Source organism: Streptomyces sp. NPDC101776, assembly GCF_044766845.1.
Classification (GTDB): Bacteria; Actinomycetota; Actinomycetes; order Streptomycetales; family Streptomycetaceae; genus Streptomyces.
This window is the reverse complement of record NZ_JBIWMV010000020.1, coordinates 114,355-172,025: the sequence shown is the minus strand read 5'-3', so window position 1 is coordinate 172,025 and position 57,671 is coordinate 114,355. Positions and strand designations below refer to the sequence as shown.

Here is a 57,671-nt window from a genome sequence, read left to right as displayed (position 1 = left end):
CCGCCCGCGTGTGGTGGGTCCTGCGCTCGGCGGGCATCACCCGCGTCCGGGTCCTCGACGGCGGACTCACCGCATGGGAGGCGGCCCAACTCCCGGTCACCGAGGGGCGCGAGACACCACCGTCACCGGGCGACGTCGTCGCGGCCCCGGCCCGCGAGCACTTCACGGACCTGGACCGGATGCGTCGCATAGCCGACGCGGACGACCCCACCCCGGCCGTGTGTGCCCTGCGCCGCACCGAGTACCTGGGCGACCCCGCCCGCCCCCGCTCCGGACACATACCCCGCACCACGAACCTGCCCTACGCCGACCTCCTCGGCCCGCACCACACACTCGACCCCGCGCGCACCGCCCGCCTGGCACACGAACACGGCCTGCGGCAGGGAGCCGGGACGGTCCTCTACTGCGGCGGGGCGATCAACGCGGCCGGACTGGCACTCGCCCTGCACGAGATCGGCATCGACGACGTCGTCCTCTACGACGGCTCGCTCAGCGAGTGGCGGGCCCACCCGGAACTGCCCCTAGCGACCGGCAGGCCGTGACGGGCCGCCCCCGCATCGGGCATGATCGGTCCCGGCCCACGGGCCCACGACGAGGAAGCGGATGAAGAGCACACGGGACACGATCTACGACACCCTCAGGCAGCGGCTGACCTCCGGGCACTACCCGGCGGACGCCTCGCTCGTACCGCTCGCGCTGAGCGAGGAGTTCGCGGTCTCCCGGACCCCGGTGCGCGAGGCGCTGGCCCTGCTGGAGCGGGACGGGCTGCTGGTGCCCACCCGGCGCGGGTTCACGCTGCGGCTGCGTTCCGACGAGGAGATGCTCGAACTCTTCGAGATCCAGGCGGTGTTGGACGCCACGGCCGCCGAATCGGCGGCGCTGCGCCGCAGCCCGGTCGACATGGTGCGGTTGGACGCCCACCTCGACCACGCCCGGTCCCTGAACGAACCCGCGCACATCCGACGGAGCCTCAACGACTGGCACGACGCGGTCCGCCAAGCCGCCCACAACGGAACCGTCGTCGCCCTGCTGCGGACCCTCGACGCCCAGGTGAAGACGAGCGCGCCCTGGCGCACCCCCGAAGTCGCCGACACCTTCACCGCCGCCTTCGCCGAACACCGCGCCATCACCGAGGCCATCCGGACCCAGGACGCCGAGGCGGCCCGCGTCGCGATGCTCGCCCACCACGGCCACGACCGAGACCGGCGCATACGGCAACGGGTGCGCGTGGACCAGGAGTTGGCGCCGATCACGGCATCGGACGGCACGGCGGACGCTCAGCCGTGATCGTCGACCGGTAGCGGTCAGGTCGGGATCAGGTGGCCGTCGCGGAGCCGGGTGCCCGCCTGTTTGAGGCGGTGCAGGACCGGGACGACGTCGACCTGCTGGACCCCTTCGAGGGCACCGACCTTGGTGGTGACGTAGGAGAAGAGGTCGTCCATGGTGCGGCAGGTGACCGTCACCACGAGGTTGGCGGATCCGGTGACCGCGGCGGCGAAGGTGGTCTCGGGATGGGCGGAGAGGACCTCGCCGGTGGCGTTCAGCCGGCCCGGGGCGACGGTGAGCCACAGGTAGGCGGGGGCATGGAAGCCGAAGCGCGGGTAGGCCAGGTCCACGGCGACGCGCAGGGCACCCGCCGAGAGCAGTTCCTCCAGGCGCGTGGAGACCCGGGACTTCGACCAGCCGCAGGCACGGGCGAGTTCGACCACTCCGGCCCGTCCGTCGCGGGCGAGTTCGGCCATCAGCGGGCCGTCCTGCTCGCGCGGCACTGCCGCGTTCGGGACTTCCTGCGCCGCCAGGTCTCCGCCGGTGGTGGCGCGTTGCTGGTGGTCGGAGGCGTGCAGGAGAGCCGCCTGGTCGTCGGTGAGCGGGTCGTCGAACGCGAGCCATTTGGCGCCGCTGCCCAGGTACATGTGCATGACCGCACTGGCGTTGAAGCCCAAAACCTTCGCGGTGCGTGGCAGGCGTTGCAGGACCGATCCGCCCTGGTCGCGGAGGCCGGTGTGGGTCTGGCACACGATCTCGGAGCCGCCGGAGGTGACGCTGACGTAGGAGGTGTCCTCGCGGGCGGCGAGTGCGTCCGCGAGGGCGTCGGTGGCGTCGGGACGGCACTGGACCCGCACGAACCAGGTCCGGTCGCCGAGCTGTGCGTGGCTGGGCAGGGCACGTACGCGGACGGCTCCGTCGGCGACCAGGGCGCGGTAGCGACGGGCCACGGTCTGCTCGGAGACCTCGGCCACCTCGGCGATACGCCGGAAGGACGCCCGTCCGTCCCGTAGAAGGCACTGCACGATCCGCCGGTCCGTCGCATCCATGGCGGAATCATAGAGGCGCCTCATCGATCACCATGGATCTTTGGCCGCGGTGCGGCGGTCTGGCTGGGGGCACCGGGCGGGACGGGGTGAGGGTGGTGCCATGGCCCATCGCGTCGGTCCAATCCGGATCACCCCGGCCGTCGCCCCCCCCTGTCTGCGCAAGGAATCTCCTGATGACGAAGTCCCCGCACACCGGTCCGCTCGGCGCCATGCGTGCCGTCACTTCACCGCGTTCGGCGGCCCGGATGACCTCACCGTCGGCGAACGTCCGGTTCCCGAGGTCACCGCCGGTCACGTGCGCGTCAGGGTGCGCGCGGCCGCCCTACACCCGCTGGACGTGGTCGCCAGGGCGGGTTACTTGGGGCCGATGGTGCCTGCGGGACCGACGTACGTCCTCGGTGTCGACGCCGCCGGGACCGTCGAGGCGATTCGGGCCCGGTGTGTCCGGCTTCGACATCGGGCAGGCCGTGCCGGCGATGTCGAACTGGCCGGAGACCAAGATCGGTACACAGGCGGAGTTCGTGGTGCTGCCCGCGGCCTCCCTCGCGCCCGCCCCGGCGGGCGTGGCATCGGCCGCCGCGGCGACGCTGCCGCTCAATGCCCACACCGCGGCGCAGTCGCTGCGGATACTCGGGCTCAAGGTCGGTGACCGGATCGCCGTCACCGGAGCGGCCGGCGGCTTCGCGGTCCAGTCGGCCCGGCACCAGGGTCTGGGGGTGGTCGGCGTCGCCGCTCCGGAGGACGAGTCGTACCTCACCGACCTCGGGGCGACCTTCGTCGCCCGCAGCGACCGTCCCGCCGACGCGGTGCGCGAGGCCGTGCCGGGCGGGGTCGACGGACTCCTCGACGCCGCGTCGCTCGGGTCCTCGGTGATCGGGGCCGTGCGCGACGGTGGCTCCTTCGTCGCGGTGAGGCCGCCGAACACACCGCCCTCGGAGCGTGGCATCAAGGTCGGCCTGGCCCAGGCGCGTGCGGACGGTGCCGAACTCGCCGTAATGGCAGGCCTGGTGGAGAGCGGTCGGCTGCGGCTGAGGGTCACCAGGACGTTCCCGTTCGAGCGGGTCGCCGAAGCACACACCATGTTGGCGAAGGGCGGGCTCCGCGGCGGCATCATGCTTGTCGCCGATCAGGAGGAAGGAAACCGGTGAACGGGTCGACGGCGGCGGGATGACCGGGAAGCAGACGATCGACGCGACGGATCCCCCGGCGCACGGCGGAGACAACCTGAGTGGTGCTGTTTCGGGTCGCTGGGGTCCGGGCGCCCCTCCGGCCGGATCTGGTTCTGGGCGCTGTCGCCAAGCAGGTCAGCGCCAGTCCGTCGAAGCCGGTGAGGCATAGTGGGGCACTTCGGTGCGGGCGTTCCTTTCTGACGATCAGCAACTCGCGCCGCAGGCGCACCGCAATCGGTGGCGAGGGCTCGGAGCCGTCCTCGATCTTCTGCTCGGCACTCGGGGTGGGACAGATCTATTGACGCCCGTCAGCCCGCTAGGTACAACGTTGGAACCAGACGTGGTGGTCGGGTGATCCTCGCCCCCGCGCTGCTTCCGGCACGGCTGGTGCCGGCCGTCGCCCGGCCCCGGCGGAGCGCTCCGCCGGGTCGCAGTCACCCCACCCCACCCGCTGATGAGGACTCGTATGCGCCTGCCCGAACGTCCTTCCTTCCCCCTGGGGCGCGCCGCCCTGCGGTGGCTCCTCCTGCTCGTGTCCTGCGTGGCGCTGGTCGCCGTTCCCGGCACGGCGTGGGCCGTCACCACCGGCAACGGCTCGCTCGTGTACTCGCCCGCCGCGGGGAGTTCCTTCGATCCCGCCGGCACGACCTACGCGAAGACCATCGTGCTGAAGCACGGCGGCTCCAGCAACGGCCGCATCCTGGTGACCTACGACCAGTTGGTCTGGGTCAACGGAAAGCAGGTGTACCCGATCTACTCCAGTGACGACAACGGAGTGACCTGGACGCACCTGAGCGACGTGGTGCCGGGAAACACCTTCTCCTCGCTGATCAAGACCTCGCAGCCGTTCCTCTACGAGGTGCCGCAGGCCACGGACGGTCTCGCGGCCGGAACGATTCTCCTGGCCGGCAACATCATGCCGTCGGACAAGTCCAGCAGCCGGCTCGTGGTCTACAAGAGCACCGACCACGGCGCGACCTGGTCCTACCTGAGCACCGTGGACAGCGGCGGCCCCGCCGTGTACGACCCGAGCCCGACCTCGACCACCACCACCGTGTGGGAGCCGTCGCTGGGTCTGGACGAGGCCGGAGACCTGGTCTGCTACTTCTCCGACGAGCGGCAGAAGGCCAACGGCGTACTCCAGGCCGTCTCCTACCGAGTGTCGGCGGACGGCGGAGCCACCTGGGGCACGGAGGGCAACGTCGCCGCGATCCCCAACAGCAGTGACAGACCCGGCATGATCACGGTGACCGCGCTGCCGAACGGGAAGTACATGGCGGTCTACGAGGTCGTCAACCGCCCCTCGCAGTCGCTGAACACGGCAGTGGTCTACTACAAGTTCTCCGACGACGGCATCACCTGGACCGCGAACGACCTCGGCACACCGATCAAGCTCGCCAACGGCCGGGGCATCGGATCCTCGCCCTTCGTGAAGTGGGTCCCGGCGGGCGGCCCGAACGGCATGGTCATCGTCTCCTCGAAGTGGGGACTGGACGCGTCGGGGAACATCAGCGGCGGCCAGAACTTCATGGTCAACTACAACCTCGGCCAGGGACCTTGGGAGCGGTTGCCGTATGCGGTGACCTACGACTCCAGTGACACCCAGGGCGGCACCTTCGCCGGCTTCGCCCAGGCCTTCGACACCAGCGTGGACGGGAACACCCTGTTCCAGGCCACCGACGTGGAGAACTCGGCCACCACCTACAACGACATCCGGGTCGGATCGATCCCGCTCAACGCCCACCACTACGAGGCCGAGCGCGCCACCCTGACCGACACCACGCTCGTCTCCCACGCCGACGCGGACGGGGGCAGCAAGGTGGGCAACATCAACTACTCGGACAGCAAGGTCTCCTTCACCCACGTGAACGTGCCGACGGCCGGGACGTACACCGTCAACGTCCGCTACGACAACGGAACGGGCGCCACCAGCAGTCACACCGTGAGCGTGAACGGCGGCAGTGCCACCACGCTCAGCTATCCGGCCACCGTCGACTGGGGCCGCTTCGGCTGGGCCCAGTTCACCGCGAGCCTCAACGCGGGGAACAACACGATCACCTTCGGCTACAACGGAACGTACGCGGAACTCGACGCCATCGACGTCTACCGGTCGGGCACGGCCGCGGACGGAGAGTTCAAGCTGGTCAACCGCACCAGCGGGAAGTACCTGGAGACCGCGTCGGCCCTGACCGCGGAAGGCGCCCCGACGGGACAGTGGGGGGACACGAACAACCCCACCCAGGTCTGGCGGATCGCCGCGTCCGCCTCGGGCGGCTACACACTGGCCAACCTCAACAGCGGCAAGCTGCTGACGGTGAGCGGAGCGTCCACCGCCAACGGCGCAGCGGTCGTGCAGAACTCGTCCAACGGGACCGCGTCCCAGCGGTGGACTCCGAACCCGACCGACTCCGGCTATGGCTACTGGATCAACGCCAACAGCGGCAGGTTGCTGGAGATCTACCAGAACTCGACGGCTGACGGCGCGATCGCCGACCAGTGGTCCACCACCGGCTACAACGGCCAGCAGTGGCGGTTGGTGAAGGAGGGCATCCAGTAGGAACTCGCAGCGGGCGGGCCGTAGTTCACCGGCCCGCCCGCCGCTGGATCCGCCCGGGTCACCGGGGCGCGGGCAACCGGTGCTGTGCGTCGCTCAGTTCGGGGACGGCGTGGGCTGGGTGCTCTCGCGGACGACGAGCTCCCAGCCGCAGCGCAGTTCGCGTGGCGGGATCGGGTCCTCGGTGCTCATGCGTTCGGTCAGCGCGGACACGGCCTGCTGCGCCATGTCGGCGTAGTCGGGCCGGATGGTGGTCAGGGTGGGGATGGTGAAACGCCCCTCGTCGATGCCGTCGAACCCGGCCAGGGCGAAGTCGTGGGGTGCGTGCAGCCCCGCGTCGTGGGCGGCGCGCAGGGCACCGATGGCCAGCACGTCGGCGAAGCAGTACAGCGCCTCGGGGCGCTCGCCCCGGGTGAGGATCTCGGCGGCGGCGCGCGCGCCGGCCTCCTTGCTGTAGTGAGTGCCGGGGACGGCCGGGGCCAGCTCCTCGTCGAAGGCCAGGCCGCGCTCGGCCAGCGCTTCCTGATAGCCCTTCAGCCGCTGGAGTGCCGTCGCGGTGGCGTGCGGTGCGTGGTCCTGGCGGCCGATCACCGCGATCCGGCGGATGCCCTGGTCCAGGAGATGGCCGGTCAGCGCGCGCGAGGCGGCCGCGTTGTCGATCGCGACATGGTCGACCGCGACATGATCGCCGGTGGCATCGGGCTGGCTCTCACCCAGCAGCACGATCGGCATGGACCTGGTGCGCTGTGCGAGTGCCTCGCCGCCGAGGTCCAGCGGCGACATGATGACCCCTTCGATGAGCGGATCGCGCAGATGCTCGGCGGCGCCGAGTTCGGCACCGGCCTCGCCTCCGGTCTCCTCGATCAGCAGGGTGTAGCCGGCCTTCCGGGCCGCGCCGATCATCGCGGTGGCGACCTCGGCGAAGTACGGGTTGCCCAGGTCGGGCACGGCCAGCGCGATCACCTGGGAGCGGCCGGTGCGCAACCTGCGGGCCGACAGGTTCGGGCGGTAGTCGATCTCCTCGATCGCCTGGTGCACCCGGGCGGCGGTCCGGGCCGACACCCTGCCCTCCACTCCGCGGAGCACGTTCGACACCGTCTTGATCGACACTCCTGCCCGCGCCGCGACGTCGTGCAGGGTGGGCTGGGCCATCTGATCCTCCGGGCTCGTCGCCGCTCGCGGCCACCGCGGTGGCTCCGCCGCCGGTGACCGGGTGTCCGGTCCCGGCCTCTGCGGCCCGTCTGTGTCTGCCAGCCCTGACGGTACCGCCACCTGGGGCATGTCGGGCCGTGGGTTGCGACAAGACCTCGTCCAAGTGCCGACCAGGCTATTGACGCAGCCGCCACGACAAAGGTACAACGTTGGAACCTGATCGGCCGACCGAAGCTCCCCACCGGGCCCCGGGCGGCGAAACCGACAGACACGGACCGTACGTCGGCGCTGGAGCCGCTTCACCCGAGCACGCTCGCCAGTGGCCGTGACGTCCTCCCTCGTCGCCCTTCATCCCGTGGCACCGCCTGTGCGCGTCGCCACCCCACTCACGCCTTCGTCAGCACGCCCACCCACTCACCCGCATGCCTCGCTGAAGTCAGCGGCAGTCAAAGGAGACCCGCATGTCATCGTCCAGCTCCGACCACAGAGCCGCCGCACCCGCCGTGGGCCCCGCCGCCGGTACCTCACGCCGATCCCTGCTGCGTCTGATGGGCGCGGCCGGGATCGGGGCCGCCGCGACCGGTGCGCTCAGCGCCTGTGCTCCCGGCAGCAGCGCGGCCCCGAAGGCACTCGGCTCGACCGTGCCCACCCAGGCGAAGGGCACCGCGACCCTGTGGTTCCGCGACGACGACCTGCTGAAGGTGTTCCGCGGCGTGGTGCCCTCGTTCACCAAGAAGTACCCGAAGGTGACCGTCAAGCTCGTCGGCGTCGACATCGACACCAAGCTGCCCCCGGCCCTGATCTCCGGCGCGGGCGTGCCCGACGGCTCCTTCTTCGGCGACGGCAGCGTCCTGGGCCAGGCCGAGCACCTGACCGATCTCACCGCGCAGATGTCCAAGTACCGCGCCGACACCGTGCAGTACAAGCTGGACAGCAACACCAGCGACGGCCGCCTGGTCGGCATCCCCTGGGACACCGACCCGGGTCTGCTCTACTACCGCGAGGACATCCTGTCCGCCGCCAAGGTCGACCCTTCTCAACTCACCTCGTACGACGCCCTGTTGGACGCCGCCAGGGAGATCAAGGGCCGCGACGCCAAGGCCCGGCCGATCCCGCTGGAGCAGGACCCGAACCTGGCCACGCAGTGGCTGATGATGCTCGTCAACCAGCAGCAGGGCACCGGCCTGGTCGACGCCAAGGGCAAGCTCACCCTCGACACCGACGCCTTCCGGACCGCCCTCACCTGGATCAAGAAGGTCGCCGACGAGGGCCTCGGAGCCCGCAGCAAGTTCGCCGGCACCGCGCAGATCGCGCAGGCCGACGGCGGAACGGTCTCCCTCGTCCCCTGGGCGATCTGGTACAACTTCCTGGTCCAGGGCACGTTCAAGAAGAGCACCGGCCACTGGCGGGTGGGCCAACTGCCCGCGTGGACACCGGGCGGCGCGCGCTCCGGCGTCATGGGCGGCAGCTCCTTCGTCATCCCCGCCAAGGCGGCCGAGCCGGATCTCGCCTGGCTCTTCTACGAGCACGCGGTCTACAGCCCCGAGGGCTACAAGGCCGTCTTCGGCAGCAACAGCGTCTACCCCAACGGCCTGAACACCGCCCTGCCGTCGGTGAAGTCCGCGCTCGACCCGGCGAGCCCGCTCTTCAAGCCGCTGCCCGGCCTCGGCAACCAGAACCTGTGGGAGGTCGGCACCAAGGCCTCGCTCGCCATCCCCGCGGGCTACCGCATCCCGTCCTGGTTCACCCAGGCCGCCACCACCTACCTCGGCCCGAACCTCCAGAAGCTGATGGACGGGAAGATGAGCGTCGCCGACGTCATCAAGAAGTCCACGTCCGACATCCAGACCAACCTCGTCGACCGGGCCTGACGGGCATGACGAACCTGACCTGGAACACACGGGCGCCGAGGACCGGTGAGCAGAACCCGGCGCCCCGCCCGGCCCGGCGTCCCCCGGGCCGGCGCCCCGGCTCGGTGCGGGCCCGGCGCGAGGGCTGGTGGGGGCTCGGCCTGGTCGCGCCGTTCCTGCTGCTCTTCGCCGCCTTCACGGCCTACCCCCTCGGCTACGCCCTGGAGTTGAGCTTCAGCAACTGGCACGGCGCGGGCGCCCTGCGCTGGGTGGGCTGGTCGAACTACACCTACCTGCTGAGCGACCCCGGCTTCTGGGACTCGCTCGGCAACACCGGGCTGATGTGGCTGCTGATCGTGCCCGCCCAGACCCTCGGCGCGGTCGCGGTCGCCAGCCTCCTGACCCGCTCACGGCTGAGGTTCAAGAAGGCGCTGCGCACCGTCGTGATCCTGCCCTACGTGACACCCCTGGCAGCGATGGCGCAGGCCTTCATCCTGATCTTCGACGACCACTTCGGCCTGCTGAACCGGGTGCTCGGCGCGCTCGGCGGACCGCAGATCGGCTGGCTGACCACGACCGCCTGGGCCAAGCCGGCCATCGCGCTCTTCGTCCTCTGGAAGACCAGCGGCTTCGCCCTGATCATCATGCTGGCCGCGGTCCAGGGCATCCCGCCCGAGGTGTACGAGGCGTCGGCCCTCGACGGAGCCGGGCCGGTGCGCACCTTCTTCTCCGTCACACTCCCGCTGGTCCGCCGCTCCGTCAGCTTCTTCCTGGTCATCTCCACCCTCGGCGTCTCCCAGATGTTCCTGGAGCCGTTCATGATCACCAAGGGCGGACCGTACAACTCCTCGACCACATCGGGTCTTTACCTCTACCACCACATCTCGGCCTCCGACCTCGGCACGGGCGCGGCGAACTCCTTCCTCCTGGTGATCCTCGTCCTCCTGCTGTCCCTGGTCGCGGTCCGCGTCCTGCGCTCCCGGGAGGACTGAGCCGATGACCACCGCCCCACTCACCGCCCCCACCGCACCCGCCGCCGGATCCGCCTGGCGGCCCGTCCGGACCGTGCTCGGCTACACCTGCATGCTGCTCGCCGCGGTCGCCTTCCTGCTCCCGATCGTCTGGATGGTCGGCTCCTCCTTCAAACCAGGAACGAGCATCCTCAACGACCCCCTCGGCTTCGATCCCGGCACGGCGACCTGGCGCAACTGGACCGGCATGTTCGACAACACGCCGATCATGCGGGCCCTGCTCAACACCGGCATCGTGGTCGTGGGCAAGGGCGGCCTGCTGCTTGTCTTCAGCCCGCTGGCCGGCTACGGATTCGCGAAGTTCGACTTCCCGTTCAAGAACGCGCTGTTCGGGCTTGTGCTGCTCACCCTGATGATGCCGACGCTGGTCCTGATCATCCCGCTGCTGCTGGAGATGAGCCAGCTCAACTGGATCAACTCCTACCAGGCCCTGATCCTGCCCGGAGCGGTCGACGCGTTCAGCGTGTTCTGGATGCGGCAGACCATCAGCGAGATCCCCGACGAACTCCTGGACGCCGCACGGATCGACGGCTGCGGACCGCTGCGCGCCTTCTGGTCGGTGGTGGTCCCTGTGCTACGGCCCGCCCTCGCGGCCCTCGCCGTCCTGTCGCTGTTCACCATCTACAACGACCTGGTCTGGCCGATCGTCGCCATCAACGACGAGCGGCACGAGACGCTCGCCGTCCTCCTCGCGGGCCTGTCCTCGAACGTCAGCGGCGCGCAGGCCGGCGTCAGCAGTGCCGACATGTGGGGCCAGTTGATGGCCGCCTGCACCTTCGCGACCATCCCGACCGTGTTGCTCTTCGTGTTCCTCCAGCGCCACTTCATCCGTGGCCTGCTCGCCGGCAGCAGTCGCTGACCGCGCCCGCGCGCTCGTCGTCGCGACCGTCCCCTGCCCGCCCTCCCACCGCCGAAGGAATGGCTCCGAACGTGACCACACCGCAGCAGGCCCACCTCACCATCCACCCCCTGTTCGACATCGGCGAGATCGATCCGCGGGTCTTCGGCAGCTTCGTGGAGCACATGGGACGCTGCGTCTACTCGGGACTCTACGAACCCGGCCACCCCACCGCCGACCAGGCCGGCTTCCGGGGCGATGTCACCGCGCTGATCCGCGAACTGGGCGTCGGCGTCGTGCGCTACCCGGGCGGCAACTTCGTGTCCGGCTACGACTGGCGCGACGGCATCGGCCCGGCCGCCGACCGCCCGACCCGCCTCGACCTCGCCTGGCGCTCCCTGGAACCGAACCACGTCGGCATCGACGAGTTCCTGCCCTGGGCACGCAGAAACGGCATCGAGCCCATGATGGCCGTCAACCTCGGCACGGCCGGACCGAAGGAAGCCGCCGAACTGGTCGAGTACTGCAACCTCCCCGACGGCACCACCCTCGCCCGCGAGCGCGCCGCCAACGGACACCCCGCCCCGCACGCGGTACGCACCTGGTGCCTGGGCAACGAGATGGACGGACCCTGGCAGATCGGCCACACCACGGCCGCCGAGTACGGCCGCCGCGCCGCCGAGGCCGGCAAGGCCATGCGGCTGGTCGACCCCGACATCGAACTGGTCGCCTGCGGCTCCTCGTTCCGGCACATGCCGACCTTCGGCGCCTGGGAGGCGACGGTGGCCGAACTCACCCTGGACGTCGCCGACTACATCTCCATGCACGCCTACTACGACGGCACCGCCGACCGCCGCGACTACCTCGCCTCCGGGCAGCGCCTGGAACGCTTCATCACGGACGTCACCCACACCTGCGACGCCGTCAGCGCCAGACTGGGCTCCCCACGCCGGATGATGATCTCGCTGGACGAGTGGAACGTATGGTCGTCGGCCGCCACCTCCTCACCCGTCGGCGAGGGCCAGAACCACGAGATCAGCCACGCGCCCCGGATCACCGAAGACCCCTACCGGGCCCTGGACGCCGTCGTCCTCGGTGACCTGATCATCGGCATCCTCAACCACGCCGACCGCGTCAAGATCGGCTGCCTCTCCCTCCTCGTCAACGTCAGCGCGCCGATCCTCACCGAGCCCGGTGGGGGAGCGAGCAAGCAGGCGATCTTCCATCCGTTCGCCGCCGCCGCGCACGCCGCCCGCGGCCACGCCCTGCGCACCCGGCTCTCCGCGCCCCGGTTCGAGACCCTCACCCACGGCGCCGTCCCCCAGGTGGCGACCGCCGTCACGCACGCCCCCGAGAGCGGCCAGGCGGCGGTCTTCGCCACCAATCGGGGCAGCGAACCGGTCGAACTCACCATCGACCACACGGCGTTCGGCGCCTTCGACATCAAATCCGTGCACACCCTCACCGCGGCCGACCCCCGCGAGGACCGCGACCTCGCACTGGAACCCCTCCAGCAGATCCACCCCGGCGAACGGGTCTCGACGCTGCTCCTGCCACCCGAGTCCTGGACCCTCGCCGAAGCCGTGGCCCGAACCTGATCCCACCCCACCCCCTCTCTCCCGCCGTCATGCCCGTGCACGAAAGGCCGCCATGTCCCGACCGCCCACCGCCCCCGCCCGTCTCACGCTCGACCCCGCCTTCACCGTCGGCGACGTGGACCCGCGCCTGTTCGGCTCCTTCGTGGAACACCTGGGGCGCTGCGTGTACACCGGCATCTACGAACCGGGCCATCCCACCGCCGACGAGGCGGGACTGCGCACCGATGTCCTCGCCCTGATCCGCGAGTTGGGAGTGACCACGATCCGCTACCCGGGCGGCAACTTCGTCTCGGGCTACAAGTGGGAGGACAGCGTCGGCCCGGTGGACCAGCGACCGCGCCGGCTCGACCTGGCCTGGCGCGCGACCGAGACCAACGCCTTCGGCCTGTCGGAGTTCATGGGCTTCCTGCGCAAGCTGGGCCACGACGGGGAACCGATGATGGCCGTCAACCTCGGCACCCGAGGCGTGGCGGAGGCCATCGAACTGCAGGAGTACACCAACCACCCCTCCGGCACCGCACTGTCCGAACTGCGCGCTGCGCACGGCGACAAGGAGCCGTTCGGGATCAGGCTCTGGTGCCTGGGCAACGAGATGGACGGTCCCTGGCAGATCGGCCACAAGAGCGCCGAGGACTACGGCAAGCTCGCCGCCGCCACCGCCCGCGCGATGCGCATGATCGACAAGGACGTGCAACTGGTCGCCTGCGGCAGCTCCAGCCAGAGCATGCCGACGTTCGGCGCCTGGGAGTCGACCGTGCTGGAGCACACCTACGACCTCGTGGACTACATCTCCATGCACGCCTACTACGAGGAGAGCGACGGCGATCGCGACTCCTTCCTCGCCTCGGCGGTGGACATGGAGGCGTTCATCGAGAATGTGGTGGCCACCTGCGACCACGTGGGCGCACGGCTGAAGTCCGAGAAGAAGATCAACATCTCCTTCGACGAGTGGAACGTCTGGTACCAGTCCCGCTTCCAGCAGGACTTCGACGAGAACCCGCCCAACTGGCCCGAAGCACCACGACAGTTGGAGGACAGCTACTCGGTCACCGACGCGGTCGTCCTCGGCTCGATGCTGATCGCTCTGCTGCGCCACGCCGACCGCGTCTCGGTGGCCTGCCTGGCACAACTGGTCAACGTGATCGCCCCGATCATGACCGAGCCGGGCGGCGCGTCCTGGCGGCAGACGACGTTCTTCCCGTTCGCGCAGGCGTCGCGACACGGCCGTGGTCGGGTGCTCCGGGTCGATCCACAGGGCCCCACTCAACCGACCGTCAAATACGGAGAAGTGCCGCTGCTGCACGCCACGGCGCTGCTGGACGAGTCCAGCGGGGCGGTGACCGTGTTCGCGGTCAACCGCAGCCAGACCCGATCACTGCCACTGGAGGTCGCCCTGCACGGCACCACCGTGTCCCGGCTGGCCGAGCACAGCGTGCTGTCGGACCCGGACCCGGACGCCCGCAACACCCTGGCCGATCCCGACCGGGTCGTCCCGCACCAGGCCACGGCTACCACCATCGACGGCAAGGTGCTCCGCTGCGAACTCGAGCCCCTCTCCTGGAACATGATCCGCCTGCTGCCGGAGTGACCGACACCGCCGTCAGGGCAACTCGACGTCGTGGCGGGGCGCCGACCAGTTCGCGGCGGCGCTCACCGCCCGCTCGACGTCCTCGGCGGGCAACAGCCGCCTCTCCGCGAGGTCTTCGGCCGCCGCCCTGATCCGGGCGACGTAACCGGCCGCGTCACCGTAGCGCTTCTCCACGCTCGGCCGGGGATCACCGGTGATCAGACGCTCGTCCTCGGTGGCGGCGAACGGGAACGTGGAGCCGCTGAACTCGTGCAGCGCGCCATGGCCTTGGCCCAGGGCGCGGGTGTTCCATCCGGTGTAGGTGCCGAGCGGCACGGACACCATCGGCGCCCGGACACCCGCCGTCTCGTTGCCGTCGGCGTCCACGGCCGGGACCAGCACCGTGTACCGGCGCGAGCGGTCGGCGACCGGCGGCACGGTCGAACGGTCCACGGCGTACAGCTCGTTGGGCCCGTGCGGCCGCAGCGCCGAGGGCACCACCGGGAACTGCCGTGACCACTCCTCCGCCGTCACCAGACTCCCGTCGGCGACAGTGGGCACCGCGCTCGGAGGCGGTTCCACCCCCTCGCTCACCCACGCGTCGAGCGCGTCGAGGACGCCCCGGAACAACGCGGACGTGGCGACGACGTTCTCGACATGGTTGCAGATGCCCTTACCGGGAGCCTGTGGAGTCGGACTCGCCACATGCTGGCTCGACGACCACAGATAGCCCCGCACGTTCGGCGGAAATCCCAGATCCCGCCCGTCAGTTGTGGTGTGCGCCAGCGATCCCCGGCGCTGCCAGTACTCCGTGGACGTCTGCGTGTGCAGCACCTTCGGGTCGCTCGCGCGCTTCATGATCGCGTCGCGTGCGCCGGTCAGATGGTCCACCGTCTCGGCGTACGCGAAGGGGAACGCGTCGGCCGCGTTGAGGTGGTCCTCGTACTGCTGCCCGCCCGGCACCGTCAGATTGGCGAACCGCTCGGTGTCCAGCCGGCCCGCGCCGGAGACGTGCGGCAGCAGCCCGTCGAAGACGCGGCGACCTTCGGAGTCCTCGTTGAAACCTCCGTGGAGGAAGTCGCGGATGGCGCGCCCGGTCTGCGAACGCCCCCAGCCGTACGCGTAGTTGATCTCGCCGACGGGTTGGGCCGGGTCGTGGCGGAGATGGCCGACCAGGTCGCGTACCGCTACGAGACCCAGGCCGAGGACGAGCGGTGCCTCGGCCTCGTAGGTCAGTTCGTAGATCCAGCCCGGCCGCAGTCCGCCGTCGACATACAGGTCGCTCCGGCTCGGCACGACACCGACGGCCAGCGACCTCAGCTCACGGCCGCCTCCTTGCAGTCGCGCGAACCGCCAGGCCGTTGTGGGCACTTCCTCCGGTGCGCTGTGCGGATACCGCCGCCGGGTGAGCCGCGCGGTCCGTTCGCCCGCCGCGCTCACGGGGGAGGACCTCGTGCTCGTCCAGCGCGACAGCGGCAGGGAGGCGGTGGGCTCCTCGACGATGAACTCGGCTGTGGTCAGGCCGCGTACGGGCTCCGCGCCGCGTGTCGCGACGGGCAGGTCGAGCAGCAACCGCCCGTCGCCGGGCAGCAGATCACCCTGCCAGGCGCCGAAGACGACCGTGTACCCGCGTCGCAGCAGATAGCCGTTGCCCGCGTCGGCGAGCGTGCGCGGCCGGTTCGTGTGCGGGGCGTCGCAGAAGTACTGGACGGCCCGCTTGTTGCCGCGATTGCCCCAGTCGAAGAACAGCCGACGGCGCCCGCCGTCGACCGGCCGCAGGATCTCGACGTCCCCGCTGAAACGCACCGCGCCGTCGCTGTCGCGCGGCGCGAGGTCCAGATCGGTGATCGAGCGGTGGGCGGGTGCCTCGGGGTCCACGGTGTAGTGAGCCGTGGCGGTGAGCACCTCGTACGCCCCGCCCTCGGCGAAGCGATGACCGTCCGCGAACGGCTCCCGGGAGTGGACCTCCAGTCGTACGGCACTCATCGCGCGGCCTCCAACCGCGCCGGACGCCAGCCCAGTTCGGGAGCGACCAGATGGCGTATGTCGTGCAGGATCTGCTCGTACTCCTCGCGCCGGAACTCGTACGGCAGCTCAAGGCGCAGCTCCGACACCGCCGACACCACCGGGTCCGCCGCCAGTTGCTCCAGGATCTGCTCGGCCGTGCCGACCACGTCCGGGGCGAACAGGGTCCGCCTCGGGCCCTGGGGAGCCAGGGTGCGGGCATGGCGGCTCGCGGCGTACTCCTGGTAGCGGATGCGGGTGGCCCGGTCGGCGCTGTCGAACGGCACGATGACGCGGCCGATCGCGACGCGGGCCGTGGGCTCGATACGCCGGTACGCGGCGAGGAGGTTCGACTGGGCGGTGGTGAAGTCGTCGGTGTCCTCGCCGGTGACGATGTTCCCGGACAGCAGGTTGAGGCCGCTCTCACCGGCCCAGCGGGCCGAACGCAGACTGCCCCCGCCGTACCAAATGCGGTCCACCAGGCCGGGGTTGTGCGGTTGCAGCCGTGGTCGCTGGGTGTTGCCCGGTGACTGGATCACCGTGTCCGGGCCGCCGAGATAATTGCCGCGCAGATTGTCGACGACGCGGGCGACCCGGCCGTAGGACAGGTCGAAAGAGCGCCAGTCGCCGTCGTACACCAGGTCGCCGAGGAGTTCGGCGTGCGGCATGCCGGTGCTGAAGCCGATCTGGAGGCGGCCCCGGGACAGGACGTCGGCCAGGGCCAGATCCTCGGCGAGCCGGAACGGGCTCTCGTAGCCGATCGGGATGACCGCCGTCCCCAACTCGACGCGTTCGGTGCGCTGTCCGGCCGCCGCGAGGAACACCGCGGCCGAGCCGACGCCGTGTTCGAGGTGGCGCTGCCGGATCCAGGCGCCCTCGTAGCCCAACCGCTCGCCGTACTCGAAGAGTTGGAGCGTCTCCTCCAGGCCGGTGTAGGGGTCGTCGTCGGCGAAGTTGCCCGGGGTGAGGAAGGCGAGGGAGGTGATGGTCATGCGGTCTGCGTCCTCAGGTCGTGGTCGTCCCGGCGGCCGGGGATCGCCGCGAGCAGCTCGCGGGTGTACTCGTGGCGGGGGTGGGTGAAGAGGTCCTCGGGGGCGCCCGTCTCGACGATGCGGCCCGCCCGCATGACGGCCACCTGGTGCGCGATCTGGCGCACGACGGCCAGGTCGTGCGAGATGAACAGGTAGGCCACCCCGGTGTCGGCCTGCAACTCCCCGAGCAGGTCCAGGACGTGGGCCTGCACGGAGACGTCGAGCGCGGACACCGGCTCGTCGCACACCACCAGGTCGGGGGAGAGGGCGAGGGCACGCGCGATCGCGACGCGTTGGCGCTGGCCGCCCGACAGTTCCGCCGGACGGCGGTCGAGCGTCGCCGCCGGCAGCGCGACCCGGTCGAGCAGGTCACGGGCGCGCGCGAGGCGGGAGGCGCGGTCGCCGACCTTGAAGGCGCGCAGCGGTTCGGTGATCACCTCGCCGATGGAGAAGCGGGGGTCGAGTGAGGCGTACGGGTTCTGGTAGACGAGCTGTGCCCGTCGGCGCAGTTGCCTCGCCTGAGCGCCCCGGGCGGTGGTGACGTCGGCGCCGTCGAACAGGATCTGTCCGTCGGTCACGTCGGTGAGGCGCAGTACCAGACGGGCGGTGGTCGACTTGCCCGAACCGGACTCACCGACCAGCGCCAGGGTCTGGCCCCGCTGGAGGGTGAAACTGACGTCGTCCACCGCGCGCACTGTCCGGGATGCGCCGTCCACGCGGGGCAGCCTGAACTCCTTGACCGCTCCCCGCAGTTCGACGAGCGGCTGCGTCCCGGTGGGCGTGGGGGCGGCGACCGGGGTGCGGGTGCGGGCGGTAGCCAGGCTCGGTGCGCTCGCCAACAGGCGTCGGGTGTAGTCGTGTTGGGGATTGTCCAGGACGTCCAGGGTCGGACCGGCCTCGACGACCTGTCCCTGCGACATGACGACCAGACGCTGCGCCCGGTCGGCGGCGACCCCGAGGTCGTGGGTCACCAGCAGGATCGCCGTCCCCAACTCCTTGGTGAGGCCTTGGAGATGGTCGAGGATGACACGTTGCACGGTGACGTCGAGCGCGCTGGTCGGCTCGTCGGCGATGATCAGTTTCGGATGCGCGGCGATGGCGATGGCGATCAGGGCGCGCTGCCGCATGCCGCCCGAGAGTTCGTGCGGATACTGCCGTGCGCGGGTGGCCGCGTCGGGCAGCCCCGCCCGGTCCAGGATGTCGATCGCCTCCGCCGGCGCGGAGCGGCGGGTCGCGAGACCGTGGATGCGCAGCACCTCGGCGACCTGTTCGCCGACGCGCTTGACCGGGTTGAGCGACACCGACGGGTCCTGGGGCACCAGGCCGATCCGCGCGCCGCGCACCGTGCGCAGTTCGGCCTCCGACAGCGAGGTGAGCTCGTGCCGCCCGAAGCGGATCGTGCCGCCGTCGATGGCCGCGTTCGGCGCCAGTAGCCGGGTGACGGCATGCGCGGTGGTGCTCTTGCCGGACCCGGACTCGCCGACCACCGCGGTCACTTCGCCCGGCCGCACATCCAGGTCGACGTCCCGCACCGCCCGTACGATGCCGCCACGGGTACGGTACGACACCGACAGGCCGCGTATCTCCAGCGCGGCCCCCTGCTCGGGGTGGACCGGGTCGGTGCTCGGTGTGGTGCTCAAGTCCTCATCCGTTCCAGGTGCGTTCGTCGGTTCGCCGGTCATCGCTGTCGGGACCATTCGCCGTCCAGCGCCCGTGCGATGCGGTTGGTGGCCAGCACCGTCGCGGCGATCGCCAGCCCGGGCAGCGCGGTCAACCACCAGGCGTTCGCCAGGTAGTTGCGGCCGTCGGAGATCAACGTCCCCCACTCCGGCGCCGGTGGCGGGGCGCCGTAGCCGAGGAAGCTCAGGGCCGACACGGCGAGGATCGACGAGCCGAAGTCGAGGGTGGCCAGGACGATCACGGGGCCCGCCGCGTTGGGCAGCACATGCCGGCCCAGTACCGAGTACCAGCGGATCCCGGATGCGCGCGAGGCCTCGACATAGACCTCCTGCCGTACCCGCAGCACCTCGGCGCGGGTCACGCGCGCGAAGCTCGCGACGCTGGCGATCCCGACGGCGATCGCGACCTTCACCGTGCCGTAGCCGAGCGCGGTGACCAGGGCCAGGGACAGGAACAGCGCCGGGATCGACAGCAGGACGTCGACGAAGCGCATCAGCACGTCGTCGACCCAGCGGCCGACGAAGCCGGCGACCAGGCCGATCAGGCTGCCGACCACGAAGGCGACCGCGACCGCGATCAGCGTTGCCTTCAGGGACAGTTGGGCTCCGTGGACCACCCGGGAGAACACGTCGCGGCCCAGTTCGTCCGTGCCGAACCAGTGCGCGCCGCTCGGGCCCCGGAAGTTCTGCGACGGCACCCCCGTGAGTGGATCCTGCGAGGTGAACAGGTTCGGCCAGAACGAGGCCAGCACCACCAGGACGAGGATGAGCACCGACAACAGGAGACCGGGACGGCGCACCAGGAACCGCCGGACCCGTGGGAGGTCGACGCGACGTCCCGGTCCGGGGTCGGTGCCCGGCTCGACCGGGCGGGCCGGGAGGCCGAGGGCGGCTCCGGTGGCGTCGTCGATCAGACCCTGGCTCATGCGAATCCCGCCTTCCGGCCCGAGGCCACCACGATCCGCGGGTCGAACAGCGGATAGACGAGGTCGACGATCAGGTTCGTCACCACGAAGATCAGCGCCCCGAACACCACCACGCCCTGGACCAGGGGGATGTCCTGGGCCGTGACCGCGGCGGCCGTCACCCGGCCCAGGCCGTCACGCGAGAACACCGTCTCGACGACCACCGAACCGGCGATCAACTGCCCGACCAGCAGGCCGACCACGGTCAGCGCGGGCAGGGACGCGTTGCGCAGGGCATGCCGCAGATGGACCCGCCAGCGGCCCGCGCCCTTGGCGCGGGCCGTCTCCACATAGGCCTGGTCCAGCGCGGTGAGCAGGCTCTTGGCCAGTACCTGGGCGACCTGCGCACCGGTCGGGATCGCCAGCGTCACGGCCGGCAGGACCAGGCCCCGCAGTCCGTCGTTGCCGAACGCCGGGAACCAGCGCAACCGGAAGGAGAACGTCTCGACGAGCAGCAGGCCCACCCAGAACGTCGGCACCGACACCCCCAACGGCGGCAACGACAACAGCAGTTGCCGCAGCCACCGCTGGGAGGTGTACGTCGCCAGTACCGCCAGACCGCCGCCGAGCAACACCGCCAGCAGGAGGGCGGCGCCGGTCAACTGCAGTGTCTGGGGCAGTGCGTCGGCCAGGGTCGAGGTTACCGGGCGACCGGTGGAGACCGAGTCGCCGAAGTCCCCGCGCACCGCCCGGCCCAGATAGTCGGCGTACTGCACCAGGACCGGCTTGTCGAAGCCGTACTGGTGGCGCAGCGCGGCGAGTTGGGCCGGATCGACCTGCCCGGTGTCGGCCCCGGCCCCGGCCATCGCCGAGACCGGGTCCCCGGGCAGGAAGTCCAGCACCAGGAACGACACCGTGTACGCCGCCCACAGCACGCCGACCGCCTGCGCGACGCGTTTGATCACGTAGCGGCGCATGTGCTAGCCGATCCAGGTGTCGTGCAGCTGGATCCGGCTGGACGCGTCGAACTCCAGGTCGTGCACCTTGTTCGCCACACCCAACTGGGTCTGCAGCTCGACCACGGGGATGATGTACGCGTTCCGCACGATCAACTGCTGTGCCTGCGCGGCCAGTTCCTTCCGCTTCGCCGCGTCGGTCGTGGCCGCCTGCTGGGTCAGCGCCGAGTCCAGCGAACCCGTCGGGAGGCGGTAGGCGTTCGCCAGCTTGGTGGAGTAGAGGGTGCGCAGGATGTCGGGGTCGGCACGGGTGAGGTTGCCCCACAACGCGTCGAAGTCACCGCTCTGCTGCACCGTCGCGACCTGGGAGATCTGCAGCTCCTTGAGGACGACGCCGATGCCGACGGCCTTGAGCTGCTGCTGGATCAGTTCCAGCGCCGGCTGGTTCGTGGCCGAGTTCGCGAACCACTTGACGGTCAGGTTCAGCTTGGCGCCGTCCTTCTCACGGATGCCGTCGCTGCCTGTCTTCCAACCGGCCGCGTCCAGCAGGGACTTGGCCTTGGCCGCGTCGAAGGCCAGGTCGCTGCCCAGGTTCGCGTAGTCCGGCGTGGTGCGCGCCAGGATGCTGGTGGCCGGCTGGGTGCCGGTCGGGAAGACCGTGTCGGCGATCTCCTGGCGGTTGACGGCGTACTGGATCGCCTGGCGCACCTTGACGTCCTTCAGGACCGGCCGGGAGTTGTTCAGCCCCAGGTTGAACACCGCACCGGGATTGGCCCGTCGTGCCAGGGTGACCTGGCCACCCTTCAGGGCCGCCTCGTTGGCCTTGCCGACGCTGCTGATCGCGTCCACCTGACCGGACTGGAGACTGCCGGCCCGCACACCCGCCTCGGGCACCACCTTGAACACCAGCTTGTCCAGGTACGCCTCGCCCTTCTTGCTCCACAGCGAGGAACCCCAGTCGTAACCGGTGCGCTTGGCCAGAGTGATCGACTGGTTCTGCACATAGCTCTTCAAGGTGAAGGGCCCGGAGCCGACCACGCCCTGGGTGCACTTCTGCTGAGGGGTCTTCTTCACGCTCGCCGACGACTCGATGCCCAGCGAGTGCGTCGAAGTGGCTTGCAGGAACTGGGCGTTGGGCTGCTGGAAGGTCACCTTGACGGTGAGCGGGTCGACCACGGTGGTGCTCTTGACGCCGCTCAGATAGCCCTCGGCGAGGGTCCCCAGCGCACCGAGGTTCGGCACCGCGTCGAAGTTGTCCTTGACGACCTGCGCGGTCAGCTTGGATCCGTCGCTGAAGGTGACACCGGATCTGAGGTGGAAGGTGAACGTGGTCGCGTCGGAACCGACCTCCCAGCTCTTCGCCAGCCAGGGCACTATCTTGCCGGTCTTGGGGTCCTGGTCGGTGAGGGAGTCGACGATCTGCCGTACCGAGTAGATGGTGTCGTTGCTGCCCACCTGCTGCGGATCCACGCAGCCGGTGTCGGAGCCCACCGCGAAGGTCAGGGTGCCACCGGACTTCGCCTGGCCGGTGCCGCTGTCCGAGCCGCCGCCATCGCCGGAACCGCAGGCGGTCAGCAGGACGCTGGTGGTCAAGAGGGCGGCCAGCGGCGCCCATCGGGTGGGCCGGATGTCCGGATGTGCTCTCACGGAGGTGCTCCTACTCGTGTCACTACGCGCGTGATGCCCTGCGGCTCACGGCTGCGCGCGGGCGTGCGGCCCCGCTCGGCGTGACGCCGACGACGGGGCGGTGCGGTTCGGGGGTTCAGGCGGGAGGGGTTGCGCGGGGCGGCCGCGGAACGGGCCCGTACGTGCGGACAAGACCGCGAGAGGCTGCGGGAGACGCCTGTGGGCCGCGACAGAAGTCAGACGGACGTGGTCAAGGCGGTCAGGCGCGACACAGACAACTGGCGGAGCGCTGCAGGTCGATGTGGCGGCGGCGCGAGAGCCGGGAGAACACCGTCGCGGCCGTCAGCGAAGTGGTGGAGGCACTCGGGTCACTGCTGTGTCGCACGACCGTCCTCCACATCTCCGACCCCGGCCACAGGGCCTCGCGCTTGCAGGGATCCTCGATGATCCTGCCGGGCTTTCACCTGGAGCACCCCACCGCGTCGGAGGGTTGCCGGTCAGCGAGCCAGGGCTTGACGCTGACACTCAATGCCGATCGTGATCGTACGGAGCGTTTTCGTCGTACGTCAATGGCGGGTCCGGAAGGCCGTTCGGCCGCGGGGTGCGGAAGACCGTTCGTCGGTGGCGGGTCCGGACGACTCACCAACCCCCCGGCCGACCGGCCCTGTTGCCCGTACATACGGGCGCAACAGAGTCTTCGCAATCGCGGCCGATCATTGATCGGACGGGACCGCGCCGACCCGGTGTGTCCGGAGACGAGAAGGAATGAGTCATGAGCGCGAAGCAGCCCAGGACGCTGAAAACCGTCACCGGAGCCGGCGGTACGTCCGAGACGTACGACCTGGCGGTCGATCCGACCCGGTCCACGCTGGACACCGCGGTGCGGGTGGCGAAGCTCGCCGAGGCGGCGCGGTTCGACGCGCTGTTCACCGCCGATCTGCTCAGCTTCGACGCCCAGGGCGCGATCGGCTCGCAAGAACCCCTGGTCTTCGTCTCGGCGTTGAGCCAGGTGACGTCGAGGATCGGTCTGATCGCCACGGTCTCGTCGACGTTCCACCACCCGTTCAACCTGGCCCGTCTGTTCGGCACCCTCGACCATGTGAGCAACGGACGGGCGGCCTGGAACCTGGTGACCTCCTCGATCGGCGAGGAGAACTTCGGCTCCGGCGAACTGCCCAGCCCCGAGGACCGCTACGCGCGCGCCGCGGAGACACTGGACGTGGTCAACGCCCTGTGGGACAGCTGGGAACCGGGCGCGCTGACCGTCGGGGCGGACGGCAGGGCGGTGCTGCACCGCGACCGCGTGCACCCGATCCACCACTCCGGCCGCTTCTTCGACGTGGCCGGTCCGCTGAACATTCCGCCGCTGCCGCAGCGGCGTCCGGTGCAGATCCAGGCCGGACAGTCCGAGGCGGGCACGGCACTCGGTGCCCGCTACGCCGAGATCGTCTTCACCTCGCTGCCCACCCTCGACCACGCGCGGGACTTCACCCGGAAGATCCGCGGCCAGGCCGAGGAGTTCGGCCGGGCCGACGGACTGCCGCTGATCTTCAGCTCGTTCCACGCCACCTACGGCGCCACCGAGGAGGAGGCGCAACGGCTCGTCCGGGAGAGGCGTGAGTCGATCGACTTCGACCGTGGCCGCGCCCAGGTCGCCGACATGCTCGGCGGCGGCGTCGACCTGTCCGAGGTGGCTCTCGACTCGACGCTGCCGGAGAGCCTGCTGCCCGAGGTCACCTCGGTGAACCGCCGTCGCGGCCGGGTCGACATCTTCACCGGCTACGCCCGACAGGGCTACACCCTGCGGGAGTTGATCGTCGCCGCCCAGGACACCGGGCACTGGGCCGCCGCGGGCACCCCCGAGCAACTCGCCGACGCGGTCGAGGAACGGTTCCGGGCCGGCGTCCTGGACGTGATCTCCCTGGGCGGTCTCGCCGACCCGAAGCAGCACGACTTCGTCGTCAACGGCCTGCTGCACGAACTGCGCAGGCGGAAGATCGTCGGCGCCGACTACACCGGCCTCACCCTGCGCGAGAACCTCGGCCTCGAACTGCCCGCCCGGGCCGGGGCGACGCGAACGCCTCGTTGACACCTTCCGCTCCGCGTGTTTGCATCCCGCCATGCCGTTGTCGCAGCCGCTGACCCGCCGCCGCGCCGTGGACCTCGTCCGCGTGGCCGCCGCGCTGTGTCGACCGACCGGCTGATCGACCGCCTCCCCGCGCTGTTGCCAACAGCCGTGCCCCACAAGCCGGTTGTGCACCCGACGGCACTTCTCGTGATCCTCCGTGCCGCCCGCACTGTTCGCTCAGACATGACGAGGACACGCCATGCCGACACCCGTCAGCCCTCCCGGTCACCGCCACGAGACCGACTACGACCGCCGCAGACTGTGCCAGTGGCTGGCCGGTGAGGCCAGGGCCGACGGGGTCACCCGCCGTCGGCTGTTCACCCTGCTCGGTGCCACCGCCGCCGGGACCGCACTGGGCGGCACCCGGTCCGCCCGCGCCGCAGTCGCCGGGATCGTCAAGCCGCTGCCGCCGGAGTGGTTCATCGAGCGTGGCACCAACGCCGAGACCCGCTGGGAGGCGCTGCGCGGAATCGGCCACCACACCCCGAACGAGCTGTTCTTCGTGCGCAACCACACCGCCACCCCCGTCCTGGAGGCCGACGACTGGCGGCTGCGGCTGTGGGGGAGCGGGCTGCGCGGCACCCCCGGTGAGGACCGGCCGGTCGAGTTCGGGTACGACGATCTGCGCGCCCTGCCGGCCGTCACCCGCACGGCCTTCGTCGAATGCGCCGGGAACGGCCGGTCCTTCTACACGACCCAGCAGGGCGAGACGGTCACCGGCACCGCGTGGACCCTGGGGGCGGTCGGCGTCGCTCGCTGGCGCGGGGTGCGCCTCGCCGACGTCCTGCGCAGAGCCGGGCTGTCCCGGCACGCCGTGGACGTGCAGCCGCGTGGCCTGGACGCCGAGTACGTCAGTGGCGGCGAGAGCCTGGGCCACGTCCGCCGCCCACTGCCGCTGGCCAAGGCGCTGGACGACGTCCTGCTCGCGTACGAGATGAACGGCGAGCCCCTTCCGTACGACCACGGGTATCCGGTGCGCGTGCTGGTGCCCTCCTGGGTGGGGATCGCCTCGATCAAGTGGGTCGGCGACATCGAGGTGTCCGCCGAGCCGCTCTACTCGCCCTGGAACACCACCTTCTACCGGCTGTTCGGCGCCGCCTACCCGGAGGGCGGCAGCGCGCCGCTCACCCGCCAAGTCACCAAGAGTGCCTTCGAGTTGGCGAGCGGGGCGACGTTCACGGCGGGCGAGGGGCACGTGCTGCACGGTCGGTCGTGGTCGGGCGCGGGCGCCGTCGCCCGGGTCGACGTCAGCACCGACGGCGGCACGCACTGGCGGCGTGCCCGTCTGCACGACCGGCCCCGCGCCGACACCTGGACCCGGTGGTCCCTCGACTGGCGGCCCGAAGTGCCCGGTGCCACCCACCTGTTGGCCCGCGCCACGGACACGGCCGGGCGCACCCAGCCGGACGTCGCCGTGTCCAACACCCAGGGCTATCTGTTCGACGCGGTGGTGCGGCATCCGGTGAGCGTGGTGTGACCGGCGGGCGCGGTGGCCCCGCGGCGATGCCCGGCCGTTCTGTCGTCCCAGCGGCCGTCTCACCCGTCGGGATGCCTGGTGGACGCACCCGCGAGCGTGTGCTTTGATCCGCTCATGGAGACCACTGGCCAGGCACACACGGTGCTGCTCGACCCGTTCTGGGTGAGCCGCCGCGCCGACCAGTTCGACCAGATCTGTCGTTGACCTTCGTGTAACGACCGCGCTCTCACCCTTTCCCCACCCCGCCCGCTCTCGGCGCATCCCACCGCTTTGTCGTCAACCGGCCGTCCCCGTACGGCGGTTGGCGCGCGCACCGCCGTGTCCGGGTCTGCTGCCGCCGCGAAGGAATCCCATGGCACAGCCCACCGTCCTCCCCGTCATCGACATCTCCCGCTTCCGGGACCCCGGCACCGACCGCGACGCCTTCCTGGCCGAACTCCGGTCTGCCGCCCACGAAGTGGGGTTCTTCTACGTCACCGGACACGGCGTTCCCGCATCCGTCCGGGACGAGATCCTGCACGCGGCCCGCGCCTTCTTCGCTCTTCCGCAGGAACGCCGGCTGGAGATCGAGAACCTCAACTCGCCCCAGTTCCGCGGCTACACACGCACCGGAACCGAGTACACGGCGGGCAGCGCCGACTGGCGCGAGCAGATCGACATCGGCCCGGAACGCGAGGCGATCCCCACCGGACCGGAGGACCCCGACTACCTCCGGCTCGTCGGCCCCAACCAATGGCCGTCCGCGCTCCCGGAGTTGAGGGACATCGTGCTGCGCTGGCAGGCGGAGGCACTGCGGGTGAGCCGTGAGGTGCTGCGCGCACTCGCGGCCGCGCTCGGGCAGGACGAGCGCTACTTCGACGAGTGGTTCGACGACGAGGCGGCCGTGCACGTGAAGATCGTGCACTATCCGCCGCGCCCCGCCGAGGACGCCGACCAGGGTGTGGGCGCGCACAAGGACTACGGCTATCTCGCCCTGTTGCAGCAGGACGAGGTGGGCGGACTCCAGGTCCAGCGCGAGGACGGCGGCTGGATCGACGCGGTACCGGTGCCGGACGCCTTCGTGTTCAACATCGGCGAGATGCTGGAGATCGCCACCCAGGGCTATCTCAAGGCCACCCGACACCGGGTGGTCAGCCCGCGGGCCGGTGTGGACCGCTACTCCATCCCCTTCTTCCTCGGCCCGCGCCTCGACGCGGTCGTCAAACCGCTGCAACTGCCGTCCGACCTGGCGGTGTTGAGCCGCGGTGTCACCGACGACCCCGACAACCCGCTGCTCGCCGCCTTCGGGGAGAACGCCGTGGTCGGCTGGCTCCGCTCGCACCCGAGGGTCGCCGACCGCTGGTGGTCCGACGTCGTGGCGGTGGGGGTCCCCCCGCTCGAGCGAAGCCGAGAGTGGGGGAGGGAGAGCGCCCGATGAGCGACCAACGCCCCGACGACGGCTGGGAGTTCGAGACCCGGCAGGTGCACGCCGGCGCCGTACCGGACCCGACCACCGGCGCCCGTGCCGTACCGATCCACCAGACCACCAGCTACGTCTACCGCGACACCGCGCACGCCGCCGCGGCCTTCGAGCTGTCCGACCTCACCACCCACGCCTACACCCGGCTGTCGAACCCGACCACCGCCGTGGCCGAGGAGCGCATCACCGCTCTGGAGGGCGGCTCGGCGGCCGTCGCGGTGGCCAGCGGACAGGCCGCCACCGCCCTCGCCCTGCTGAACCTGGCGCGCGTCGGCGACCACATCGTCGCCTCGTCCTCCCTCTACGGCGGCACCCGCACCCTCCTGGAACACACCTTCGCCGACTTCGGCATCGCCGTCACCTTCATCGACGACCCGGACGACCTGGGCGCCTGGTACGCGGCCGTACGCCCCGGCACCAAGGCGTTCTTCGGCGAGACCATCGGCAACCCGCGCGGCAACGTCCTCGACATCGAGGCGGTCGCCCGTATCGCCCACGAGGTCGGTGTCCCGCTCGTCGTCGACAACACCGTGCTCACGCCGTATCTGCTGCGTCCCTTCGAGCACGGCGCCGACATCGTCGTGCACTCCACCACCAAGTTCCTGTCGGGTCACGGCACCGGCATCGGCGGGATCGTCGTCGACAGCGGGCGCTTCGACTTCGGCGCCGACCCCGACCGCTGGCCGGGCCTGACCCACCCCGATCCGACGTACAACGGACTGTCGTTCTGGGACTCCTTCTCCGACCTGGGTCTCGCCTACGCGCTGCGCCTGCGCACCCGGCTCGTCCGGGATCTGGGACCCGCCGTCTCACCCTTCAACAGCTTCCTGCTCCTCCAGGGAATGGAGACGCTCAGCCTGCGCATCGAGCGCCATGTCGCGAACGCCCAAGTGCTGGCCACCTGGCTGGAGTTGCAGCCGCAGGTCAGCCGCGTCCACTACGCGGGCCTCGCGTCCAGCCCCTGGAACACCCAGGCCAAGCGATATCTCCCGCGCGGGGCCGGAGCAGTACTCGCCTTCGAACTCGCGGACGGGCTGGACGCCGGGCGCCGATTCGTCGAAGGGGTACGGCTGTTCAGCCATCTCGCGAACATCGGCGACGTACGCAGCCTCGTCATCCACCCCGCCTCCACCACCCACGCCCAACTCGACGCCGACCAGCAGGCCGCGGCCGGAGTCACCCCGGGCCTGGTCCGGCTCTCCGTGGGCCTCGAAGGCGTCGACGATCTCATCGCCAACCTTGAAACCGGCCTGCGGGCAGCCGCCGTATGAGGACCACCCTTACGGCAGCCGCCGTATGAGAACAGACCGCACCATAGCCACCCGTCACACCCGAGGAGAACGATCCGCCATGCGCCGCAGCACCGCCGTCCGGCTCGCCGCCACCACCGCCCTGCTCGGTCTGGCCGCGACCGCCTGTGGCACCGGCGCGGCCGGCGATCCCGCGAACACGGGCCAGACCAAGCAGGCCACGCAGGCCGCCGACATCGACAAGAACGCGACGGTCGACGTACGCCTCGTACTGGAACCCACCAGCCTCGACATCGCCTCCACGGCGGGCGCGGCCCTCGACCAGATCCTGCTCGACAACGTCTACCAGGGCCTGCTGACCCGCGACGAGAACAACAAGATCGAGCCCAGCCTGGCCACTTCGTACGCCGCCTCCTCGGACGGGCTCACCTACACCTTCCACCTCGCGAAGGACGCGACCTTCCACGACGGCAGCGAGCTCACCGCCGCCGACGTCGTCTGGTCGCTCCAGCAGGTGACCGCGGCCGGTTCGAAGAACCCCGACGCGGCGGCGGTCGCCTCCGTCAAGGGCGTGACAGCATCCGACGACCACACCGTCGTCGTCAAGCTCAAGCACCGTGACACGAACTTCACTTGGGGCCTGACCGAGCGGGCCGGGATCGTCTTCAAGAAGGACACCGACTTCACCACGCTCGCCGGCAAGGAGAACGGCAGCGGGCCCTTCAAACTGTCCGGCTGGAAGCGCGGTTCGTCCATCACCTTCGTCCGCGACGACGCCTACTGGGGTACGAAGGCCAAGGTCGCCAAGGTCGTCTTCCACTACATCAAGGACGACAACGCGGCCAACAACGCGCAGCAGACCGGCCAGACCGACATCGAGACGGCGGCGCAGGCCGATCTGCTCCAGCCCTTCGCCGACACGAGCAAGTACACGGTGCTGCGCGGTGACACCACCGACAAGTTCACTCTCGCGTTCAACAACACCTCGGGACCGACGAAGGACGTCCGGGTGCGCCGGGCGATCCGCCGGGCCGTAGACGACGCCGGACTTGTCAAGTCCCTTGGTGGGGCAGGCAAGTTGATCGGCGGGCCGATCCCGGCCACCGACCCCGGCTACGAGGACCTCACCTCGATCGACGCCTACGACCCGGCGAGCGCCAAGTCGCTGCTCAAGCGGGCCGGTTACGGCGACGGGCTGAAGCTCACCGTGCAGATCCCCAACATCTACCCGGCCGAGATCGGCGACTACCTCGCCTCCCAGCTCAAGCAGGTCGGCATCCAACTCACCGTCAAGCAGGTCGAGTTCCAGACCTGGCTCAACGCGGTCTTCACCAAGCACGACTACCAGCTCAGCCTCGTCGACCACGCCGAGGCCCGCGACCTGTACAACTTCGCCAACCCCGCCTACTACTTCGGCTACGACAACGCCGACGTGCAGAAGTGGTACGCCGCTTCGGCCACCGCGACCAGCGACACCGAGCGCGACACCTATCTGAAGAAGGCGGCCCGCCAGGTCTCCCAGGACGCCGCCGCCGACTGGTTGTTCGTCAGCCAGACCCTCACCGTCGTCCGCAGCGGAGTCACCGGCGTCCCCCGCAACTTCACCAGCAACCGCTACGACCTCGCGAACCTCGCCGTGGCGAAGAAGTAGGGGAAGGGGTGAGGGGAGAAGTGAGTTCCGCGTGACCCTCTATCTGCTGCGCCGGGCCGCACTGCTGCTGGTGTCCCTGTTCGCCGCCAGCGTGCTGATCTTTCTGGTGCTACGGCTGCTGCCCGGCGACGTCGCCCAGACGATCGGCGGCATCAAGGCCACCCCGGCCCAAGTCGCCGCCGTACGCAAGGACTTGGGGCTCGACCGGCCGCTCGTCGCACAGTACGGCAGCTGGATCGGGGGAGTGGTCACCGGTGACTTCGGGCGGTCGGTCCTCGACGGCACGTCGGTGTCCGGGCAACTCGCCGAGAAGCTCGCGGTGACCGGCCCGCTGACGGTGGGCGCCGTCGTCTTCGCGCTGGCCTTCGCCGTGCCGCTGGGCGTCTTCGCCGCCGTACGGCGCGACTCCTGGCTCGGCGGCGCGGTGAACACGCTCGGACAGTTCGGTATCGCCCTGCCCGCCCTGTGGGTCGGACTGCTGCTCGTCCTCGTGTTCGCGGTCCAGGTCCGCTGGCTGCCCGCGCAGGGGTTTCCGGTCGACGGCTGGGCCGAGCCCGGCCAGGCGCTGCGCAGTCTCGTGCTGCCCTGGCTGACCCTGGCGCTGTCCGAGGGCGCGGTCCTGCTGCGGTTCGTACGGTCCGCCGTACTCGACGTCCTGCACCAGGACTGGCTGCGCACCGCCCGCGCCAAGGGCCGCACCCGCACCGGCGCGCTGCTGCGGCACGGACTGCGCAACGCGGCCGTCCCGGTGGTGTCGGTGCTCGGCCTCCAGATCGCCGCGCTGATCGCGGGCGCGGTCGTCGTGGAGCAGGTGTTCGTGCTGCCCGGCGTCGGCCAGATGCTGATCACCGACGTCGGCAACCGGGATCTGAACAAGGTGCAGAGCGAGATCCTGCTGCTCACCGGCGCGGTCCTGGTGATCGGGTTCCTCGTGGACCTCGTGCACCGGCTGATCGACCCGAGACTGCGGAGCGCGGCATGAACGCGCCCCCCGTCGTCCGGGCGCTGCTCGCCAGCCGCAGCGGCCGCGTCGGCTCCGTCCTCGTCGGCCTCCTGGTGCTGTCCGCCCTGGTCTCCGTGGTCTGGACGCCGTACGACCCGACGCTGGTGCGCCCGCAGGACGGCTGGCTGCTGCCCTTCTCCGGCGGGCATGTCCTCGGCACCGACCGGCTCGGCCGGGACGAACTGAGCCAGTTGCTCGCCGGCGCCCGGAGCACCCTGCGCACCGCCGTGCTCGCGGCGGTCGTCGCCGCCGTGGTCGGGCTGGCCCTGGCGCTCACGGCGGTCCTCGTGCCGCGCTGGGCGGGCGCGGTCGTCGTCCAACTCACCGACGTACTCATCGCGTTCCCCGTCCTGCTGATCGCGATGATCCTCACCGCGGTCTACGGCGGCTCCAGTTGGACCGTCGTCGCCGCGATCGGTATCGGAGCGGGCGTCAACCTCGCCCGGGTCGCCCGCGCCGAGGCGGGACGCGTGCTCGGCACGGACTACGTCCTCGCGGCCCACGCCGCAGGTTCGGGCACTTGGCGCACCGTACGCAAGCACCTGCTGCCGAACATCGCGCCCACCCTCATCGTCCAGCTCTCGCTGGTGCTCTCCGTCGCGGTGCTCGCCGAGGCCGCCCTGTCCTTCCTCGGCTTCGGCACCCCGGCCCCCGCGGTCTCCTGGGGCCGCATGCTGTACGAGCAGCAGAGCTACATCGCCGCGCGACCGCTCCTCGTCGTCTGGCCGGGCCTCGCCGTCGCCGCCGCCGTGCTCGGCTTCAACCTCCTCGGCGACGGTCTGCGCGAGGCCGCCGACGCGCGCCTGCGGGTGCGGGAGGTGACCCCCGTATGAGCCTGCTGGAGATCAGCGACCTGAGTGTGCGCATCGGCGGTACGACCGTCGTCGACGAGGTCGGCCTGGAGCTGGCTCCCGGCGAACGGCTCGCCCTGATCGGCGAGTCGGGCTCCGGCAAGACCCTCACCGCCCTCGCCGCCGTGGGGCTCCTCCCCGACGGCGCCGAGTCCACCGGCAGCATCCGGCTCGGCGGCGAGGAACTCCTCGGCCTCGGTGACCGCGCACTGTCCCGGCTGCGCGGCGAACGGATGGCCATGGTCTTCCAGGAGCCCATGAGCGCCCTCAACCCGCTGATGCGTATCGGACACCAACTCACCGAACCCCTGCGGCTGCACCGCGGACTCAACCGCCGCCGGGCCGGAGCCGCCGCCGTCGAACTCGCCGCACAGGTGGGCCTCCCCGACCCCGAACTCATCGTCCGCGCCTGGCCGCACCAACTCTCCGGCGGCCAACGCCAGCGCGTCGGCCTCGCCATGGCCCTCGCCACCCGCCCGGCGCTGCTCATCGCCGACGAACCCACCACCGCCCTCGACGTCACCGTCCAGGCCGACATGCTCCAACTGCTGGACGACCTGGTCCACCAGCACGGCACCGCACTGCTGTTCATCAGCCACGACCTCGCGGTGGTCGCCCAGCTGTGCCCCCGGGTCGCCGTCCTCAAGGACGGACGGCTCGTCGAGGAAGGCGCCACCGACATCGTCGTACGCACGCCCCAACACCCTTACACGCAAAGGCTGGTGGCAGCCGCGCGGGCGACTGGCTGGGACACTCCGGAGGTCGCTCGATGACCGCACTGCTCAAGGCGACCGGCCTCAGCCGCACCTTCCGGCTGCCGCGCGGCTCGCTCTTCACGCCCGCCGCGCACCGACTCGCCGTGCAGGACGTGTCGTTGGAGCTGAACGAAGGCAACAGTCTTGGTGTCGTAGGGGAGTCGGGCTCCGGGAAGTCGTCGCTCGCCCGGCTCCTGCTGGCCCTGGACCGGCCCGACGCGGGGACAGTGCACTTCCGGGATCGTGCCGTACTGCCTGGCCCGCCAAGGAAGTTGACGTGGTTCCGGCGCGAGGTCCAGGTCGTGCTCCAGGACCCCATGGGGTCTCTCGATCCGCGCGCGACCGTCCGTGACATCGTCGCCGAACCACTGGAGTGCCTGCGGCTGCCCGGCGACCACGACGACCGGGTGGACGAACTGCTGCGCGCCGTAGGCCTGGAGCCGTCCGTGCGCGGTCGGTACCCGCACGAGTTCTCCGGCGGGCAACGGCAGCGCATCGCGATCGCCCGCGCCCTCGCGCCGGGGCCGAAGGTCCTCGTCGGCGACGAACCCCTCAGCGCGCTCGACGTGTCCGTGCGCGCACAGATCCTCGCCCTGCTGGACGACCTCGCGGAGGCGTACGGACTGACGCTGCTGCTCGTGTCCCACGACATCGGTGTCGTACGGCATCTGTGTACCGACGTGCTGGTGATGAAGGACGGCCGCGCCGTCGAACAAGGCCCGGCCGCCCAGGTCCTGGCCGATCCCCAACACCCGTACACACGCCGCTTGTTGGCCGCCGTACCCCGGCTGCCCGCATGACCGGAGGCACACCATGACCACACAGACCCCACGTCGGCTCACCCTCGGGGCCCTCGTCGACGGCTCGGGCGGACACATCGCCGGCTGGCGCCACCCGGACGCACGGCCGGACGGACAACTCGACTTCGCCTTCCACGCCGACCTCGCCCGCACCCTCGAACGCGGGCGCTTCGACGCCCTGTTCGTCGCCGACGTCGTGGCGATCTGGGGACATCAACTCGACTCCCTGTCCCGCACCGGCCGCGCCGAACACTTCGAACCGCTGACGCTGCTCGCCGCCCTGTCCCTGGTGACCGAGCACATCGGGCTTGCGGCCACGGCGACCACCACCTACAACCATCCCTTCCACATCGCCCGCAAGTTCGCCTCCCTCGACCACATCTCCGGCGGCCGGGCCGGCTGGAACGTCGTCACCTCGGTCGTCCCGCTGGAGGCGGCGAACTTCGGCCGCGACAGCCATCTCGAACACGAGCTGCGCTACCGCAGGGCCGACGAGTTCGTGCAGGTCGTCAAGGGGCTCTGGGACAGCTTCGACGACCAGGCCGTCGTACGCGACAAGGAGAGCGGGCGCTACTACGACCCGGCCGGACTGCACACCCCGCACCATCGCGGCGAGCACTTCACCGTCCGCGGTCCCCTGAACATCTCCCGGCCGCCACAGGGGCACCCGGTGCTCTTCCAGGCCGGATCCTCCGCCACGGGACGGGAGTTCGCCGCCCGGCACGGCGAGGTCCTCTTCACCACCCAGCACGAAATCGGCGCCGCCCAGGACTTCTACGCCGACGTCAAGGCACGGGCCGCAGGGTTTGGCCGCGACCCCGATCATGTCCTGGTGTGGCCGGGACTCACCCCGCTCGTGGCCGCCACCGAGACGGAGGCGAGGCGGCGGCTCGCCGAACTCCAGGACCTCATCCACGACGACGTCGCCCGTCGTCTCGTCCAGGACAACATCGGCGACCTCGACCTGACCGGCTATCCCGTGGACGCTCCGCTGCCGGACATCCCCGACACCAACCGCAGCAAGTCGCGCCGGGAGTTGCTGCTCAAGCTCGCCCACGACGAGAAGTTGACGATCCGTCAGCTCGCGCACCGCTTCGCCGCGGGGTCCGCCGTCGCCGGTACACCGGAGCAGATCGCCGACCACATCGAGACCTGGTTCCACGCACGGGCCGCCGACGGCTTCAACATCTCCTTCCCCTATCTCCCGGGCCCCGCCGACGACTTCGTGGACCACGTCGTACCGCTGCTCCAGCGACGAGGCCTGCTGCGCACCGAGTACGAGGGCACCACCCTGCGCGAGAACCTCGGCCTGCCGCGCCCGGCCGCACGCGCCCGAGACCTTCAGGAGACCGGCCGATGAGCCGCCGCACCGACCAACTCCACCTCAACGCCTTCCTGAAGCCACCGGGCGAGTACCTCGCCGCCTGGCGGCACCCCGACACGGCGGCCGACGCGGGCGTGAACATCCGGGAGGTGCTCTCCTTCGCGCGGACGGCCGAACGGGCCGCCTTCGACGCGGTGTTCCTCGCGGATCTCGTCGGCGTCCCCTTCGCGAGCGAGGACGTCCTCAGCCGGGTCAGCGTCGTCAACGACTCCTTCGAACCGACGACCCTGCTGGCCGCGCTCGCCGCCGGAACCTCCCGGATCGGCCTGATCGCCACCGCGTCGACCAGCTACAACGAGCCGTACCACGTGGCCCGTACGTTCGCCTCGATCGACCACATCTCCGGCGGCCGGGCCGGCTGGAACGTGGTGACCTCCCTCAACGACGGCGAGGCCCAGAACTTCGGCCTCGACGCCCACCTCGACCACGCCACCCGCTACGACCGCGCCGAAGAGTTCCACGACGTGGTGACCGGCCTGTGGGACTCCTTCGAGGACGACGCGTTCCGTCACGACCAGGCGAGCGGCGTCTACTTCGACCCCGCCAAGCTGCACGCCCTCGACCACGAGGGCAAGCACCTCAAGGTCGCCGGGCCGCTCAACATCGCCCGGCCCCCGCAGGGACACCCGGTCATCGTGCAGGCCGGCGCTTCGGAAGCGGGCAAACAACTCGCCTCCCGCATCGCCGACTTGATCTTCTCCGGCATCAAGGACCTTGGCCGGGCACAGGAGTTCTACGCCGAGATCAAGGGCCGCGCCGCAGCCCACGGCCGCGACCCCGACCACCTCAAGGTGCTCCCGGCCCTGTCCGTCATCACCGCACCGACCGAGTCCGAAGCCCGCGACAAGCACGCCCGGCTCACCGAACTCCTGCCCCCGCAGGTAGCGTTGGCCGACCTCTCGTACTGGCTCGGCGGCTTCGACCTCAGCCCCTACCCGCTGGACGGACCGCTCCCCGAACTCCCCGTCTCCAACCAGTCGCAGACCGCACAGCAGCAGATCTACGAGGACGCCCGCCGCGACAACCTCACCATCCGCGACCTCGTCCGCCGCGTCGCCGACGACGACCGCACGATCACCGGCACCCCCGAGCAGATCGCCGACCACATCGAGGAGTGGTTCCAGGGACGGGCCGCCGACGGCTTCAACGTCGTCTTCCCTTACCTGCCGGGCACGTTGGACGACTTCGCCGACCTGGTGATCCCCGAACTCCGCCGCCGCGGCCTGTTCCGCACCGCGTACACGGGCACCACGCTCCGCGACCACCTCGGGCTGCCCCGGCCGTCCCGGCGCTCCTGACCCCGTACCCGCACCCGCCGTAGAAGAAGGAGAACGTCATGACCACCGTCGCCCGTCTCGACATCCTCAGGGCAGGGCCCCGTTTCGGCGCCGAGATCGCCGGTGTCGATCTGACCGCGCCCGTCGACGAGAGCACCGCCGAGGAACTGCGGCGGGCCTTCCGGGAGCACAAGGTCCTCGTGTTCCGCGGCCAGCACCTGACGCCCGATCAGCAGGTGGCTGCCGTAAGCCTGTTCGCGCGGCCCTTCGACCACCCGACCGCCGTGAAGCACCCGGACAACCCGCTGGTCTACCCGTACAACGTCAAGCAGACCGGCAAGGCCAGCACCTGGCACATCGGCGGGCTGTGGCGCGAGCCCGTGTTCGCGATCGAGTCCCTGACCTACGAGGTGGTGCCGGAGGTGGGCGGCCACACCTTGTGGGCCGACCTCCAGGCCGCGTACGACGATCTGTCGCAGCCGTTCAAGGTGCTGCTGGAGTCGGTCGGCGCCCTCTACGACGGCAACGCGGAGAACTACGCGCAGGGCAGCAAGAAGAACGCTCCCGGCGAACCCGTCGAGCACCCGGTCGTCCTCACCCACCCCACCACCGGCCGCAAGGGCCTCTTCATCAGCAGCTCGGCGAAGCAGCTCACCGGAGTCACCCCGGCGGAGAGCAAGGTGCTCCTCGACCATCTGCTGCGGCACGCCTCCTCGCCGAACTACACGATCCGCTTCGGCTGGAAGCCCGGCGACTTCGTCCTCTGGGACAACCGGGCGACCTGGCACTACGCCGTCGACGACTACGGCGACGGCGAGCGCGTCTACCGTAAGGTCCTCGCCGTGGAGCCGGACGCCGGTGTCACGGAGCGGCACGCCTGAATGCTCCCGGGAGAAGACCCAGCCGCCCGGCGCGTCCTGCTGGTGTGCATGGCCGCAGGGGCAACCACCTTGCTGGACCAGGCAGTTCTGAACATCGCCATCCCGAGCATGCGGCACTCGCTCGGGGCCGGCGCAGCGGACATCCAGTGGATCGTGGCCGGCTACTCACTCGCCTTCGGACTGGCCCTCGTACCCGGGGGCAGCCTCGGCGATCTGCATGGCCGCAAGCGGCTCTTCCTCGTCGGCATGGCCGTCTTCCTCCTGGCGGGGGTGACGGCCGCGACCGGCGGCGGTCCGGGCATCGTGATCGGCGCCAGGCTGGTGCAGGGCGCGGCGGCGGGGCTCGTCAACTCCCAGGTGATCGGAACCCTTCAGGACGTCTTCCACGGGCTGGACCGGGGCCGGGCGCTCGGGCTGTACGCGGTGACGGGTGGCGTCGCCGCGGCACTCGGGCCGCCGCTCGGCGGTGTGCTGGTCGCCGGGCTCGGACCCGGGACCGGCTGGCGGTACTGCCTCCTGCTGAGCGCACCGTGCGCGGTCATCACCCTGACCCTCGCGGCCCGCTGGCTGCCACCGCCCAGGCGCACCGCCCGCGACTCCCGGCTGGACGTCCTCGGCCTCGCCCTGGCCTGCGGCTGCACGCTGACGCTGATGGTGCCGTTCATCCGCACACCGGGCAGCGGGGGAGCGGCACTTGGGTGGGCGGCCGGTGTGTGCGCCCTGGCCTGCGCGTTCGCCGTGCATCAGCGGGTACGGGCGCGCAGGGGCCGCGCGCCGCTGGTCCATCCCGCGCTCGCCTCGTCGAAGCCGTACACGCTGGGTACGGCGGTCGCCATGGCCCAGTTCGGGTCCTCGCTCGCCGCGTCCCTCGTGCTCACCGTCTTCCTCCAGGACGGGCTCGGGCTCTCCGCTCTCCTCACGGCGGCGGTCGCGCTCCCCTCGGCGATCGCGATGGGCGTGTCCTCGGCACTGGCCTGGCGGCTGATGCGACGTATCGGGCTGCGCACGGTGACCGTGGGGCTGAGCCTGGGTATCGGCGCCGCCCTGGCCGGGGCGGTGGTCGCGCTCTTCGTACCGGCCGGGGGGCTGCCGGTCGCGTTCGCGGCCACGCAGTCGCTGTCCGGCGTGGCGGGCGGGCTCGCGGTCTCGCCCAACCAGACCCAGGTGCTGCAACATGCCCCGGCGGAGGCCGCCGGAGTGGGCGGCGGCATTCTGCAGATGGCCCAGCGCATCGCGGCGGCCGTCTGCCTCAGCGCCGTGTCGGCGGTCTATCTGCACTCGGCCGGTGGCGGGCCCGGGGGCAGTGGCCCGAGGGTCGCGTACGCGCTGGCCTCCTGCGTCTGCGCGGGCCTGCTCGCCGTGGCCCTGGTGCTGTCGCGGCTGCGTGGGGTTGCCTCCGCGCCTCGATCCTCCGTAGCCGCGATTCCGGCCGCGGGCAATCGCCGGGACGACCGGAGCCCGCAAGAACGGTAGGAACCGGTGCCGTCACGACGGCCACTCCGGTTCCGAGACGGTCGCGGCGAGTGCGTCGAGGAGAACCTGCGCGGGCTGGGACGCGGGCGGCTTGCCGTAGACCGCGGCCACGACCTGTCTGCGCATGCCGTCGATGCGGTGGAGCCGTACACCGGGGTGTCTGTTGGCGAGGAGGGTGAGGCCGGGCAGCAGGCTCACGCCGAGGCCGGCCGCGACCAGCGCCTGTACGGCGACGTAGTCGTCGGTCTCGAACTCGACGATCGGCGAGAAACCGGCCCGGCCGCAGGCCGCGACGAGATGCTCGCGGCAGCGCTCGCAGCCGGCGATCCAGCGCGTGTCGGCGAAGGTGGCCAGGTCGGTCAGCGGTCCGTCCCAGGCGCGGTCCGCCGGTGTGACCACGTACAGCGGCTCGTCGAGCAGTGGCGTCATCGTGGTGTCGCGGCGATCGCGCTGGGGCGGGTCGCCGTGCTCGAAGATCAGCGCCACGTCGACGTCGTTGTTGCGCAGGGCGCCCAGCGCGTCCGGTGGTTCGGCCTCCCGCAGGGTCAGCTCGATGCCGGGATGCCGGTCGGAGACGCGGGCGGCGGCGAGCGGCACCAGGGTGGCCAGCGCGGAGGGGAAGGCGGCGAGGCGGACCCGGCCGGTGCGCAGCCCGGCCAGCTCGTCGAGTTCGGCGTGCACCGACTCGACCTGGGCGAGGATCGACTCGGCACGGTCCACCAGCAGCCGGCCGGCCTCGGTGAGCCGGATACCGCGCCCCATCCGCTGCAACAGCGGCATGCCGACCTCGGCCTCGAGCTTGGCGAGTTGATGGCTCACCGACGGTTGCGCGTAGTGCAGTGCCTCGGCGGCGGCCGTGATCGAACCCTCGCGGGCGACGGCGACCAGGACACGCAACCGACTCAAGTCGATCATTTGTGAATCATAGACCGCGTCGATGACAGCCTCGAAAACACGCATTGGACCATTACCGGACCTACTGCGACGGTGAATCGATAGTGGGTGCGAGAGATCGCGGCCGCACACCGTCTCGTCGGCGATCTCACCCCGTCACGCGTGCCCGGGTTCCGGGCGCGGAAAGGAGATGTCGCATGACCACGGCTGTGAATCCGCCGTCGCGATCGATGTCGGTGAGCGACAGCGCGGCGCGAACCCTCGCGAACGCCACCAAGACCGTTCCCCAGATGAGCTCCATCACGCCTCGCTGGCTGGTGCATCTGATGTCCTGGGTCCCGGTCGAGGCCGGCATCTACCGGGTGAACAAGGTCGTTCACCCCGAGTCGGTGCGCATTGAGTGCGACAACTACGACGAGTCCCCGCTGCCGGACACCTTCGTCGACTACGAGCGGGAGCCCCGGGAGTACCGGCTCAAGGCCGTCCAGACGGTCCTGGACCTGCACACCCGGATCTCCGACCTGTACTCCAGCCCGCACAACCAGACGGCACAGCAACTGCGGCTGACCATCGAGGCGGTGAAGGAGCATCAGGAGGGCGAGCTGATCAACAGCCCGGAGTACGGGATGCTGGCCAGCACGGCGGCCAGCCAGCGGATCTCCACGATGACGGGGCCGCCCACGCCGGACGACCTGGACGCCCTCATCACGAAGGTGTGGAAGCAGCCGGCCTTCTTCCTCACCCACCCCGAGGGGATCGCCGCGTTCGGCAGGGAGTGCACCCGTCGGGGCGTACCGCCGGCCACGGTGAGCATGTTCGGCTCGCAGTTCCTGACCTGGCGCGGTCTGCCGCTCGTCCCGTCGGACAAGGTCCCGCTGGAGAACGGCAGGACGAAGTTCATCCTGCTGCGCACCGGCGAGTCCCGCCAGGGCGTGGTCGGACTCTTCCAGCCCGGGCTCTCGGGCGAGCAGGGGATGGGCCTGTCGGTGCGCTTCATGCAGATCGACCGCAGCGCCATCGCCTCCTACCTGATCTCCCTGTACTGCTCGCTCGCGGTACTCACGGAGGACGCGCTCGCCGTGCTCGACGACGTCGAGGTGGACAAGTTCCATGACTACGCGCCGAGTTACCGGTAACCATGACCACGCCCTCACCTACCGGTAATGAAGCCGCCCCCGCGTGGCTGCCGGACGAGGAGACGCTGAGCCGGATGGCCGGGGAGTTCTTCCGAGCACTCCCCGGGCAGTCGGCGGAGGCGGAGGCTCCGGTGCCCGACGGCCCGATGCAGTGGCCGACGCCGACGGGCCTGCCTGCCGCGGACCCGTCCGCCCCGGTCCCGACGGATCTGCCGGCCGCAGCCCCCGCTCCGCCGATGCCGACCGCCACACCCGCCGCGAACCCGGCTCCTCCGCCGCCGACCGGCCTCCCGTCCATGGACCCGCCGCCTCCGGCACCGACCGCCGGAATGAGCCCGCCGTCCGGGCCGCCGCCGACCAGCGCCCCGGCCACGTACATGGCCAACCCCCCTACGGTGGGTGCGCCCGGCGGCGCCGGAGCCCTCCCGGAGACACCGGTCCCATCGGTGCCCCCGGGGCCGCAGACAACCCCGTCGCCGACGACACCACCGGCCCGGCTGTCGGACCCCGGGGCGTACTACTTCCTCGCCGAGGCGCCCGGGTTCCCCGCCCAGGCGCCGGAACTCCCCGGCTTCGGGCACCTCGGGCTGCCACGCCTGCCCGAGGTCGCGTCACCGACGGCGACGACCGCGCCGTACTACTTCGTGCAGGAACCGGACGTGTCCGGTGCGCCGTTGGGACTTCCGGTCGACCAGCACCCGGGCTTCGACGTGCAGGCGGTCCGGCGGGACTTCCCGATCCTGTCCGAGCTGGTCAACGGGCGTCCGCTGATCTGGCTGGACAACGCGGCGACCACGCAGAAGCCGCAGGCGGTGATCGACCGGCTGGCGGAGTTCTACTCGCGCGAGAACTCCAACATCCACCGGGCGGCACACGAGTTGGCCGCCCGGGCGACGGACGCCTACGAGAGCGCCAGGAAGACAGTCGCCCGGTTCATCGGGGGCTCCGCCGAGGAGATCGTGTTCGTCCGGGGCACCACCGAGGCGATCAACCTGGTCGCCAAGGCCTGGGGCCCCACGCACATCAGCGCGGGCGACGAGATCGTGCTCTCCCATCTGGAGCACCACGCCAACATCGTGCCCTGGCAGATGCTGGCGGAGCAGACCGGTGCGGTGATCAAGGTGATCCCGGTCGACGACAGCGGCCAGTTGCTGCTCGACGAGTACGCCGCGCTCCTGTCGGAGCGGACCAAGCTCGTCGCGGTCACCCAGATGTCGAACGCGCTCGGCACGATCGTGCCGGTCGAGCAGATCATCGAGATCGGGCACCGGGCCGGAGCGCGTGTCCTGGTCGACGCGGCGCAGTCGGTCCCGCACCTGCCGATCGACGTCAGGGCGCTGGACGCGGACTTCCTGGTCTTCTCCGGGCACAAGCTGTTCGGGCCGACCGGGATCGGCGTGCTCTACGGCAAACGGGAGGTCCTGGAGGACATGCCTCCGTGGGAGGGCGGCGGCAACATGATCACCGACGTCACCTTCGAGAAGTCCAGCTTCCAGCCGCCGCCGGGCCGTTTCGAGGCCGGCACCGGCAACATCGCCGACGCGGTGGGACTGGCCGCGGCCATCGACTACGTCGAGCGCATCGGCCTGCCGAACATCGCCGCGTACGAGCACACGTTGGTCGAGCACGCCACCGAAGGCCTTCGTGGTGTGCCCGGGCTGCGGCTGGTCGGCACGGCACCGAACAAGGCGAGCATCGTGTCGTTCGTCCTGGACGGTTATGAACCGGCCGAGGTCGGGACGGCGCTCAACGAGGAAGGCATCGCGGTGCGTTCGGGCCACCACTGCGCACAGCCGATCCTGCGCCGGTACGGACTGGAGGCCACCGTCCGGCCGTCGTTCGCCTTCTACAACACACATGGAGAGGTGGACACGCTGATCGCGGCGGTCCACCGGCTCGCGGACCGCCGCGGCGCACGCCGCTAGTCGGCGCGCATCTCCTCAACCGGTACGGCGGCGACCTGTTCGAGGTCTCCGCCGTACCGGCATGAAGTCGGCCTGTTCGCCGTCCTGTTGCTCACTTCTTCAGCCAGCCGACCTTCGTGTAGTCGATGTCCGCGAGGCCGCTCGCGCCGTAGTTGGCGAGGGTCGAGTACGCCTGGGAGCGGAAGATCTGGTCGACCCAACGCCTCTGAACCGGAGAGCGGTGACGACCGCGCCATCACCGTGCCCATGAGTTCAGCGACCTGCTCAAAGGCGTCCGACTCGTGGAACACATCATGACCGTCCAGGTCATCCGAAGTGCAACTACCTGTAACCGTCGCAGAGTTGAGGTCCCACACGTCCATCGCGGGCGGTCTCGTCGTAGGGCTCTGGTGGGGGGCGTTGGGGATCGCCGCCGCCGTTGGACTGACGCTGTACTTCGTCGGTGTGGTTGGCGCGCATCTGCGTGTCGGTGATTCCAAGGGCTCGCCGCCGGCTGGCGTCCTCGCGCTCGTCGCCGTCGGCCTCATGGGGTTGGGCGTTGCCGCGCTCTGACTGTCTGTCGGTAGCTGAGGGGCATCGTCCATTCGTACGGCGCATGCCACGGTTCTGGCCGGGCTCGCCGTGGGAGTGGTGAGCAACTTGTGCCGGAGTTCGGCGGACGGCGCGGTGCCCGGACTCGTGAGTGGCGTCGGGGGCGGCGGTGGAGGTGTTCGCGATGAGAGAGGAGACCTTCCAGCGTCCGTCCCCGGCGCCGGTGAGTGTGCCGGTCCTGGCACTGACAAGCCGCTGTTGGCGGTACATGGTGGAGAGGCTCCGCTCGCGGAACCTGTCCGTCAGTTGACGGACACTCGGGCGCAACCTTCCGGTGTTCTGGCGTGTCCACGTAACGTGCTGACGATACGCAGAACAACATGGCGGACAGCGGCGGCCGCCGCTTTCGCGACCGCCGTTATGGCGCTCGCGACCCCGGCCGCGCACGCCGCCTCAACGACGCTCGTCCTGGACGCCCAGGAGAACTACTACCTCCCCACCGAGGGCGAGGGCCCGAACCTGGACCTCGGCATCACCGCCTCGGGCGGGGATGCCCATGACGTCTCGGTCGCGGTCGACGCGTCGTCCCTCGCAGGGAAGGCGACGATGGTGGTCACGGGGGACTGCGTGAGCACCGGCACCCTGAAGGTGAGGTGCGACGTGGGCCCGCTGTCGGGCAGGGAGTCGATCGACCCGTTCTTCCTGAAGCCCACCGCGGCCGCCAAGGTGGGCGACACCGGTGCCATCACCTACACCGCCACCGCCTCCGACGCGGCCACCGTGACGGGGAAGACGGATGTCTTGGTAGGCGGGCCGAAATTCGTCTCCCGGCCCTATCCGGCGCTGAAGGGCATCGCGCCCGGCGCCGTCTTCGAGCGGACCCCGGCCTTCGCCAACACGGGCACAGCCCCCGCCGACAAGGGCGTCATGCTGCTGGTGCAGGAATCCGACGGCGTCTCTCTCGCCCGTGACCACTCCAACTGCCACTACTCGGACCAGCCCGACGTCGGCGCCTGGTGCCGGTTCGACACCCCGGTCGCACCCGGCGCGGCCTACGAGACGGACGCGCCGCTGCGCTACACCGCCTCCAAGGACACGATGTACGGCTACAACACCTACGTCGTGTGGCCGGTCGGCGGCACCGCGCCCGGCTCCTTCGACCCGTCCGACTTCCCCGGCACCGGCACCGGCGCGCCGCTCGGCCTGAAGGCCGTCGCCTCCGGCTCCGGATTCACCGGCTCCGGGTACGGCACCTTCGCCACCAGCCAGCATGCCGACTACCAGGCGCTCGGTGACACGGTCGAGGGCAAGGTGGGCCAGACGGTGAGCATCACCCTGGGCGTGCGGAACAACGGGCCGGGCCGGATGGACTTCCGGTGGGGGGACGCCGACAACTCCGGCACGTTCGTGGTGACCCCGCCCGCCGGCACCACCATCACCGGCGCCCCCGGCCCCGGCGAGCAGGGCGACCCCGGGCCGCTGTGGAACTGCACACCTCGCAAGGCCGGCGCGAAGAGCTACACCTGCGACATCGCCAGCACGGACTTCAAGCCGGGCGACTCCGTGACCCAGGAGTTCACGGTGCGGATCGACCGGGTCGTCCCCGGCGCGCGGGGCAGCGTGCGGGCGGTCGAAAACCCCGACTACCCCAATCGTGACGACGACACGGCGAACGACACCGCGGCGATCACGGTGGAAGCCACCGGCTCGGCGACGTCCAGCCCGTCGCCCAGCACCTCCGCGTCCCCGTCGGCCACGGCCACCGCGAGCCCGTCCGGCTCCGGGGCGGGAACGAGCAGCGGGTCGACGTCTGGCGGCGGGCTCGCCGCCACGGGAGCGGACGGAGTCCTGCTGCGGGCGGGCACCGCCGTCCTGCTCGTGGCGGGCGGCGCGCTGGTGTTCCTGGTGGCGCGGAGGTCACGGCCGCAGGGCGGCCGCTGACGCAACTGTCCGCTGCCGTCGAATCGAGGCGTTTGACGTCGAACCCGGTCGCTTCGACTTCCTTGCCGGTGAACTGATAGTGATGGGGCTCGCGCCACGTTGTACCGCCGCCGAGCCCCCGTGGGCTCTGCGGCGACCGTGTTCCTCCGCGGCGCCTGCCGGTTCTCCGGGGGCATCGGCGACAGGCTGCTCGAAGCCCTGCCGTAGGTCCTGACCCTACGAGTAGCCGTCGGTGATCCGCCGAGGGATGGGATCTCCCTGCTTTCCCACGAGCTCGCCCACCCTGAACAGGGCTGGCCCACTGTGCTCGACCGGCCCCTCGACGTCCTCCTGGTGCTTGCCATCCGTAGTGACGTCCGCTGCGGCCCGAATGCACCCCGCTGGTACAGCGCATCCGCCGATCCCGGTCTGGGCACTGGGGCTCCAGGTCATGCACAAGGACGCGGGCCACCCCCGGTCCGGATCCGCCCGACTTCGCACTCGCCCCGGCCCTCGCTCACGGCCTGGCCCGGTCCCGGATCGACGCCCGGATCCTGGGGGCGTCGGCGGACGGCGCGTGAAGGACTGGGGTGCGACCATGGTTTGAGCGCGCCGGGAACCGGGTTGTGTGAGCCATCGCAGGAACGACATGTCGTCACGCAGGAGGGCCGATTCATGACCGCCGCCCCGATCCCCGTCTATTTCATCCACGGACTGTGGCTGCACAGCGCCTCATGGCAGCCGTGGAGCGACCTGTTCCGTCAGGAGGGCTACGAGCCGTTCGCCCCGGGCTGGCCGGGCGACCCCGACACCGTGGCGGAGGCCCGGGAGAACCCGGAGAGCATCGCCGACCACGGCATCGACGACGTCGTCGAGCACTACGCGGCACTGATCGCCGAACTGCCCGCGCCGCCCGTCCTGATCGGCCACTCCTTCGGCGGCATGATCGCGCAGAAGCTGCTCGGGCAGGACCGTGCCGCCGCGGCCGTCGCGATCGACGCCGCGCAGATCAAGGGCGTCCTGCCGGTGCCGCTGTCGGCGCTCAAGGCCACCCTCCCGGTGTTCAAGAACCCCGCCAACAGGCGCCGCGCGGTGTCCCTGACCGCCGAGCAGTTCCGGTTCGCCTTCGGAAACGCGATCTCCGAGGAGGAGTCGGCGGAGCTGTACGAACGCTGGACCATCCCCGCCCCCGGCAAGCCGCTCTACGAGGCCGCCTCGGCGAACTTCAACCCGCACTCCCCGGCGAAGGTCGCCACGGAGAACTCCGGACGGGGCCCGCTGCTGCTGATCTCGGGCGGCAAGGACCACACCGTTCCCGAGGCCGTCACCCGCGCCACCCTCAAGCAGTACCGGCACTCCGACGCCGTCACCGACATCATCGGATTCCCCGACCGCGGGCACTCCCTGACCATCGACAGCGGCTGGCGAGAGGTCGCCGAGACGGTCCTGGCCTGGCTGGGCCGACAGGATCTGGGGGGCGGACGATGATGTCCGGTGGTTCCGGGGCCGCCGGCTTCGATCTCGGTCTGACCGGGCAGAGCGCCGTGGTCACCGGGGCCGGGCGGGGGATCGGCCTGGCGATCGTCGAGGCTCTGCTGGGAGCCGGTGCCCGTGTCGTCGCCGGTTCGAGGAGCCGTACCGACGCCCTCGACTCCCTGGTCAAGGACGGCGCCGAACTCACCGTCGTAGAACTGGACCTGACCGAGCCCGAGGCACCGGCCGCGCTGGTGGCGGCGGCGGTCGCCGCGTACGGCGGTGTGGACGTGCTGGTGAACAACGTCGGCGCGGTGCGGCCGCGGGTGGACGGCTTCCAGGCCGTTTCCGACGCCGACTGGGACTGGGCGTTCACGATCAACTTCATGGCCGCCGTGCGGGCCACCCGTGCCGCACTGCCCCATCTGATCGCGAGCGGCGACGGACGGATCGTCACCGTGTCCTCGGTCAACGCCCGTCTGCCCGATCCGCTGGTCATCGACTACAGCGCGGCGAAAGCGGCGCTGACGAACTTCTGCAAGGCGCTGTCCAAGCAGGTCGGGTCGGAGGGTGTTCGGGTCAACACGGTCAGTCCCGGGCCGGTCGAGACCGCGCTGTGGCGGGGCGCGGGCGGCGTCGCCGACACCGTCGGGCGGTCGCTGGGCGTCGATCCGGGCGAGGTGGCCCGCAACGCCGCCGGGGCGGCCGTCACCGGCCGGTTCAGCACCCCCGCCGAGGTCGCCGACCTCGTGCTCTATCTGGCGAGTCGGCGCTCGGGGAACATCACCGGCGCGGACTTCGGGATCGACGGCGGCATGATCGACGCCCTCTGATTCAGCCCGGCCTTCGTCGAGGAGTCCTTCAGGGCCGACGGAAGCCCCGTCGTCGCGGACGCCGACGACCTGCCGCCGGCCTTAGACCCGGGCGTGGTGATCGCCTCGGCCGAGGCGTTCCACGTGAGGGTGACCGGACCGGCACCGACCTTGTGAGCGCTGTGTCCTCAATCGCCGGACGGGCGGGCGGGCTTGGTTCAGCCCGTCCGTCCGTCCGTCCGGCTGATCCACGACAGAACACAGCCGGCGGGCCGCGCGACCCAACGGTCCCGCGCAGACCGTCGGCCGTGGCGCAGTACCCTGATCTTCCGTACAGACCGCGGTGGGGGACCCGGCTGATGGAGGGGGAACGTGGGGCTCATCGGCCGGGACGATCAGCTGGATCTGTTGCGCCGGCTGCTGACCGAACCGCGGGGCCAACGCAGCGCGGTGCTGGTGCGCGGGGCGCCCGGCATCGGGAAGACGGCCCTGCTCACCGAGACCGCCGCGCTCGCCGAGGGCCTCGGCTACCGGGTGCTGAGCACCAGCGGTGCCGAGTCCGAGAGCGACATCCCCTACGCCGGTCTCCAACTCGTGCTCCGCCCGCTCCGCGCGGCGGCCACCGAACTCGCAGCCCCGCACCGCCAGGCCCTGGACACCGCCCTCGGGCAGGCCGAGGCCGGTGTCCGTGACGTCTTCCTGGTCGGTCTGGCCGTTCTCAACCTCCTGGCCGACGTGGCCGCCTCGACGCCGGTGCTGGTCCTGGCCGACGACGTCCAGTGGCTCGACGACGCCACCGCCGGCGTCCTCGCCTTCGTGGCCCGCAGGATCGGCACCGAGCCGGTGGTCATGGTGGGAGCCGCCCGCGACGGCTACCGGTCGCGGCTGAACCCCGACGAACTCACCTCCGTGATCCTGGACCCGCTCGACGACGGCCAGGCCACGCGACTCCTCGCCGACCACGCCCCGGATCTGCGTCCCACCGCACACCGCCGGCTTCTGGCCGAGGCCGCCGGGAATCCCCTGGCCCTGACCGAACTGTCGCGCACCCTCGGCGCGTCGGCCGACCCGCACATCTCCCGGCTGCCCCTCACCGAACGACTCGAACGGGCCTTCACCGACCGCATGGAGACCCTGCCCGACAACACCCGGGGCCTGCTGCGGATCGCGGCCCTCGACGACAGCCCGTCGCTCCCCGAGATCTACCGCGCCACCCGGGAGTTCACCGGTGCCTCGGCCGGCGCGGCGGACCTCGACCCGGCCGTACGCGCCCGGCTCGTCCACCTCGTCGGCACCGAGCTGCGGTTCGGGCATCCGCTGATGCGGTCGGCGATCCACCAGACCATGCCCACCGACATCCGCCAGGCCGCGCACGCCGCCCTCGCCGCCGTACTCGACGCGGACCCGGACCGGCAGATCCGCCACCGGGCCGCCGCGGCCGACGGCCCGCGGGAGACCGTGGCCGCCGCGCTGGAGGAAGCCGCGCACCGGGCCGCTCGCCGGGGCGGCATCGCGGCGGCCGTCACGGCCCTCGAACAGGCCGCCGCGCTCAGCGAGGACGCCGACCGCCGCGCCGAACGGCTGTTGCGCGCCGCCGACTTCGCCGTCGAGCTGGGCCGACCCGAGACCGTGACCCGACTGCTGGACCGGGCACTCACCGGGCCGCTGTCGCGGCGGCAGCACGCCACCGTCGTCTGGCTGCGCGGCAGCTTCGACGAAGGACTGCGCAGCCACTCGTCCGGCGCCATCTCCCTGACCGCACTCGCCGAGGAGATGGCCGCGGAGGACCCCGCGCTGGCGCTGCGGATCCTGTGGAGCGCGGCACAGTTGTGCTTCTGGTCCGAACCGGGCCCGGAAGGCCGCCGCAGGATCCTGCTGGCCGTGGAACGGATGGAACTCGACGAACTCGATCCGTGGCGGCTGGCCATCTGCGCGTACGCCGCCCCGGTCGACCGCGGCGCCTACGTCCTGGACCGTGCCCGGCACGTCACGCCCAAGGAGGGCGACGACGGCCGCGCCTACCGCATGCTCAGCACCGCCTCACTCCTCGCCGGCGGCTTCGACCTGGCCCGGGCGTTCTCCGCGGCAGGCGGCGCGCCGCTGCGTGCCCAGGGGCGCCTGGGGCTGCTGGCCCGTACGGTCGGCGCGGACGCGTGGAGCGCCCTGGTGGTCGGCGACCTCGGTGCGGCGATCGCCGCCACCGAGGAGTCACGGAGGCTGGCCCGCGAGACCAGCCAGACGATGATGTACGGGCTGATGACCGCCACCGCGGCCAAGCTGGCCGCGCTGCGCGGTGAGGTGGATGCCGCCCTGCGGCTGGCCGAGGAGGCCGAGGAGATCGGGCTTCCGGTCGGCGCACGTCCGGTGCTGGCCACCGCGTTGACGGCACGTGGACTGGCCGCGCTCGGCGCGGGGCGGTTCGAGGAGGCCTACGGCCATTTCCGCCGCCTCCACGATCCGGCGGACCCCGCCTTCCAGGTCGCCCTGCGGCTGACGACCGTGGGCGACCTCGTCGACGCGGCGGCGCACTGCGGGCGGCTGGACGCCGTACTCCCGATCGTCAGGGAGCTGGAAGCCGTCGCCGCGCTCACCCCCGCGCCGGTACTCCACGCCGACCTGCGTCTGGTCCGGTGCCTGTTGGCGGCGGACGAGGACGCGGAACCGCTGTTCACGGCCGCGCTGGGCGCCGACCTCAGCACCTGGCCGCTGATCAGGGCCCGCACCCACCTGGTCTACGGCGAGTGGCTCCGGCGTCGGCGGCGCAGCGTCGAGTCGCGCGACCACCTCCGGGCGGCCCGGGACATGTACGACGCGCTCGGCGCGATCCCCTGGGGGGAGAAGGCCCGCCGCGAACTGCGGGCCGCGGGTGAGACCAGCCGCCACCGGACCCCGGACGCCCGTGACCGGCTGACCGCCCACGAGCTGCAGATCGTCCAGCTCGCCGCCGAGGGGCTGACCAACCGGGAGATAGGCCAGCGCCTCTACCTCTCCCACCGCACGGTCAGCTCCCATCTCCACCGGATCTTCCCCAAGTTGGGCGTGGTCTCGCGCGCCGAGCTCCGGACCGCGCTGACGACCGTCACATGACGCTCGCTGCCCCCTGCGCGCTGCTCCTAGCGTTCTCCTTGCCTGGGTGTCGACGAGGGGGAGCGGTCCCATGGAGTGGAACGGCGGCCGGCATGCGTCGCGGACATCCGGGCGGTCCTCGGCCCTGGTCGGCCGGCACGCCGAGCGGGAAGCGGTCGGACGGCTGCTCGACGCGGTGCGCGACGGCCTGAGCGGGGTCCTGGTCCTGACCGGTGAACCCGGCGTAGGCAAGACCCGGCTGCTGGAGTACGCGGCGGAGCGGGCCTCGGAAGTGCGGGTGGTCCGGCTGACCGCCGTGGAGCAGGAGACCGGTCTCGGTTTCGGCGCGCTGCACCGGCTGCTACGGCCGTTCCTGAACCGGGCGGCCGTGCTGCCCGCGCCGCAACGGGCCGCGCTGGACGCGGCCCTGGGTCTGGCGTCCGGGCTGCCCGCGGACCGCTACCTGGTCGGTCTCGCGACGTTGACCCTGCTGTCCGAGGTCGCCGTTGATCAGCCGCTGCTGTTGCTGCTCGACGACGCGCAGTGGCTGGATCGGGAGTCGGCCGAGGCGCTCGCGTTCGCCGCCCGCCGCCTGCACGCCGACTCCCTGGGACTGATCGTCGCCGTCCGCGAAGGGCTCGGGGACAAGGGCGTGTTCGACGCGCTGAGCACGCAGCGGGTGCCCGGTCTGCCCGAGCCGGAGGCCAGGATCCTGCTCACCTCCGGCACCCGGCGGGTGGATCCGGCCGTGGCCGACCGGATCGTCGTCGGCACCGGCGGCAACCCGCTCGCGCTGCTGGAGTTGGCCGACGCCCTGAGCGCCGAGCAGCTGTCCGGTATCGCCCCGTTGCCCGATCCGCTGCCGGTGGGCCGACTGCTGGAGGGCCATTTCCGGCGCCTGGTCCGGGCCTTGCCGGCGGACACAGGAACCCTGTTGCTGCTGCTCGCGGCGGCTCCCTCGGACGACACGGGGCTGATGTGGCGGGCCGCGGGCAGGCTGGGCCTGTCGGCCCGCGCCGTCGAGCCGGCGATCGCCGCGGGCATCCTCGGCCGGGGCATGCCGACGTCCTTCCGGCACCCTCTGATCCGCTCGACGGTCTACGCCGGAGCCGAACCCGGTGAGCGCCGCCGGGTGCACGCGGCACTGGCCGCCGCCTGCGACGCCGTACGGGACGCCGACCGCCGTGCCTGGCACCGGGCCGAAGCCGCCGAGGGTGTGGACGACCAGGTCGCCGACGACCTGGAAGCCGCCTCCGAGCGGGCCCGTTCCCGCGGCGGCTACGCCCAGCAGGCCCTGTTCCTGTCCCGCGCCGTCGACTTCACCGGCGACCCGGACAAACGGACCGAGCGGCTGCTCGACGCGGCGCAGGCCCACCTGATGTCGGGCGACGCGACGGCGGCAGGCACCGCGCTGGACCTGGCCGGCGCCGACCTCCGCGGCCCGGTGATGCGCACCCGCGAGCTGCGGATACGGGCCACCGCGCAGATGTTCCGGATCGTGGTCGCCGACGTCCCCGCGATGCTGATGGACGCCGTGACCCGGCTCGGTCCGCAGGACCCGCGGCTGACCTGGGAACTGCTCCGTGAGGCGCTGCACGCGGCGCTGGTCGCCCACGACTTCACGCAGGGCACCTCGTTGACCGAGGTCGCGGCGGCCGTCACCGCCGCCCGGCACACCCCGGACACCACGGCGTCCGGCCGTGACCTGCTGATGGAGGGCCTGGCCCGGCGCGTCGCCGAAGGCTACGAGCACGGCGCGCCCGTGCTGCGCGGCGCCCTCGACCTGCTGCGGGACGGAGGCGAAATCGGGGACGGGAACAGCCCGTTCGCGGTGATGCTCTCCATGGCCTGCGACGACCTGTGGGACATCCGCGCCGAGCGTGAACTCGCCGATCGCCTGGCGGCGGCGGACCGCGACACCGGCGCGCTGTACTCGCTGAGCATCACACTGCTCGTCGCGGCACGCTGCGACCTCCTGGACGGACGGTTCACGGAGGCCGAGGTCCGCTACGCCGAGTTCGACGACATCGCGGCCGACACGGGGTTCCCCGGCGGCGGAGACATCAACCGGCTCCACCTGTTCGCCCTGACCGGCCGGGAGACCCTGCTACGGGCGGCGGTGCGGCAGGCCGAGGAGATGAGGAGCATGGGCCACGGCGTGCTCCAGTTGCTGGCGCAGCACGCGCTGACCCTGTTCGAGCTGGGCCAGGGCCGCTACCGGCAGGCGATGGAGCACGCGCGGGCGGTCTTCGAGGCCGATCCCCCGGCCTGCGGCAACCTCGTCCTCCCGCTGCTCGTCGAGGCCGCCGTGCGCACCGGCGACCGAGCCGTCGCGGCGGCGGCCCTGGCCCGGCTGGAGGAACGCGCCCCGCTCGCCGGTACCCCCTGGGCCCTGGGCGCCCTGGCCCTCGGCCGGGCGCTGACGGCGGACGGCGACGACGCCGAGAAGGCCTACCGGGAGTCGGTCGAGTTGCTGGAGCAGGTCCCGACGGCCCTGGAACAGGCCCGGTCCCGGCTGCTGTTCGGCGAATGGCTGCGCCGTCGCAAGCGGCGGTCCGACGCCCGGACGCAGTTGCGCGCCGCGTACGAGAGCTTCGACGCCTTCGGCGCGGTGCCGTACGCCGAGCGGGCCCGCACCGAGTTGCTGGCCACCGGAGAGACGGCCCGCAGACGGACGGAGGAGACCAGGTTCGACCTCACACCGCGGGAACGGCAGGTGGCCGCCATGGCCGCCTCGGGGCTGACCAACGTGGAGATCGCGACGCGGCTGTTCGTCACCACGTCGACCGTCGAGTTCCACATGAACAAGGTGTTCCGCAAGCTCGGCATCACCTCCCGGAGACAGATCCCCGACGCGATCGGCGAACCGGGGTCCGACCCCGGTGCGAGCCGCCGACGCCCGTGATGGTCTGGGTGCCCTGCGTATGGAATGACCGACCACACGGGCTCCGAAGTCGCGGAGGTCGAGCGCGACGACCGTGTGATGAGGGGTGAGCAGCGGGATACCGTGGCGCCAGAAGAACATCGTCCTCGGGAGGCTTCGCGCGACCGCCGTCGGGCTATGACACCCGGCCCCTCGCCGGTGACGTCGCCGGGGTCATGACGGCCCTGGGCTTCGAGCGGTTCCGCGTGGTGGGCGAGGACTGGGGCGCCGCCGTCGCCTACGCTGTCGCAGCCTTCCAGCAGCCGAGGGTGGTGCAACTCGTCCACCAGGAGACCTGGTTGCCCGGCCTTCCCGTACCGGCTCCGGCCGGGCTGCCGACCGAGGACCCCCGCACCGGCCGGCACCGCACGTGCTCGCCCTGCCGCACTAACCGGAGCTGCTCCTGGCGATCGGCGGCCGTGCGTACCCGGGCGCCGAGCCGGGTCACCAGATGGCGCAGGTCGCGAGAGACGTCCGCAGCACCGTCATCGAGAACGCCGGTCACAACATCCCGCTGGAGGCACCCGACGAACTCGCCCACGCCTGCCTCGACTTCTTCGCCGGTCGAGAGTGATGCGTACTGAGCAGGGGGTTGGTCAGTCCTCGCCTCGGACGACGTTCGACTCCGCGTTCGTGTGCGCAGTGATCGGAGGGCCGCCGCTCTCCACTGCGGGGACGCACGTGCGCACGCCCTTGCCGTGGCGATGACGGGCCTTCGACCAGCCGGTCCTTGCCACGTTCAGGACTTTCTGTTTGGCGGTGCGCGCGGTCACGGCACTTCAACTTCTCTCTGTCTCGGTCGAGTTCTCAATGGATGTGCACCGGGTTCCCGTGGGCAACGGGAGTGAAACGCCGTGCCGTTCAGATATCGCGCTCCTTCAATGGGCGTACGGCCGACCCTTGGAGGATTCAGCATTCGACACCGAGAACGTCGACCAACTCGTGGACGACCGGATCACCTGGTGATCCGTGGGGCGGCGACACCCGGCAGCGCGGATCGGTCAGGTTCGAGCGGCTGGACGACCTGCGTACAAGGGCCGAGCTGCCCACGGACGTCGAACCGACCGGCGTCGCCGAGAAGAGCGCCGACACGCTGGGCGTCATCGACTGGCGGGTCAAGGGCGACATGCGGCGCTTCAAGGAGTACGTGGAGCGCGAGCGCGGTGATCCGGTCGCCTTGTACCGCGGCCCGTAATCACGTGCGTCGTCCAGGCCCCGCTGTACGACGCGGGCCTGGACGTGGCGGTGTGCGCGTGACTCCGCGTCAGCGGGCGACGGACAGCGCGAAGGGTGCGAATCCACTGGACCGGATCACGTGCGGTACGAACAGGATCGCGGCCTCCGTGGCGCGGGCGGTCCGGATTCCGCCGAGATCGACGATCCACTCCTTTCGCCAGCCCAGGTCGGTGAGCAGTTCGCGGACGGTCGACTTGGCCTGCGGGTCCTCGCCGGAGAGGAAGGCGCTGGGCGACTGGGTGAGGATGCTGGGCGCGGTCATCACAGTGAAGAGCATGGTGTTGAGTGTCTTGACGACGCGCGTCTCGGGGAGCGACTCCTGGAGTTGCTCGGCGAGGCTCGATCCGGGATAGAGCAGGTCGGCGGGGAGTCCGTCCGGTCCGTCGACGGTGGCGTTGGAGACGTCGACGAGGATCTTGTCCCGCAGCTCCTCGCGCAGCGCGACGAGCCGTTCCAGGGAGCCGTCGCCCGGCGTGGCGTTGATGACGATCGGCGCGGTCCGGGCGGCTTCGGCGGCGGAACCGTGCGAGCGGTCCGCCACGGTCACCGCGTGTCCGGCCCGGGTGAGGGCTGCGGCCAGGCTGCCGCCGACGCGGCCGTTTCCGAGGACTGCGATGGTGGTCATGATGACTCGGTCCTTCCCGTGCTTGTGGGTCGTGGTGCGCGATCAGCGAGAGAGAGTGGCGACGGCCTCGGAGTGCACGCCGGGCGCGGCGGCCAGGAAGCTGTCGCTCGCCGGCGTCCATGGTCGGCCCTCGGCGTCGGAGATCAGTCCGCCGGCCTCGGTGACGAGCAGCGCTCCGGGAAGGAGGTCCGCTCGGGCTCCGGCGAACTGCCAGAAGGCGTCTATCCGGCCTGCGGCCACGTTCAGCAGATGCAGGGTGGCGGGCACCGAGGTCCGTACCACGAGCGCGTCGAGGAGCATCTCGGTGATCGAGGAGCCCACGCGCCGTACGACCTTCTCGTCCTCGTCCGGCCTGGCCTGGCTCGTGGCCACGATGCCCAGGCCGAGGTCGGCGGTGTCGGAGACATGCAGAGGCCGGTCGTCGAGGTGGGCGCCGGCGCCGGCGAGCGCGGTGTAGGTCTCGTCGGTCAGAGGCAGGTGAACCACGGTGAGGACCGGCAGTTGGTCGCGCACGAGAGTGGCCGTGACCGCCCACTCCGGCAGGGCGTGCAGGTGGTTGACGTTGCCTTCGGCCGGGTCCACGACCCACCATTCGCCGGGCGGCAGGGCTCCGCCCGCGAGCTCGTCCTCCACCCAGCGGGCCTGCGGGCGCAGCTTCGTGAGACGGGGGCGCAGGACGTCGAGGACTGCGTCGTCGTTGACGGCGAGCGCGCGCATCAGCTCTTCGCGGGTCTGGTAGCGGACCACGTGGCCGAACCGCTCCCGCAGCGCCGAACCCGCCGTGCGTACGGCGATCGCGGTCTGTGCGAGCAGGTCGGCGTCGGAGGCGGCGCCGTCAATGGGACGAAGCGTTTCGGACATGGTGGTGCTCCCGTCTGATCAGGGGTGATGAGCTTTGTCGGGCCAAGTCGCGCGGTCCGTCCTGCGCTCCCGTCTCGAAGGTATGCACCCCCACCGTTAACTACAACTGCATGTCAAGCACGGCTAGGATTACTCCCATGCAATTGGACTTGAACCTCCTCGCCGCGCTCGACGCGCTGCTGGAGGAGGGCAGCGTGGCCGGGGCGGCCGCGCGCCTGCACGTCACCGCCCCCGCGATGAGCCGGAGTCTGGGCCGGATCCGGCGCACGACCGGGGACCAGATCCTGGTGCGCACCGGACGTACGATGACCCCGACGCCGTACGCGATCGCTGTCCGGGAGCAGGTGCACGATCTGCTCCAGCAGGTCCAGGGCGTGCTGGCACCGAGCCGCGAACTCGACCTCACGACGCTGGAGCGCACCTTCACACTCCGCTGGCACGATTCCCTCGTCGCGCTCGGCGGCCCCGCACTTCTCGCGGCCGTGCGCGGACAGGCGCCAGGTGTGCGATTGCGTTTCATCGCGGAATCGAGCGTTGACACCCCCGAGTTGCGGCGCGGCGAGGTCGACCTGGAAGCGAACGCCAACCGCCCGAGCGCACCGGACGTCCGCGCCGAGAACGTGGGCGAGAGCCGCCTCGTCATCGTCGTGAGGCAGGGGCACCCCCTCACCCGCGTCAGGGCCGTCACCGCCGAGGGGTACGCCGCGGCCGAGCACATCGCCGTCTCGCGACGCGGAAACCTCGGCAACGCCCTCGACGCCGCCCTCGCACGACGTGCCCTCACCCGCCGCGTGGTGGCGACAGCGCCCACGGAAGCGGCCGCATTGGAGTTCGCGCGCGGTTCCGATCTCCTGATCACCGCCCCCGAAGCCACCACACGCTCCGCGGTCGCGGGCCTCGGCCTGGTTGTGCTCCCCCTGCCGCTCGAACTGCCGTCGGCAGCGGTGTACTTGTCGTGGCATCAGCGCTACGACACCGACCACGCCCACACCTGGCTGCGCGGGCTGGCGCGCACCGCGCTGACCGAAGCGGCACGATCATCAGCGTGATGGGCGCCGTCGAGAAGATGACCATAACGGCTGGACTGGCCTCCGGAGGGGCGATGCTTGGCCGTGCACCACTTGCCGCCCCGGACCATCTGATGTTGGCGGTCCAGTCCCGTGGGGCACTGCTGTACGGAGCCGATCGGCGTGATCACCGTAGACCTGAACTACCTTGCGTAGGCGCCGTTTTCAGGAGTCTGTACGCGGAGACCGCCCCGGTCTTCGAGGCGGTCGAGTCGTGCGTGTCCGCGCCCGCTGACTGCCTCGGCGGGCGGATGACTGCGACGTAGGTGACCGGCTGGCAGAACACCTGCCAGGCCCCGATCGCTTCGATACGTTCGTCGTCCTCGGGTGGGACGCCCCCGCGCAATTCGGCGCTCACCAGGAGCCAACTCGGTGACACCTACCTGAGCATGGCCCGCCCGGGTTCCGCCTGCGCCGAGTGGGTCCAGGCCTCCCCATTTCGGAACGACTTGGGCACCCCAACGAAGAGTTCCTGAGCACCAGACCCCGAGAGCTTCCGGTACCGGACGGACATCGCGTGTCGCCCTTTGCCTAGGTG

At 70.9% G+C, this 57,671-nt stretch carries 44 protein-coding genes, 2 pseudogenes and 1 riboswitch (1 of these 47 running past the window's edge); of the genes and pseudogenes, 34 read left to right on the top strand and 12 right to left on the bottom strand.

What is annotated here, in order from left to right; genetic code table 11:
• A protein-coding gene (locus ACIRRY_RS41330; protein ID WP_403983701.1) for a sulfurtransferase crosses the window boundary here: on the top strand, positions 1-542 show its 3' portion. Its footprint begins 313 nt before the window's first position; 542 of the gene's 855 nt are visible here — the last part of the coding sequence; its start codon lies off the left edge, out of view; its stop codon occupies positions 540-542.
• A gap of 61 nt (positions 543-603) precedes the next feature.
• Positions 604-1,287 carry a GntR family transcriptional regulator gene (locus tag ACIRRY_RS41325; protein ID WP_403983699.1) on the top strand — a complete coding sequence of 228 codons (684 nt, stop codon included), beginning with the start codon at positions 604-606 and terminating at the stop codon, positions 1,285-1,287.
• Between the two features lie 17 nt (positions 1,288-1,304).
• On the opposite strand, the gene ACIRRY_RS41320 is transcribed toward ACIRRY_RS41325, so the two are convergent.
• Positions 1,305-2,315, bottom strand: a complete 1,011-nt coding sequence (locus tag ACIRRY_RS41320; RefSeq protein WP_403983697.1) for an Lrp/AsnC family transcriptional regulator — start codon at positions 2,313-2,315, stop codon at positions 1,305-1,307.
• 100 nt (positions 2,316-2,415) lie between these two features.
• On the opposite strand from ACIRRY_RS41320, the pseudogene ACIRRY_RS41315 reads away from it, so the two are divergent.
• The 3 genes and pseudogenes from ACIRRY_RS41315 to ACIRRY_RS41305 form a co-directional block, all read left to right on the top strand.
• Positions 2,416-2,697: pseudogene (locus ACIRRY_RS41315) on the top strand (hypothetical protein); the annotation flags it as partial.
• A 58-nt stretch (positions 2,698-2,755) separates the two neighbouring features.
• Positions 2,756-3,463, top strand: coding sequence for a zinc-binding dehydrogenase (locus tag ACIRRY_RS41310; protein ID WP_403983695.1), 708 nt, complete (start codon positions 2,756-2,758; stop codon positions 3,461-3,463).
• A 487-nt stretch (positions 3,464-3,950) separates the two neighbouring features.
• Complete coding sequence (locus ACIRRY_RS41305) at positions 3,951-6,041, top strand: RICIN domain-containing protein (RefSeq protein WP_403983693.1); 2,091 nt, start codon at positions 3,951-3,953, stop codon at positions 6,039-6,041.
• Positions 6,042-6,134: 93 nt separating this feature from the next.
• Here ACIRRY_RS41305 and ACIRRY_RS41300 read toward each other — a convergent pair whose 3' ends face one another.
• Positions 6,135-7,190: a LacI family DNA-binding transcriptional regulator gene (locus ACIRRY_RS41300; RefSeq protein WP_403983691.1), complete on the bottom strand. Its 1,056-nt coding sequence runs from the start codon at positions 7,188-7,190 to the stop codon at positions 6,135-6,137.
• Between the two features lie 461 nt (positions 7,191-7,651).
• On the opposite strand from ACIRRY_RS41300, the gene ACIRRY_RS41295 reads away from it, so the two are divergent.
• The 5 genes from ACIRRY_RS41295 to ACIRRY_RS41275 all read left to right on the top strand — a co-directional run bounded on the left by ACIRRY_RS41295 (position 7,652) and on the right by ACIRRY_RS41275 (position 14,095).
• The gene (locus ACIRRY_RS41295) at positions 7,652-9,061 is read left to right on the top strand and encodes an ABC transporter substrate-binding protein (protein ID WP_403983689.1); all 1,410 of its coding nucleotides are present in this window, start codon (positions 7,652-7,654) and stop codon (positions 9,059-9,061) included.
• 5 nt (positions 9,062-9,066) lie between these two features.
• On the top strand, positions 9,067-10,032 hold the full coding sequence (locus tag ACIRRY_RS41290) for a carbohydrate ABC transporter permease (RefSeq protein WP_403983687.1): 966 nt from the start codon (positions 9,067-9,069) through the stop codon (positions 10,030-10,032).
• Positions 10,033-10,036: 4 nt separating this feature from the next.
• Positions 10,037-10,930 (top strand): carbohydrate ABC transporter permease, encoded by an 894-nt coding sequence (locus tag ACIRRY_RS41285; protein WP_403983685.1) that lies wholly within the window; start codon positions 10,037-10,039, stop codon positions 10,928-10,930.
• 71 nt (positions 10,931-11,001) lie between these two features.
• Positions 11,002-12,507, top strand: a complete 1,506-nt coding sequence (locus ACIRRY_RS41280; RefSeq protein ID WP_403983683.1) for an alpha-N-arabinofuranosidase — start codon at positions 11,002-11,004, stop codon at positions 12,505-12,507.
• A gap of 52 nt (positions 12,508-12,559) precedes the next feature.
• Positions 12,560-14,095, top strand: coding sequence for an alpha-N-arabinofuranosidase (locus ACIRRY_RS41275; protein WP_403983681.1), 1,536 nt, complete (start codon positions 12,560-12,562; stop codon positions 14,093-14,095).
• Positions 14,096-14,107: 12 nt separating this feature from the next.
• Here ACIRRY_RS41275 and ACIRRY_RS41270 read toward each other — a convergent pair whose 3' ends face one another.
• The 7 genes from ACIRRY_RS41270 to ACIRRY_RS41240 form a co-directional block, all read right to left on the bottom strand.
• Positions 14,108-16,060 (bottom strand): alpha/beta hydrolase domain-containing protein, encoded by a 1,953-nt coding sequence (locus ACIRRY_RS41270; protein ID WP_403983679.1) that lies wholly within the window; start codon positions 16,058-16,060, stop codon positions 14,108-14,110.
• On the bottom strand, positions 16,057-17,070 hold the full coding sequence (locus ACIRRY_RS41265) for an LLM class flavin-dependent oxidoreductase (protein ID WP_403983677.1): 1,014 nt from the start codon (positions 17,068-17,070) through the stop codon (positions 16,057-16,059). The genes ACIRRY_RS41270 and ACIRRY_RS41265 overlap by 4 nt, the downstream gene beginning before the upstream one ends.
• Positions 17,067-18,806, bottom strand: coding sequence for a dipeptide ABC transporter ATP-binding protein (locus tag ACIRRY_RS41260; protein WP_403983675.1), 1,740 nt, complete (start codon positions 18,804-18,806; stop codon positions 17,067-17,069). Before ACIRRY_RS41260 ends, ACIRRY_RS41265 begins: the two co-directional genes overlap by 4 nt.
• On the bottom strand, positions 18,788-19,714 hold the full coding sequence (locus ACIRRY_RS41255; protein WP_403983673.1) for an ABC transporter permease: 927 nt from the start codon (positions 19,712-19,714) through the stop codon (positions 18,788-18,790). The genes ACIRRY_RS41260 and ACIRRY_RS41255 overlap by 19 nt, the downstream gene beginning before the upstream one ends.
• The gene (locus tag ACIRRY_RS41250; RefSeq protein WP_403983671.1) at positions 19,711-20,670 is read right to left on the bottom strand and encodes an ABC transporter permease; all 960 of its coding nucleotides are present in this window, start codon (positions 20,668-20,670) and stop codon (positions 19,711-19,713) included. The genes ACIRRY_RS41255 and ACIRRY_RS41250 overlap by 4 nt, the downstream gene beginning before the upstream one ends.
• A 3-nt stretch (positions 20,671-20,673) precedes the next feature.
• Positions 20,674-22,296, bottom strand: coding sequence for an ABC transporter substrate-binding protein (locus tag ACIRRY_RS41245; protein ID WP_403983669.1), 1,623 nt, complete (start codon positions 22,294-22,296; stop codon positions 20,674-20,676).
• Between the two features lie 238 nt (positions 22,297-22,534).
• Positions 22,535-22,660, bottom strand: a complete 126-nt coding sequence (locus tag ACIRRY_RS41240) for a putative leader peptide (RefSeq protein ID WP_403983667.1) — start codon at positions 22,658-22,660, stop codon at positions 22,535-22,537.
• Between the two features lie 34 nt (positions 22,661-22,694).
• Positions 22,695-22,808, bottom strand: a riboswitch (SAM riboswitch).
• A 239-nt stretch (positions 22,809-23,047) separates the two neighbouring features.
• Between ACIRRY_RS41240 and ACIRRY_RS41235 the strand changes: the two genes are divergently transcribed.
• The 13 genes from ACIRRY_RS41235 (at position 23,048) to ACIRRY_RS41175 (ending at position 38,664) form a co-directional block, all read left to right on the top strand.
• Positions 23,048-24,364 carry an NtaA/DmoA family FMN-dependent monooxygenase gene (locus tag ACIRRY_RS41235; protein ID WP_403983665.1) on the top strand — a complete coding sequence of 439 codons (1,317 nt, stop codon included), beginning with the start codon at positions 23,048-23,050 and terminating at the stop codon, positions 24,362-24,364.
• 238 nt (positions 24,365-24,602) lie between these two features.
• Positions 24,603-25,880, top strand: a complete 1,278-nt coding sequence (locus ACIRRY_RS41230) for a sulfite oxidase (protein WP_403983663.1) — start codon at positions 24,603-24,605, stop codon at positions 25,878-25,880.
• A gap of 352 nt (positions 25,881-26,232) precedes the next feature.
• Positions 26,233-27,297, top strand: coding sequence for an isopenicillin N synthase family dioxygenase (locus tag ACIRRY_RS41225; protein ID WP_403983661.1), 1,065 nt, complete (start codon positions 26,233-26,235; stop codon positions 27,295-27,297).
• Entirely contained in the window at positions 27,294-28,610 is a 1,317-nt protein-coding gene (locus tag ACIRRY_RS41220; RefSeq protein WP_403983659.1) for an O-acetylhomoserine aminocarboxypropyltransferase/cysteine synthase family protein, read from the top strand. Before ACIRRY_RS41225 ends, ACIRRY_RS41220 begins: the two co-directional genes overlap by 4 nt.
• A 79-nt stretch (positions 28,611-28,689) precedes the next feature.
• A complete protein-coding gene (locus ACIRRY_RS41215; protein ID WP_403983657.1) occupies positions 28,690-30,240 on the top strand; it encodes an ABC transporter substrate-binding protein in 1,551 nt (516 codons plus the stop codon).
• A 31-nt stretch (positions 30,241-30,271) separates the two neighbouring features.
• Positions 30,272-31,222 carry an ABC transporter permease gene (locus ACIRRY_RS41210; RefSeq protein WP_403983655.1) on the top strand — a complete coding sequence of 317 codons (951 nt, stop codon included), beginning with the start codon at positions 30,272-30,274 and terminating at the stop codon, positions 31,220-31,222.
• On the top strand, positions 31,219-32,076 hold the full coding sequence (locus ACIRRY_RS41205) for an ABC transporter permease (RefSeq protein WP_403983653.1): 858 nt from the start codon (positions 31,219-31,221) through the stop codon (positions 32,074-32,076). The genes ACIRRY_RS41210 and ACIRRY_RS41205 overlap by 4 nt, the downstream gene beginning before the upstream one ends.
• Positions 32,073-32,867, top strand: a complete 795-nt coding sequence (locus ACIRRY_RS41200; protein WP_403983651.1) for an ATP-binding cassette domain-containing protein — start codon at positions 32,073-32,075, stop codon at positions 32,865-32,867. Before ACIRRY_RS41205 ends, ACIRRY_RS41200 begins: the two co-directional genes overlap by 4 nt.
• Positions 32,864-33,649, top strand: coding sequence for an ATP-binding cassette domain-containing protein (locus tag ACIRRY_RS41195; protein ID WP_403983649.1), 786 nt, complete (start codon positions 32,864-32,866; stop codon positions 33,647-33,649). Before ACIRRY_RS41200 ends, ACIRRY_RS41195 begins: the two co-directional genes overlap by 4 nt.
• A gap of 13 nt (positions 33,650-33,662) precedes the next feature.
• Positions 33,663-35,009 (top strand): LLM class flavin-dependent oxidoreductase, encoded by a 1,347-nt coding sequence (locus tag ACIRRY_RS41190; RefSeq protein WP_403983647.1) that lies wholly within the window; start codon positions 33,663-33,665, stop codon positions 35,007-35,009.
• On the top strand, positions 35,006-36,331 hold the full coding sequence (locus ACIRRY_RS41185) for an LLM class flavin-dependent oxidoreductase (RefSeq protein ID WP_403983645.1): 1,326 nt from the start codon (positions 35,006-35,008) through the stop codon (positions 36,329-36,331). The genes ACIRRY_RS41190 and ACIRRY_RS41185 overlap by 4 nt, the downstream gene beginning before the upstream one ends.
• A gap of 38 nt (positions 36,332-36,369) precedes the next feature.
• Positions 36,370-37,191 carry a TauD/TfdA dioxygenase family protein gene (locus ACIRRY_RS41180; RefSeq protein ID WP_403983643.1) on the top strand — a complete coding sequence of 274 codons (822 nt, stop codon included), beginning with the start codon at positions 36,370-36,372 and terminating at the stop codon, positions 37,189-37,191.
• Between the two features lie 48 nt (positions 37,192-37,239).
• Entirely contained in the window at positions 37,240-38,664 is a 1,425-nt protein-coding gene (locus tag ACIRRY_RS41175) for an MFS transporter (protein WP_403983641.1), read from the top strand.
• A gap of 12 nt (positions 38,665-38,676) precedes the next feature.
• Here ACIRRY_RS41175 and ACIRRY_RS41170 read toward each other — a convergent pair whose 3' ends face one another.
• Positions 38,677-39,579: a LysR substrate-binding domain-containing protein gene (locus ACIRRY_RS41170; protein WP_403983639.1), complete on the bottom strand. Its 903-nt coding sequence runs from the start codon at positions 39,577-39,579 to the stop codon at positions 38,677-38,679.
• Between the two features lie 176 nt (positions 39,580-39,755).
• Here ACIRRY_RS41170 and ACIRRY_RS41165 point away from each other — a divergent pair, with 176 nt between their 5' ends.
• The 10 genes and pseudogenes from ACIRRY_RS41165 to ACIRRY_RS41120 all read left to right on the top strand — a co-directional run.
• Positions 39,756-40,694: a family 2A encapsulin nanocompartment shell protein gene (locus ACIRRY_RS41165; RefSeq protein WP_403983637.1), complete on the top strand. Its 939-nt coding sequence runs from the start codon at positions 39,756-39,758 to the stop codon at positions 40,692-40,694.
• A gap of 2 nt (positions 40,695-40,696) precedes the next feature.
• Positions 40,697-42,619, top strand: a complete 1,923-nt coding sequence (locus ACIRRY_RS41160) for a family 2A encapsulin nanocompartment cargo protein cysteine desulfurase (protein WP_403983635.1) — start codon at positions 40,697-40,699, stop codon at positions 42,617-42,619.
• A gap of 342 nt (positions 42,620-42,961) precedes the next feature.
• The gene (locus tag ACIRRY_RS41155) at positions 42,962-43,171 is read left to right on the top strand and encodes a DoxX family protein (protein WP_403983633.1); all 210 of its coding nucleotides are present in this window, start codon (positions 42,962-42,964) and stop codon (positions 43,169-43,171) included.
• A gap of 399 nt (positions 43,172-43,570) precedes the next feature.
• The gene (locus ACIRRY_RS41150) at positions 43,571-45,091 is read left to right on the top strand and encodes a hypothetical protein (RefSeq protein ID WP_403983631.1); all 1,521 of its coding nucleotides are present in this window, start codon (positions 43,571-43,573) and stop codon (positions 45,089-45,091) included.
• A gap of 654 nt (positions 45,092-45,745) precedes the next feature.
• Positions 45,746-46,558 carry an alpha/beta hydrolase gene (locus ACIRRY_RS41145; protein WP_403983630.1) on the top strand — a complete coding sequence of 271 codons (813 nt, stop codon included), beginning with the start codon at positions 45,746-45,748 and terminating at the stop codon, positions 46,556-46,558.
• Positions 46,555-47,376: an SDR family NAD(P)-dependent oxidoreductase gene (locus ACIRRY_RS41140; RefSeq protein WP_403983628.1), complete on the top strand. Its 822-nt coding sequence runs from the start codon at positions 46,555-46,557 to the stop codon at positions 47,374-47,376. Before ACIRRY_RS41145 ends, ACIRRY_RS41140 begins: the two co-directional genes overlap by 4 nt.
• Before the next feature lie 351 nt (positions 47,377-47,727).
• Positions 47,728-50,442 (top strand): ATP-binding protein, encoded by a 2,715-nt coding sequence (locus ACIRRY_RS41135; protein WP_403983627.1) that lies wholly within the window; start codon positions 47,728-47,730, stop codon positions 50,440-50,442.
• A gap of 70 nt (positions 50,443-50,512) precedes the next feature.
• Positions 50,513-53,326, top strand: coding sequence for an AAA family ATPase (locus tag ACIRRY_RS41130; protein WP_403983625.1), 2,814 nt, complete (start codon positions 50,513-50,515; stop codon positions 53,324-53,326).
• 469 nt (positions 53,327-53,795) lie between these two features.
• Positions 53,796-53,918, top strand: coding sequence for an alpha/beta fold hydrolase (locus ACIRRY_RS41125; RefSeq protein WP_403983623.1), 123 nt, complete (start codon positions 53,796-53,798; stop codon positions 53,916-53,918).
• Positions 53,919-54,259: 341 nt separating this feature from the next.
• Positions 54,260-54,539: pseudogene (locus tag ACIRRY_RS41120) on the top strand (cyclase); the annotation flags it as partial.
• A gap of 69 nt (positions 54,540-54,608) precedes the next feature.
• Here the strand turns inward: ACIRRY_RS41120 and ACIRRY_RS41115 are convergent.
• Both ACIRRY_RS41115 and ACIRRY_RS41110 read right to left on the bottom strand, forming a co-directional pair.
• On the bottom strand, positions 54,609-55,205 hold the full coding sequence (locus tag ACIRRY_RS41115; protein WP_403983621.1) for an NADPH-dependent F420 reductase: 597 nt from the start codon (positions 55,203-55,205) through the stop codon (positions 54,609-54,611).
• Positions 55,206-55,247: 42 nt separating this feature from the next.
• Positions 55,248-56,066: an inositol monophosphatase family protein gene (locus ACIRRY_RS41110; protein ID WP_403983619.1), complete on the bottom strand. Its 819-nt coding sequence runs from the start codon at positions 56,064-56,066 to the stop codon at positions 55,248-55,250.
• A 137-nt stretch (positions 56,067-56,203) separates the two neighbouring features.
• On the opposite strand from ACIRRY_RS41110, the gene ACIRRY_RS41105 reads away from it, so the two are divergent.
• Positions 56,204-57,115: a LysR family transcriptional regulator gene (locus ACIRRY_RS41105; protein WP_403983617.1), complete on the top strand. Its 912-nt coding sequence runs from the start codon at positions 56,204-56,206 to the stop codon at positions 57,113-57,115.
• Positions 57,116-57,671 lie beyond the last annotated feature (556 nt).

Bases quoted from the DNA above. Each gene is read 5' to 3' on its own strand.
- ACIRRY_RS41325 (WP_403983699.1), top strand. From the start codon at position 604: ATGAAGAGCACACGGGACACGATCTACGACACCCTCAGGCAGCGGCTG.
- ACIRRY_RS41320 (WP_403983697.1), bottom strand. From the start codon at position 2,315: ATGGATGCGACGGACCGGCGGATCGTGCAGTGCCTTCTACGGGACGGA.
- ACIRRY_RS41305 (WP_403983693.1), top strand. From the start codon at position 3,951: ATGCGCCTGCCCGAACGTCCTTCCTTCCCCCTGGGGCGCGCCGCCCTG.
- ACIRRY_RS41300 (WP_403983691.1), bottom strand. From the start codon at position 7,190: ATGGCCCAGCCCACCCTGCACGACGTCGCGGCGCGGGCAGGAGTGTCG.
- ACIRRY_RS41295 (WP_403983689.1), top strand. From the start codon at position 7,652: ATGTCATCGTCCAGCTCCGACCACAGAGCCGCCGCACCCGCCGTGGGC.
- ACIRRY_RS41290 (WP_403983687.1), top strand. From the start codon at position 9,067: ATGACGAACCTGACCTGGAACACACGGGCGCCGAGGACCGGTGAGCAG.
- ACIRRY_RS41285 (WP_403983685.1), top strand. From the start codon at position 10,037: ATGACCACCGCCCCACTCACCGCCCCCACCGCACCCGCCGCCGGATCC.
- ACIRRY_RS41275 (WP_403983681.1), top strand. From the start codon at position 12,560: ATGTCCCGACCGCCCACCGCCCCCGCCCGTCTCACGCTCGACCCCGCC.
- ACIRRY_RS41270 (WP_403983679.1), bottom strand. From the start codon at position 16,060: ATGAGTGCCGTACGACTGGAGGTCCACTCCCGGGAGCCGTTCGCGGAC.
- ACIRRY_RS41265 (WP_403983677.1), bottom strand. From the start codon at position 17,070: ATGACCATCACCTCCCTCGCCTTCCTCACCCCGGGCAACTTCGCCGAC.
- ACIRRY_RS41260 (WP_403983675.1), bottom strand. From the start codon at position 18,806: ATGGTCCCGACAGCGATGACCGGCGAACCGACGAACGCACCTGGAACG.
- ACIRRY_RS41255 (WP_403983673.1), bottom strand. From the start codon at position 19,714: ATGAGCCAGGGTCTGATCGACGACGCCACCGGAGCCGCCCTCGGCCTC.
- ACIRRY_RS41250 (WP_403983671.1), bottom strand. From the start codon at position 20,670: ATGCGCCGCTACGTGATCAAACGCGTCGCGCAGGCGGTCGGCGTGCTG.
- ACIRRY_RS41235 (WP_403983665.1), top strand. From the start codon at position 23,048: ATGAGCGCGAAGCAGCCCAGGACGCTGAAAACCGTCACCGGAGCCGGC.
- ACIRRY_RS41230 (WP_403983663.1), top strand. From the start codon at position 24,603: ATGCCGACACCCGTCAGCCCTCCCGGTCACCGCCACGAGACCGACTAC.
- ACIRRY_RS41225 (WP_403983661.1), top strand. From the start codon at position 26,233: ATGGCACAGCCCACCGTCCTCCCCGTCATCGACATCTCCCGCTTCCGG.
- ACIRRY_RS41220 (WP_403983659.1), top strand. From the start codon at position 27,294: ATGAGCGACCAACGCCCCGACGACGGCTGGGAGTTCGAGACCCGGCAG.
- ACIRRY_RS41215 (WP_403983657.1), top strand. From the start codon at position 28,690: ATGCGCCGCAGCACCGCCGTCCGGCTCGCCGCCACCACCGCCCTGCTC.
- ACIRRY_RS41205 (WP_403983653.1), top strand. From the start codon at position 31,219: ATGAACGCGCCCCCCGTCGTCCGGGCGCTGCTCGCCAGCCGCAGCGGC.
- ACIRRY_RS41200 (WP_403983651.1), top strand. From the start codon at position 32,073: ATGAGCCTGCTGGAGATCAGCGACCTGAGTGTGCGCATCGGCGGTACG.
- ACIRRY_RS41195 (WP_403983649.1), top strand. From the start codon at position 32,864: ATGACCGCACTGCTCAAGGCGACCGGCCTCAGCCGCACCTTCCGGCTG.
- ACIRRY_RS41190 (WP_403983647.1), top strand. From the start codon at position 33,663: ATGACCACACAGACCCCACGTCGGCTCACCCTCGGGGCCCTCGTCGAC.
- ACIRRY_RS41185 (WP_403983645.1), top strand. From the start codon at position 35,006: ATGAGCCGCCGCACCGACCAACTCCACCTCAACGCCTTCCTGAAGCCA.
- ACIRRY_RS41180 (WP_403983643.1), top strand. From the start codon at position 36,370: ATGACCACCGTCGCCCGTCTCGACATCCTCAGGGCAGGGCCCCGTTTC.
- ACIRRY_RS41175 (WP_403983641.1), top strand. From the start codon at position 37,240: ATGGCCGCAGGGGCAACCACCTTGCTGGACCAGGCAGTTCTGAACATC.
- ACIRRY_RS41170 (WP_403983639.1), bottom strand. From the start codon at position 39,579: ATGATCGACTTGAGTCGGTTGCGTGTCCTGGTCGCCGTCGCCCGCGAG.
- ACIRRY_RS41165 (WP_403983637.1), top strand. From the start codon at position 39,756: ATGACCACGGCTGTGAATCCGCCGTCGCGATCGATGTCGGTGAGCGAC.
- ACIRRY_RS41160 (WP_403983635.1), top strand. From the start codon at position 40,697: ATGACCACGCCCTCACCTACCGGTAATGAAGCCGCCCCCGCGTGGCTG.
- ACIRRY_RS41150 (WP_403983631.1), top strand. From the start codon at position 43,571: ATGGCGCTCGCGACCCCGGCCGCGCACGCCGCCTCAACGACGCTCGTC.
- ACIRRY_RS41145 (WP_403983630.1), top strand. From the start codon at position 45,746: ATGACCGCCGCCCCGATCCCCGTCTATTTCATCCACGGACTGTGGCTG.
- ACIRRY_RS41140 (WP_403983628.1), top strand. From the start codon at position 46,555: ATGATGTCCGGTGGTTCCGGGGCCGCCGGCTTCGATCTCGGTCTGACC.
- ACIRRY_RS41130 (WP_403983625.1), top strand. From the start codon at position 50,513: ATGGAGTGGAACGGCGGCCGGCATGCGTCGCGGACATCCGGGCGGTCC.
- ACIRRY_RS41125 (WP_403983623.1), top strand. From the start codon at position 53,796: ATGGCGCAGGTCGCGAGAGACGTCCGCAGCACCGTCATCGAGAACGCC.
- ACIRRY_RS41115 (WP_403983621.1), bottom strand. From the start codon at position 55,205: ATGACCACCATCGCAGTCCTCGGAAACGGCCGCGTCGGCGGCAGCCTG.
- ACIRRY_RS41110 (WP_403983619.1), bottom strand. From the start codon at position 56,066: ATGTCCGAAACGCTTCGTCCCATTGACGGCGCCGCCTCCGACGCCGAC.
- ACIRRY_RS41105 (WP_403983617.1), top strand. From the start codon at position 56,204: ATGCAATTGGACTTGAACCTCCTCGCCGCGCTCGACGCGCTGCTGGAG.